Annotated in this window: 47 protein-coding genes (2 of these 47 cut by a window edge); 13 read left to right on the forward strand and 34 right to left on the reverse strand. The window is 69.6% G+C overall.

Annotation, left to right across the window (positions count from 1 at the left end):
• A protein-coding gene (locus VFK57_10095; protein HET7696047.1) for a CehA/McbA family metallohydrolase crosses the window boundary here: on the forward strand, window positions 1-1,385 show its 3' portion. The gene continues 886 nt to the left of window position 1, outside the view; 1,385 of the gene's 2,271 nt are visible here — the last part of the coding sequence; its start codon lies off the left edge, out of view; its stop codon occupies window positions 1,383-1,385.
• Here VFK57_10095 and VFK57_10100 read toward each other — a convergent pair.
• From VFK57_10100 to VFK57_10115, 4 genes are all read right to left on the reverse strand, one after another.
• On the reverse strand, window positions 1,349-2,224 hold the full coding sequence (locus VFK57_10100; protein HET7696048.1) for an AAC(3) family N-acetyltransferase: 876 nt from the start codon (window positions 2,222-2,224) through the stop codon (window positions 1,349-1,351). The two genes, VFK57_10095 and VFK57_10100, sit on opposite strands and share 37 nt — an antisense overlap.
• 2 nt (window positions 2,225-2,226) lie before the next feature.
• Window positions 2,227-2,616, reverse strand: a complete 390-nt coding sequence (locus VFK57_10105) for an SET domain-containing protein-lysine N-methyltransferase (protein HET7696049.1) — start codon at window positions 2,614-2,616, stop codon at window positions 2,227-2,229.
• Window positions 2,617-2,630: 14 nt separating this feature from the next.
• Window positions 2,631-3,563 (reverse strand): phosphatase PAP2 family protein, encoded by a 933-nt coding sequence (locus tag VFK57_10110; GenBank protein HET7696050.1) that lies wholly within the window; start codon window positions 3,561-3,563, stop codon window positions 2,631-2,633.
• 85 nt (window positions 3,564-3,648) lie between these two features.
• Window positions 3,649-6,096, reverse strand: coding sequence for an ABC transporter permease (locus VFK57_10115; GenBank protein HET7696051.1), 2,448 nt, complete (start codon window positions 6,094-6,096; stop codon window positions 3,649-3,651).
• A 109-nt stretch (window positions 6,097-6,205) separates the two neighbouring features.
• Here VFK57_10115 and VFK57_10120 point away from each other — a divergent pair, with 109 nt between their 5' ends.
• Both VFK57_10120 and VFK57_10125 read left to right on the forward strand, forming a co-directional pair.
• Complete coding sequence (locus VFK57_10120; GenBank protein ID HET7696052.1) at window positions 6,206-8,440, forward strand: oligopeptide transporter, OPT family; 2,235 nt, start codon at window positions 6,206-6,208, stop codon at window positions 8,438-8,440.
• Between the two features lie 116 nt (window positions 8,441-8,556).
• Window positions 8,557-9,414, forward strand: a complete 858-nt coding sequence (locus VFK57_10125) for a ChbG/HpnK family deacetylase (protein HET7696053.1) — start codon at window positions 8,557-8,559, stop codon at window positions 9,412-9,414.
• Here VFK57_10125 and VFK57_10130 read toward each other — a convergent pair.
• Window positions 9,411-9,995: a DUF1326 domain-containing protein gene (locus VFK57_10130; GenBank protein HET7696054.1), complete on the reverse strand. Its 585-nt coding sequence runs from the start codon at window positions 9,993-9,995 to the stop codon at window positions 9,411-9,413. The two genes, VFK57_10125 and VFK57_10130, sit on opposite strands and share 4 nt — an antisense overlap.
• Window positions 9,996-10,091: 96 nt before the next feature.
• Between VFK57_10130 and VFK57_10135 the strand changes: the two genes are divergently transcribed.
• Window positions 10,092-10,796 (forward strand): DUF2182 domain-containing protein, encoded by a 705-nt coding sequence (locus tag VFK57_10135; protein ID HET7696055.1) that lies wholly within the window; start codon window positions 10,092-10,094, stop codon window positions 10,794-10,796.
• Here the strand turns inward: VFK57_10135 and VFK57_10140 are convergent, their stop codons facing one another.
• On the reverse strand, window positions 10,797-12,230 hold the full coding sequence (locus tag VFK57_10140; protein ID HET7696056.1) for a serine hydrolase domain-containing protein: 1,434 nt from the start codon (window positions 12,228-12,230) through the stop codon (window positions 10,797-10,799). It lies immediately after the preceding gene.
• A gap of 85 nt (window positions 12,231-12,315) precedes the next feature.
• Between VFK57_10140 and VFK57_10145 the strand changes: the two genes are divergently transcribed.
• Window positions 12,316-12,813, forward strand: a complete 498-nt coding sequence (locus tag VFK57_10145; protein ID HET7696057.1) for a hypothetical protein — start codon at window positions 12,316-12,318, stop codon at window positions 12,811-12,813.
• 16 nt (window positions 12,814-12,829) lie between these two features.
• Here VFK57_10145 and VFK57_10150 read toward each other — a convergent pair whose 3' ends face one another.
• Window positions 12,830-13,150, reverse strand: coding sequence for a heavy metal-binding domain-containing protein (locus tag VFK57_10150; protein ID HET7696058.1), 321 nt, complete (start codon window positions 13,148-13,150; stop codon window positions 12,830-12,832).
• An 84-nt stretch (window positions 13,151-13,234) separates the two neighbouring features.
• On the opposite strand from VFK57_10150, the gene VFK57_10155 reads away from it, so the two are divergent.
• Both VFK57_10155 and VFK57_10160 read left to right on the forward strand, forming a co-directional pair.
• Window positions 13,235-14,008, forward strand: a complete 774-nt coding sequence (locus tag VFK57_10155; GenBank protein HET7696059.1) for a HipA family kinase — start codon at window positions 13,235-13,237, stop codon at window positions 14,006-14,008.
• Window positions 13,998-14,387: a DUF3037 domain-containing protein gene (locus tag VFK57_10160; GenBank protein ID HET7696060.1), complete on the forward strand. Its 390-nt coding sequence runs from the start codon at window positions 13,998-14,000 to the stop codon at window positions 14,385-14,387. Before VFK57_10155 ends, VFK57_10160 begins: the two co-directional genes overlap by 11 nt.
• On the opposite strand, the gene VFK57_10165 is transcribed toward VFK57_10160, so the two are convergent.
• Genes VFK57_10165 through ppc form a run of 3 tightly spaced genes read right to left on the reverse strand, consistent with a single transcriptional unit; the run spans window position 14,374 to window position 19,216 of the window.
• Window positions 14,374-14,940, reverse strand: a complete 567-nt coding sequence (locus tag VFK57_10165) for a DUF1697 domain-containing protein (GenBank protein ID HET7696061.1) — start codon at window positions 14,938-14,940, stop codon at window positions 14,374-14,376. The two genes, VFK57_10160 and VFK57_10165, sit on opposite strands and share 14 nt — an antisense overlap.
• Window positions 14,941-14,966: 26 nt before the next feature.
• On the reverse strand, window positions 14,967-16,541 hold the full coding sequence (locus VFK57_10170) for a sigma 54-interacting transcriptional regulator (protein ID HET7696062.1): 1,575 nt from the start codon (window positions 16,539-16,541) through the stop codon (window positions 14,967-14,969).
• A complete protein-coding gene (gene ppc, locus VFK57_10175; GenBank protein ID HET7696063.1) occupies window positions 16,541-19,216 on the reverse strand; it encodes a phosphoenolpyruvate carboxylase in 2,676 nt (891 codons plus the stop codon). The genes VFK57_10170 and ppc overlap by 1 nt, the downstream gene beginning before the upstream one ends.
• Window positions 19,217-19,239: 23 nt before the next feature.
• Here ppc and VFK57_10180 point away from each other — a divergent pair, with 23 nt between their 5' ends.
• Entirely contained in the window at window positions 19,240-20,490 is a 1,251-nt protein-coding gene (locus VFK57_10180) for a TIGR00300 family protein (GenBank protein ID HET7696064.1), read from the forward strand.
• On the opposite strand, the gene VFK57_10185 is transcribed toward VFK57_10180, so the two are convergent.
• The 6 genes from VFK57_10185 to VFK57_10210 all read right to left on the reverse strand — a co-directional run bounded on the left by VFK57_10185 (window position 20,436) and on the right by VFK57_10210 (window position 31,722).
• The gene (locus tag VFK57_10185) at window positions 20,436-21,896 is read right to left on the reverse strand and encodes a glutamate synthase subunit beta (protein ID HET7696065.1); all 1,461 of its coding nucleotides are present in this window, start codon (window positions 21,894-21,896) and stop codon (window positions 20,436-20,438) included. The genes VFK57_10180 and VFK57_10185 overlap by 55 nt on opposite strands.
• Window positions 21,889-26,355, reverse strand: a complete 4,467-nt coding sequence (gene gltB, locus VFK57_10190; GenBank protein ID HET7696066.1) for a glutamate synthase large subunit — start codon at window positions 26,353-26,355, stop codon at window positions 21,889-21,891. Before gltB ends, VFK57_10185 begins: the two co-directional genes overlap by 8 nt.
• 78 nt (window positions 26,356-26,433) lie before the next feature.
• Window positions 26,434-26,763: a P-II family nitrogen regulator gene (locus VFK57_10195; GenBank protein ID HET7696067.1), complete on the reverse strand. Its 330-nt coding sequence runs from the start codon at window positions 26,761-26,763 to the stop codon at window positions 26,434-26,436.
• Window positions 26,760-29,210, reverse strand: coding sequence for an HD domain-containing protein (locus VFK57_10200; GenBank protein ID HET7696068.1), 2,451 nt, complete (start codon window positions 29,208-29,210; stop codon window positions 26,760-26,762). Before VFK57_10200 ends, VFK57_10195 begins: the two co-directional genes overlap by 4 nt.
• 23 nt (window positions 29,211-29,233) lie before the next feature.
• Complete coding sequence (locus tag VFK57_10205; protein HET7696069.1) at window positions 29,234-30,400, reverse strand: porin; 1,167 nt, start codon at window positions 30,398-30,400, stop codon at window positions 29,234-29,236.
• Between the two features lie 29 nt (window positions 30,401-30,429).
• A complete protein-coding gene (locus VFK57_10210; GenBank protein HET7696070.1) occupies window positions 30,430-31,722 on the reverse strand; it encodes an ammonium transporter in 1,293 nt (430 codons plus the stop codon).
• Window positions 31,723-32,180: 458 nt separating this feature from the next.
• Between VFK57_10210 and VFK57_10215 the strand changes: the two genes are divergently transcribed.
• The gene (locus VFK57_10215; GenBank protein HET7696071.1) at window positions 32,181-32,864 is read left to right on the forward strand and encodes a phosphoadenylyl-sulfate reductase; all 684 of its coding nucleotides are present in this window, start codon (window positions 32,181-32,183) and stop codon (window positions 32,862-32,864) included.
• On the opposite strand, the gene VFK57_10220 is transcribed toward VFK57_10215, so the two are convergent.
• The gene (locus tag VFK57_10220; GenBank protein HET7696072.1) at window positions 32,861-34,735 is read right to left on the reverse strand and encodes a PQQ-binding-like beta-propeller repeat protein; all 1,875 of its coding nucleotides are present in this window, start codon (window positions 34,733-34,735) and stop codon (window positions 32,861-32,863) included. The genes VFK57_10215 and VFK57_10220 overlap by 4 nt on opposite strands.
• 293 nt (window positions 34,736-35,028) lie before the next feature.
• On the reverse strand, window positions 35,029-35,547 hold the full coding sequence (locus VFK57_10225; GenBank protein ID HET7696073.1) for a DinB family protein: 519 nt from the start codon (window positions 35,545-35,547) through the stop codon (window positions 35,029-35,031).
• A 155-nt stretch (window positions 35,548-35,702) separates the two neighbouring features.
• Between VFK57_10225 and VFK57_10230 the strand changes: the two genes are divergently transcribed.
• Window positions 35,703-35,912 carry a hypothetical protein gene (locus VFK57_10230; protein ID HET7696074.1) on the forward strand — a complete coding sequence of 70 codons (210 nt, stop codon included), beginning with the start codon at window positions 35,703-35,705 and terminating at the stop codon, window positions 35,910-35,912.
• Between the two features lie 10 nt (window positions 35,913-35,922).
• Here VFK57_10230 and VFK57_10235 read toward each other — a convergent pair whose 3' ends face one another.
• The 5 genes from VFK57_10235 to VFK57_10255 all read right to left on the reverse strand — a co-directional run bounded on the left by VFK57_10235 (window position 35,923) and on the right by VFK57_10255 (window position 40,067).
• A complete protein-coding gene (locus VFK57_10235; GenBank protein HET7696075.1) occupies window positions 35,923-36,504 on the reverse strand; it encodes a DinB family protein in 582 nt (193 codons plus the stop codon).
• Window positions 36,505-36,524: 20 nt separating this feature from the next.
• Window positions 36,525-37,253, reverse strand: coding sequence for a DUF2255 family protein (locus VFK57_10240; GenBank protein HET7696076.1), 729 nt, complete (start codon window positions 37,251-37,253; stop codon window positions 36,525-36,527).
• Window positions 37,254-37,329: 76 nt separating this feature from the next.
• Entirely contained in the window at window positions 37,330-37,734 is a 405-nt protein-coding gene (locus VFK57_10245) for a VOC family protein (GenBank protein ID HET7696077.1), read from the reverse strand.
• A gap of 50 nt (window positions 37,735-37,784) precedes the next feature.
• Window positions 37,785-39,587 (reverse strand): ankyrin repeat domain-containing protein, encoded by a 1,803-nt coding sequence (locus tag VFK57_10250; protein HET7696078.1) that lies wholly within the window; start codon window positions 39,585-39,587, stop codon window positions 37,785-37,787.
• A 168-nt stretch (window positions 39,588-39,755) separates the two neighbouring features.
• Window positions 39,756-40,067, reverse strand: coding sequence for a hypothetical protein (locus VFK57_10255; protein HET7696079.1), 312 nt, complete (start codon window positions 40,065-40,067; stop codon window positions 39,756-39,758).
• A gap of 62 nt (window positions 40,068-40,129) precedes the next feature.
• On the opposite strand from VFK57_10255, the gene VFK57_10260 reads away from it, so the two are divergent.
• Window positions 40,130-41,023 (forward strand): hypothetical protein, encoded by an 894-nt coding sequence (locus tag VFK57_10260; protein ID HET7696080.1) that lies wholly within the window; start codon window positions 40,130-40,132, stop codon window positions 41,021-41,023.
• Here the strand turns inward: VFK57_10260 and tsaA are convergent.
• Window positions 41,016-41,486: a tRNA (N6-threonylcarbamoyladenosine(37)-N6)-methyltransferase TrmO gene (gene tsaA, locus VFK57_10265; protein HET7696081.1), complete on the reverse strand. Its 471-nt coding sequence runs from the start codon at window positions 41,484-41,486 to the stop codon at window positions 41,016-41,018. The two genes, VFK57_10260 and tsaA, sit on opposite strands and share 8 nt — an antisense overlap.
• A 41-nt stretch (window positions 41,487-41,527) precedes the next feature.
• Here tsaA and VFK57_10270 point away from each other — a divergent pair, with 41 nt between their 5' ends.
• On the forward strand, window positions 41,528-42,265 hold the full coding sequence (locus VFK57_10270) for a hypothetical protein (GenBank protein HET7696082.1): 738 nt from the start codon (window positions 41,528-41,530) through the stop codon (window positions 42,263-42,265).
• Between the two features lie 3 nt (window positions 42,266-42,268).
• Here the strand turns inward: VFK57_10270 and VFK57_10275 are convergent, their stop codons facing one another.
• The 7 genes from VFK57_10275 to VFK57_10305 all read right to left on the reverse strand — a co-directional run bounded on the left by VFK57_10275 (window position 42,269) and on the right by VFK57_10305 (window position 51,231).
• Window positions 42,269-42,967: a hypothetical protein gene (locus VFK57_10275; protein HET7696083.1), complete on the reverse strand. Its 699-nt coding sequence runs from the start codon at window positions 42,965-42,967 to the stop codon at window positions 42,269-42,271.
• Window positions 42,967-46,689 carry a TonB-dependent receptor gene (locus VFK57_10280; protein HET7696084.1) on the reverse strand — a complete coding sequence of 1,241 codons (3,723 nt, stop codon included), beginning with the start codon at window positions 46,687-46,689 and terminating at the stop codon, window positions 42,967-42,969. The genes VFK57_10275 and VFK57_10280 overlap by 1 nt, the downstream gene beginning before the upstream one ends.
• A gap of 69 nt (window positions 46,690-46,758) precedes the next feature.
• Window positions 46,759-47,784 (reverse strand): methyltransferase, encoded by a 1,026-nt coding sequence (locus tag VFK57_10285; GenBank protein ID HET7696085.1) that lies wholly within the window; start codon window positions 47,782-47,784, stop codon window positions 46,759-46,761.
• Between the two features lie 13 nt (window positions 47,785-47,797).
• Entirely contained in the window at window positions 47,798-48,373 is a 576-nt protein-coding gene (locus VFK57_10290) for a hypothetical protein (GenBank protein HET7696086.1), read from the reverse strand.
• Window positions 48,370-49,266 (reverse strand): hypothetical protein, encoded by an 897-nt coding sequence (locus VFK57_10295; protein HET7696087.1) that lies wholly within the window; start codon window positions 49,264-49,266, stop codon window positions 48,370-48,372. The genes VFK57_10290 and VFK57_10295 overlap by 4 nt, the downstream gene beginning before the upstream one ends.
• Before the next feature lie 42 nt (window positions 49,267-49,308).
• The gene (locus VFK57_10300) at window positions 49,309-49,986 is read right to left on the reverse strand and encodes a hypothetical protein (protein ID HET7696088.1); all 678 of its coding nucleotides are present in this window, start codon (window positions 49,984-49,986) and stop codon (window positions 49,309-49,311) included.
• 45 nt (window positions 49,987-50,031) lie between these two features.
• Window positions 50,032-51,231 (reverse strand): cobalamin-independent methionine synthase II family protein, encoded by a 1,200-nt coding sequence (locus tag VFK57_10305; protein HET7696089.1) that lies wholly within the window; start codon window positions 51,229-51,231, stop codon window positions 50,032-50,034.
• Window positions 51,232-51,370: 139 nt separating this feature from the next.
• On the opposite strand from VFK57_10305, the gene VFK57_10310 reads away from it, so the two are divergent.
• Window positions 51,371-55,048, forward strand: coding sequence for an amidohydrolase family protein (locus VFK57_10310; GenBank protein HET7696090.1), 3,678 nt, complete (start codon window positions 51,371-51,373; stop codon window positions 55,046-55,048).
• Window positions 55,049-55,117: 69 nt separating this feature from the next.
• On the opposite strand, the gene VFK57_10315 is transcribed toward VFK57_10310, so the two are convergent.
• The 3 genes from VFK57_10315 to VFK57_10325 form a co-directional block, all read right to left on the reverse strand.
• Complete coding sequence (locus tag VFK57_10315; protein ID HET7696091.1) at window positions 55,118-55,597, reverse strand: hypothetical protein; 480 nt, start codon at window positions 55,595-55,597, stop codon at window positions 55,118-55,120.
• A 94-nt stretch (window positions 55,598-55,691) separates the two neighbouring features.
• Entirely contained in the window at window positions 55,692-57,521 is a 1,830-nt protein-coding gene (locus VFK57_10320) for a DUF885 domain-containing protein (protein ID HET7696092.1), read from the reverse strand.
• 33 nt (window positions 57,522-57,554) lie between these two features.
• A protein-coding gene (locus VFK57_10325; protein HET7696093.1) for a hypothetical protein crosses the window boundary here: on the reverse strand, window positions 57,555-57,671 show its 3' end. 1,158 nt of this gene lie beyond the right edge of the window; the window shows 117 of its 1,275 coding nt (coding positions 1,159-1,275); its start codon lies off the right edge, out of view; it ends in the stop codon at window positions 57,555-57,557.

Raw genomic sequence — 57,671 nt, forward strand, 5'->3', positions numbered from 1 at the left:
CGACGTGCGGCCGCGGTCCCGAGTACGTGACCGAACAGCGGCGGATCGAGGTTCGTCCCGGCGTGCGCGCGCCGGCCATCGACGTGCAGCTCAGACGCTGGATCGATCCGGCGGCGCGCGGGTGGTACTCCGGCGACCATCACATCCACGCGGCCGGCTGCAGCCACTACGAGAGTCCCACCGAAGGGGTGCGGCCGGAAGACATGATGCGCCACGTCCTGGGAGAGGCGCTGAGCGTCGGCGCGGTGCTGAACTGGGGCCCCGGCTACTACCATCAGCGGCAGTACTTCGAGGGCAAGGAACACCGCCTCTCCACCAGGTCCACGCTGCTGCGCTACGACCTCGAGGTCTCCGGGTTCCCGTCCAGCCACTGCGGGCATCTCGTCCTGCTGCGGCTGCGCGAGCAGGACTATCCCGACACGCGGCAGATCGAAGACTGGCCGTCGTGGGATCTGCCGATTCTGAAATGGGCGAAAGGGCAAGGCGCGGTCGCGGGATTCGCGCACAGCGGCTGGGGCCTGCAGGTGAACAGCCACGCCCTGCCCAATCTCGAGATGCCGCCGTTCGACGGCATCGGCGCCAACGAGTACATCGTCGACGTCACGCACGACGCGGTGGACTTCATCTCGGCGTGCGACACGCCGTACGCGCACGAGTTGAACATCTGGTACCACACGCTGAATTGCGGCTATCGCGCGCGGATCTCGGGGGAGACCGACTTCCCCTGCATCACCGACGAGCGCGTCGGCGGCGGCCGCTCCTACGTGCGCGTGGACGGCGCGCTGTCGTACGACGGCTGGTGCGAGGGGGTGCGGCGCGGCCGGACCTACGTGTCGGACGGCTTCTCGCACCTGATGGATTTCGCCGCCGACGGCGTTCCGCTCGGCGGCAGCGATCTGCAGGTGGGGCCGCGAACCCGTGTGACGCTCACCGCCGCCTGTGCGTGCCTGCTGCCGTCGCAGGCTCCGGCCGCGAAGCCGGATCCCTCGAGGCGTCCGTTCTGGACGCCGGAACACGCGCGCGTTCCCGGCACCCGCGAGGCCGTCGTCGAGGCGGTGGTGAACGGCCAACCGGTCGCGCGTCAGCGGATCCGCGCGGACGGCACGGTGCACGACGTCCGCCTCGAGGTCGCGGTCGAGCGCAGCAGCTGGATCGCGCTGCGCATCCTCGGCAGCGCGCACACCAACCCGATCTTCGCCCGCGTGGACGGCAAGGAGATTCGCGCGTCCCGGAAGAGCGCCGAGTGGTGCGCGCAGGCGGTCGACCTGTGCTGGGCGCAGAAGTCGCCGCGCATCCGCGCCCGCGAACGCGACGCGGCCCGCGCCGCATTCGACGTGGCGCGCGAGCGCTATCGGGAAGTCCTGCGCCAGTCGGACGCGGACTGACCCGGCGCCGGCACGAGCCGGTCGGCGGCGCGCCGATCGCGTGCGACTGCCTCCATCACCGGACGGGCGAAGTCGAGAAGCCCGCGCGCGGAGAGCAGATGGCTCGGCGCATCCCCCACGAGGCCGCCGCCGTTCCGCGTCCCGGCGAGATACGTGTCGACGATCCGGGCGAAGAAGCGATCGGGCCAGTTGGCGTGCGCCCCCTGGGCGGACGTGTCGTACTCCTTCATCTCGCGCCAGACGCGGACGCCGTTCTCGAGCACCGGAACGCGGAAGCGGGCGACGCGCTTGTCCGGCAGGTCGGCCACGTGCTCGACGTAGTGCAGGAAGGTGACCGCGTCATGGTCCGGCGCGAGCAGCAGAATCTTTCCGTCCAGCTCGACGAACCGCTCCAGCGGCGAGCCGGCGCCGAACGCGAAATCCCACGGCTGCGACGAGAACACGCGGCCGGCGGCGGCGCCCCAGGCGACCAAGCGCGCCGGATGCGGATTGACCTGCGACCCGGGCCAGGTGCGGAAGAACTCGACCAGGGTGCCGTTGTCGCGCGCCGAGCGCGCGGTGGCAGGGTCGAACGCCGGCAGCATGCCGAGCACATCCGCCTCCTGCGCGGGCGTGAGATTGCCCCGCCCGACTTCGTCCACATACCGCGGACAGCTCGCGTACATGATCAGCGTCCCGTCTGGCGTGATCGCGTCCTTGATCGCGAGGTGGATCTGATCCGGACCGCCGGCCACGTCCCCGACGGCTCGGACCGACGCGTGCGTCATCACCACGTCGCCGTGCCGCAGCCCGAGCGCACGCAGATCGGCGGCGAGCCGATCGCGGGAGATCATCGCCATGCTCAGATCGTCCGCCGGCAGTTCGGCCGGCAGCGGCACCTGATCCCGGCAACGCCGTCGGTGTTGTAGTCGTAGGTGAGCTCTTCACCCGTGCGGATGTTGCGCGAGGCACGGATCCAGATGTGCCGCCCGTCGATGTCGACGTAGCAGTTCGGCCGGCAGGCATGATTGATGTACCGCGCCACATTGCCGCCGAACGCGGCGTCGCGCGCCCAGCGCGCGTCGATGGTGAAGATCCAGATCCGGTGCCGGGGCAGATAGCGCTGCTCGCGGCGCCAGGCCTCGGCCTGCGAGATCAGCTGTCCCTTGTATTCGACGATGCGGGTGTCTTCGGCGATGGGTTCACCGGCGTAGACACCCCAGCCGGAGATCGCCGAACGCCTGCGGGTCACGCGCGGAAGCCTGGTCACGACTCAAAATGATATGCGACGGCGAATCCCGCGATCATGATCGCGAAGACGCCGACCGCGCCGAGCGCGCGTGCCGGCGCGCGCCGGCGATCGTGTTCAGGGACCGGTTCGTCCGGCCTCGCGCGCAGGAACAGCACGTAGGCGAGGGACGCCGCCGCGGTGCCGGCAACCACGTCGGCGGCGTAGTGCTGCTTGGTGAACAGGGTCGACACGCCGATCAATGCGGCCCAGGCGACCGCCGCCGCGCCCACGCCGCGGTGCACGCGCAGACACGCCAGCGCCGAGACGAACGCGTAGGCGACGTGCAGCGAGGGAAAGCAGTTGTAGGGCGGATCCAGCGAATACAGGATGCGCAGCGTCCACGCGGCGAAGCCCGCGTCGCCGATCGCGTCCGGCCGCGGGGCGGAGGTCGGATAGACGAGGAAGATCGCGTACGACAGCGCCATCACCAGCAGGTATCCCTGCAGCGCGCGCCGGATGAGCGCGCGATCGCGCACGACGAGCAGCGGCAGCACGATTACGAAGACGTAGAGCGAGCCGTAGACCAGCATCCACGCCGGGTGCAGCGGAATCACGCCGTCGAGCGCCAGGGCGGGCTGATGGGTGGCGCGCTCGCGCGTCAGGATCGAGACGACGAAGTACATCGGCGCCATCGAGACCACCGCGCTCGCGAGCTGCGATCGCCACACCAGGAACGTGATCAGCCCGGGCAGCGCCGCGACGACGTAGATGAGCGCGCCGCCCACGCCGGGGCCGTCCTGCAGCACGTCGCCGGCGATGGCGAGGCCGACCGCGGCGAGGATGATGCCCCACTCGACGCGCCGGCGTGCACGCGCGGCAAGCGTCCCGAGGGCGCGGGCAAGCGACGGACCGGCCAGAACCGGTCCGAGCAGCCCGATGCCCGCCGCGGCGGCCAGTGGATCGATCACGCCGGCGATGCGGCGAGCGGGCGGTGCGCCGGCAGGCGGATGGGGGTCGGCAGCATGTTCCGGGCAGGGTAGCGTACCCGATCCGCTACTCGTCGCGCAGCGCGACCACCGGATCGACGCGCGTGGCGCGGCGCGCCGGAACGTAGCTCGCGACGGCGGCGGTGCCGATCAAGATCAGCGGCACGGCGGTGAACGTCGCCAGATCCGTCGCGCTGATCCCGAACAGCATGCTTGCCATCACGCGCGTCAATGCCGCCGCGGCGGCCAGGCCGATGAGGCTGCCGCCGGCCGTCAGCAGCATCCCCTGCTTCAGCACCATCGCCAGGATGCGGCCGCGCTCGGCGCCGAGCGCCATGCGAACGCCGATGTCGTGCGCCCCTTGCGCGACCAGGTGCGACATCACGCCGTAGACGCCGACGACGGCCAGGATCAGCGCGAACAGCGCGAAGGCGCCGAGCATGAGCGTCGAGAACCGCTGGCGCGCCATCGAGGCGGACAGGCGGCTCGTCATGGTCTGCACGTCGAACACCGTGATCGTCGGATCCATTTCCTGGATCTTCCGCACCATCGCGCGGCCCACTGCTGCGGGATCGCCGGAGGTGCGGGCGACCTGGTAGCTCGCCCACACGCCCGGGCGGTACAGGACGATCCGCCCGTCCACGTCGAGGCCGTACTGTTTCACGCTGCCGACGACGCCGACGATCCGGAGCTTCCGCGCCGGATCGAACCAGACGTGCTTGCCGACGGCGTCGCCGGCGGGCCAGAAGCGCTGCGCGAACTTCTCGTCGATCACCGCCACCTGCTCGGCCGTCGACGGCATGTCGGCGGCCGTGAACACGCGGCCGCTCACGAGCGGAACGCCCATGGTGCGGAAATACTCCGCCGTGACCGAGCGTTGATCGACCTGCAGTTCCTGCCCGGGCTGCGGCGTCCAGCCCTCGACGTTGATCGATCCCCAGCCGATCGAGGAGGTGAAGGGCAGCGACGACACCGCGCCGTGCGCGCCGACGCCGGGCACGCCGGCCAGCGCCTCCGCGATCGGCCCGTAGTGCGCGAGCGCCGCGTCACGGTTCGGAAACTGCCGCGCGCTCGGGCCGACCCGCATCGAGATGACGCCGTCGGGCTGGAATCCCGGCGAGACCCCCTGCAGCCGGACGAAGCTGCGGAGCAGCAGCCCGGCAGCGACGAGGAGCACGAGGGAGATCGCCACCTCGGCGACGACGAGCAGGCCGCGCAGGCGCGGCCGCGCGCTCCCGAAGCCGCCTTCTCCCTGCGCGTTCCTGCCCCCGGCTTTGAGCGACGCGTTGAGATCGACACGGGCAGCGCGGATCGCGGGGACGAGACCGAAGATCAGCCCGGTCGCGACCGACACCGCGAGGGTGAACAGCAGCACGGTCCCGTCGAGCACAATCGCGTCGAGCCGCGGAATGTTCCCGGGGTTGACGGCGCGCACGACCTGCAGCGCGATCCGGGCAAGCGCGAGACCCGCCGCCCCGCCGAGCAGCGCCAGCAGCAGGCTCTCGGTCAGCAGCTGGCCGACGAGCCTGCGCCAGCTCGCGCCGAGCGCCGTCCGGACCGCAATCTCCTTCTGGCGCCCCGCGGCGCGCGTGAGCAGCAGGTTCGCCACGTTCGCGCACGCGATCAGCAGCACCAGCGTCACCGATCCGAGCACCACGAGAATGGCGACGCGCACGTCGCCGACGACCGACTCGATCAGCGGCACGACGTCGATCGTGAACGTGCGATCGCGCTTGTCCTTGTCGCGGATCCGCGCCGCAATCGCCGCGACGTCCGCCTTCGCCTGCGCCATGGTGACGCCCGGCTTGACGCGCGCCATGACGTTGAAGTTCTCGTCGCCCCGCCGCGTGACGGCGTCGGCGCCGAGCGGCAGCGGCAGGAAGACGTCCATCTGCCGGATGCTCGCCACGGTCGGCATGATCTCGCCATTCAGCAGGAACTCCGGGCCGAGCACGCCCGCCACCTCGAACTGGTTCCTGGCGTCGCCGGCGCCCTGCCCGACGCCGTTCAACGTGATCGCCCTGCCGACGACGTCCGGGTCGCCGCCGAAGACGCGGTTCCAGAACCCGTAGCTCAGGATGACGACGGGCGGCCGCCCCGGCGCGTCTTCGTCGGGACGCAGCAGCCGGCCGTGCAGCGGCCTGGCGCCGAGCAGCGTGAACAGGCTGGACGAGGTCTCGAGCGCCTCGACGCGCTGCGCGTCGCCGATGCCGAGCAGCGTCCCGGACCGGCCGCGCGAGATCGACAGCTCGTCGAACGAACGATTCTCGCTGCGGACGTCGATGTACTGCCCGGGCGACGGCCAGTCCTGTGGAATGTCGACGCCGGGAGAGCGCAGCCAGAGCACCGCGAGGCGCTCGGGATCGGGGTAGGGCAGCGGCCTGAGCAGCAGCGCGTTGACGACGCTGAAGATGGCGGAGTTGGCGCCGATGCCGATCGCCAGCGACGCGACGATCACCGCGGTGAGGCCGGCGTTGCGCCTGAGGGTGCGGACGGCGTAGCGGAGGTCGTGCATGATGGCATTAGACGTCGCGGGACGCCGATGGTTTACAGCGGGATCGTGCCAGATCGCCGCCAACTGTGGTACCTTCCGGCGCGCGAAACCATCCTGCCGGAGGTAGTGCGTGGCCAACGTCAAGACGCCGAAGACCGAAGCGGCCGTCAATCCATCGTGGAACTCGACCGCTCCGCTGGGCGAATTCCGGCCGTACGTGCCCGAGAGCGCGAACCTGCCGGAATTCACCTTCAAGGCGGTGCTCTTCGGCGCCATCTTCGGCATCATCTTCGGCGCGGTCACCGTCTACGTCGGGCTGCGCGCCGGCCTCACCGTGTCGGCGTCGATTCCCATCGCCGTCCTGAGCATCAGCCTGCTGCGCGCCTTCGGCAAGGCGACGATTCTCGAGAACAACATCGTGCAGACCGCCGGCTCCGCCGGCGAGTCGGTCGCGGCCGGCGCCATCTTCACGCTGCCGGCGCTCATCTTCATGGGGTTCCCCTTCGAGTACTCGCGCATCTTCCTGCTGGCGCTGATCGGCGGGTGGATCGGGGTCCTGTTCATGATTCCGCTGCGCCGCCAGCTGATCGTGCAGGAGCACGGCAACCTGCTGTATCCGGAAGGCACGGCGTGCGCCGACGTCCTCGTCGCCGGCGAGAAGGGCGGGTCGTTCGCGAGCCGCGTGTTCTGGGGCCTCGGGCTCGGCGGCGCCTACACCTTCCTGATGGCCACCGTCGGCCTGTGGAAACAGCGGCCGCTCTACGAGCCGGCCTGGCTCCCCGGCGCGTCGGTCCGCGCCGAGATCACCAGCGAATACCTCGGCGTCGGCTACATCATCGGGCCGCGCATCGCCGGCACGATCTTCGCCGGCGGCGTGTTCTCATGGCTGGTCCTGATGCCGGCGATCAAGTTCTTCGGCGAGGGGCTCGCCGACCCGCTCTACCCCAGCACCATTCCGATCCGCGACATGACGCCGGGCCAGATGTGGGAGAACTACATCCGCCCGATGGGGGCCGGCGCGGTGGCGATGGCGGGACTCATCACCCTGATGAAGACGATGCCGACGATCGTCAACGCGCTGAAGAGCGGGATCCGCGACGTGCGGGCGCAGCAGGGCGGCGCCGAGGCATCCGGCGGCCGGCTCGATCGCGACCTGGCGATGAAGTGGGTGCTGCTCGGCTCGCTCGCCATCATCGTCGCGATGTGGCTGATGCTGACGTTCAACCCGATTGCCGGGGCGCGGACGAGCGGCTTCGAGAACCTGATCGCGTCGCTCTTCGTCGTGCTGTTCGGCTTCCTGTTCGTCACCGTGTCGTCGCGAATCTGCGGGCTGATCGGCACGTCCGCCAATCCGGTCAGCGGCATGACCATCGCCACCTTGATGGCGACCTGCGCGATGTTCCTGGCGATGGGCTGGACCGCGCCGGCCTATTCGGCGCTGGCGATCACGATCGGCGGCGTGGTCTGCGTCGCGGCGGCCAATGCCGGGGCGACGTCGCAGGACCTGAAGACCGGCTTCCTGATCGGGGCGACGCCGTACCGGCAGCAGTGGGCGCTGATGATCGGCGTCATGGTGTCGGTGTTCGTGATTGGCGGCACGCTGATGCTGATGAACTTCGGCCTGTCGGAGTTCCGCCCGGTGCAGCGGCCGATCGACATCGAGCGGGTGCGCGCCGAGCAGAGCGCGCGCGGCGCCGCGATCCGCATCGAGAAGGAGCTGGACGATCCGCACCCGCAGGTCTACCGCGACAAGCGCTACATCCTGGTCAACGCGCTCGGCTCGCGCGAGCTGCCCGACGGCAAGTACCTCTACGATCCCGACACGCGGCAGATCGAAGTGCAGTGGATCACCGGCATCGGCAGCGACAAGGCGGCCGCGCCGCAGGGCCGGCTCATGGCCACGGTCATCACCGGCATCCTGAACCAGCGGCTGCCGTGGCGCCTGGTGGCGATGGGGGTCTTCCTGGTGATCGCGGTGGAACTGCTCGGCATCCGCTCGCTGTCGTTCGCGGTCGGTTCCTACCTGGGGCTCCACACCACGCTGGCGATCTTCTGCGGCGGGATCGTCCGCTGGGCCGCCGAGCGCGGGCGCAAACCCGCGGGAGGCCACGCCGAGAGCGACGTGAGTCCGGGCTCGCTGTTCGCGAGCGGCCTGATCGCCGCGGGCGGCGTGCTGGGCCTGATCGCGATCATCATCAACGTGCTCGGCGATCCCGAGCTGGGCATCCGCGTGATCCCGCCCGGCGTGCTCGCCTTCGGACCGCGCCTCGCGCCCGGGCTCGCCGCCTCGAACATTTTCGCCGTGCTGATGTTTGCGCTGCTCGCGTACTCGCTGTATTACTTCGCGCGAAAGAAGCTCGACTAGATCGGGCCATCGGGCTATCGGGCCATCGGGCTATCGGGCTATCGGGCTATCGGGCCATCGGGCGATCGGGTCATCGGGTGATCGGAGATCGGGTTATCGGGCCATCGGGGGATCGGATGCGACTGATCGGCACGTTACTGCTGGGGATGGTCGCGCTGCAGCCGGCGGCGACCGAGATCCGCCTCGTCGTCAAAGGGGACGACATGGGCGCGGCGCACGGCATCAACACGGCCACCATCGCCGCCTACAAGCAGGGGATTCTCACCACGACCAACGTGATCGTTCCCGGGCCCTGGTTCCCCGAGGCGGCGCGCCTGCTCAAGGAGAATCCCGGCCTCGACGTCGGCGTCCATCTCGCGCTGACGAGCGAATGGGACAACGTCAAGTGGCGGCCGGTGGCGTCCGTGCCGTCGCTGGTCGACGAAGACGGGTGGCTGTTGCCGATGGTGCAGCCGCGCCCGGCTGCGGAGCCCGGGCGCAGTCTGAAGGAGCGCGGCTGGAAACTGGACGAGATCGAGCGCGAGCTGCGCGCCCAGCTGGCCATCGCGAAACGGCACGTGCCGCAGGCCACCTACACCTGGAACCACATGGGCTTCACGTCCCTCGGTCCCGAGGTGGCGGCGCTGGTCTCGCGGTTGAGCAAGGAGTACGGGCTGGTGGTGCCGTCCGAGCTGGGCATTCAGCCGCTGGGGCGCGTCTACGACGGGCGCGACTCGGGCCAGGTGAAGGCGGACAAGCTCGCGGCGAAGCTGGAGACGCTCGCGCCCGGCCTGTGGCTGCACATCGACCACGCGTCGACTGACGATCCCGAAATGCGCGCGATCGGCCACCAGGGCTACGAGTGGGTCGCCGCGGATCGCAGCGCGAACGTCGACGCGTGGACCAGCCCCAAGGTGCGCGAGGTGATCACGCGCCGCGGCATCAGGCTGACGAACTACCGCGAGCTGGCGGGAACGCTCGCGGCGGCGCGCTAGGAATACGAGAACGGGCCGAACGCCGCGTACTGGCCCGAGTGGTCGTACTCGACCGCGCCGCGGACGCGGAACACTCTCGACATCGCGGCGCTGCCGTGCTTCGTGACCAGCCCTTCAGGCAGCACGATCTCCGGGTGCGCGTCCGCCTGCGTCACCGGATTGCGGATCGTGGTGAGCTCGAGCTCGACGAAGTCGCCGATCGTGGCGCGCGTGGCGTGCCGCGCCAGCGAGACGTCGAAGCGCGCCGGATCGGGGCCGTGCAGCTCGTAGGTCTTCCGGAACAGCCCCCACGGGCCGCCGGCCTCGCCGGCGAGCAGGCTCGTGAGCGCCGCCCGCTGCGCCGCGTCGGCGCGCTCGTCCAGATAGCAGGCGGCGCGTCCGCCCCCTTCGTGAATCGCCGCGGGCCAGGCGGCATACAACGCGACGCCGAGGCCATCGACGCTGACGCCGTTCACCTCGCCGCGTTCGATCATCCAGATCCAGCCCCCCTCGCAGTTGCCGCGGCTCGGGCGCGCGTTGAAATTGCACGGACAGCCCCAGTCGCAGTTGCACGCGATCACCACGTTCCCGGTCAACACCATCCCCGCATACTGCGACGCCGGATCCCCCCAGTCAAGCGTCGAGCGGGGGGGGAACGGGAAACCGGCGGCGAAGGCGTCGGATAGGATCGTGAGCGGATGGTGATGCTGCTCCTGGTGCTCGTGCCACTGGTCTCCTGGCTGTGGATCGTCGTCATGGCGCGCGACATGTACGGGCCGATGACCGGCGCCAGCGCCTGGATGATGACGCCGGTGTGGGACGCGCCGCACCTGCTGCTGTTGTGGGCGATGTGGGCGGTGATGATGATCGGCATGATGCTGCCGGCGGCCTCGCCGCTGATCATGCTCGCCGGCGCCGGCCGCGTGCGGCACAGCTCGCTCCTCGCGCTCGGCTACGTCGCGGTGTGGGGCACCTTCAGCGTCGGGGCGACCTTCCTGCAATGGGGACTGATGCGCAGCGGCGTCGTCACGCCCATGATGGAGATGTCCAGCCGCCGTGCCGGCGCCGTACTGCTGATCGTCGCCGGCCTGTATCAGTTCACGCCGTTGAAGCACGCCTGTCTCGCGGCGTGCCAGTCGCCGCTCGCCTTCGTGATGCGGCGGTGGCGCGGCGGCGCGGCGGGCGCGTTTCGCATGGGCGTCGAGCACGGCGTGTACTGCGTCGGCTGCTGCTGGGCGCTGATGCTGCTGTTGTTCGCCGGCGGGGTGATGAACCTCACGGTGATCGCGGCATTGACCGCGCTGGTGGCGTTCGAGAAGCTGACGCCGGCCGGTCCGGCCAGCGCGCGCGTCAGCGGGTCGCTGCTGGTGGGGGTGGCCGCGTGGATGCTGCTCGGCGCGTGATTACCGCGTCCGCACCGCGGCGCGGCCCACGAATCGAATCCACGCGATGCGCCCGGCAGCGTCGCGCACGAACTCGATCGATTGCCCCTGGTCCGGGCCGTCGGTGACGATCACGCGATCCGGTCCGTAGAATGCCACCGGATAGTCCCGCGGCGCGCCGCCGCCGTTCGGCCGATCCTGCACGATCAGCTTTCCGCTCTCGACACGGACGACGTACGAGTTGTTGGGCCTGGCGTAGGTGCCCAGGTACGGCGCGGGATCGGGCTGCTGCGCCAGCGGCGACGCCGACGGGATCGTCTCGACGAGGCCGCGATGCGCGATCGCCTGGTTCGGCGTGTAGGCGGCGTCCAGATAGGACTGCAGCGCGGCGCGCTCCACGTCCTGGATCAATCGCCAGCCGGTGCTGGCATTGGTGAGGATCGCAATCGCGAAGTTGCGCTCCGGCACGATCTCGAGGAGCAGGATGTGTCCGCCGAGCGTCCCGCCGTGCCCGAACGCTCGAACGGCGCCGACGCGACGGATGTGCCACGACAGTCCGATCTCGTCGTCGGTTCCCTGCTTGCGCGATTGCGGCGCCCGCATCTGCTCCAGCGATTCGCGCTGGAGGACCCGCTCGCCGTTCGCGGCGGCACCGTCACCCAGGTGAAACCGCGCGTACGTCAGGAGATCCGTCATGCAGAGCCCGACCCCGCCCGCGGTGACGCTGGTCGACGCGCTGAAAGGCCGCAGGAGCCTGGCCGTGCCGTCCCTCGTCGCATGAGGCGCGGCGAATCGCTGAACGATGAAGTCGCCCGCCGTCGTGCCCGCATGGTCGAGTCCGAGCGGCTGGAAGACGAGATCGCGCATCGCCTGGTTGATCGGATGTGCCGTGACGGCCTCGATGACGCGGCCGGCGATGCTGAACCCCGCGTTGTTGTAGCTCCACACCTGTCCCGGAGGGGCGATCTGCATGAGGTCGGTGATGGTGCCGACGAAGTTCTTGAGCGTCTCGGTGCCGCGCTCCGGACCGGAGACCTGCCCCTCCCAGCCGCCAAGGTGCGTGAGGAGGTGCCACGGCGTCACGTCGCGGCTGGCGGCCTCGTCGCGCACGCGGAACTCCGGCAGATACGTCCGCACCGGCGCCCGCAGATCGACTTTGCCCTGCTCCACCAGGCGCATCATCGCCGTCGCCGCGAACGTCTTCGAGATCGACGCGATCGGGAAGACGGTGTGCTCGGTGATCGGAAGCGGGTCCTCGACGTTGGTGATGCCGAGCCCGCGGATCGTGGTCCGACCGTCCGCGACGATCCCCAGCGCGACGCCGGGGACGCCGTACTCCTTCATCTTCGCTTCGGCCAGGGCGGCCAGCGTGTTGAAGCGCGGGTCGGCGGACTGCGCGTGGGCGCCGCCCGAGACCAGCCCCAGGAACGCGATCGACAGGACGGTACAGCGCATCGGCTTTCTCACGTCGCCCTCACAGGTCCGCATGGCCGCGGCGCGTCGTGCGCATCGCCGCCGGGCAGCGTAACATGGTGAAACGATGGATACGACCCGCACCGGCCGGGCCCTGACGCAGCTCTTCTCCGAACTGGTGGACGGCGCGCCGCTCGACGGCCAGGCCTTCGTGCTCAACTCCGGCGACGCCGGTCTGCTGCGATCGCTCGACAAGCTGTCCCCGGAGGACGCGTCCCAGTCGGTCCACGGCGGCGCGACGATCGCCGCGCACGCGCAGCACGTGCGCTACGGGCTGTCGCTGATGAACCAGTGGAGACGCGAAGGGGGCAACCCGTTCGCGAACGCGAAATGGGACGAGGCCTGGAAGGTCTCCGCCGTCGACGCCGCCGCCTGGCAGGAGATCAGGAGCGGCCTCGCCCGCGAACTGCGCGAGTGGCGCACGGCGCTCGAGACGCCGCGGGAGCTGAGCGGGATGGAGCTCACGGGCATGATGTCGAGCGTCGTGCACCTCGCCTATCACTTCGGCGCGATCCGGCAGATCAACAAGGCCGCGCGCGGTCCGCGCGAGGGCACGTTCGCGTAACCGGTTCCGCCGCGCCTCACTCGGTCAGCACGGCGGTGCCGCTGGCCGACACCATCAGCATCCCGTTGTTCGGCCCGAGGACCTCGTAGTCGAGATCGACGCCGACCACCGCGTTGGCGCCGAGCTGCTGCGCCTGCGTCTGCATCTCGCTCAGCGCGATGTCACGCGCGCGGTGGAGCTCGGCCTCATACGCGCCCGATCGTCCGCCGACGATGTCGCGGATGCCGGCGAACAGGTCCTTGAAGACGTTGGCGCCGAGGATCGCCTCGCCGGTGACGACGCCGAAGTACTTGGTGATTCGCTTGCCCTCGATTCCGGGCGTGGTGGTGACCAGCATGACGCTCTCCCTCGCTCCGATGACGGTGACCGGGCTCGCCTCACCGTAGCACGCGCGCGAGTTGTACATGACACAATATGCGCCGTGCGTGCGCTTCGTACCATCTCCGTCACACGGTATGTGACGCCGCTGCGCGAAGGGGGCTCGCTGCCGGCCCTGGTGGAGGCGGATGACGACGGGCTGTACGTGCTGAAGTTCCGCGCCGCCGGGCACGGTGTGCGGGCGCTGGCGGCGGAACTGCTGTCCGGCGAAATCGCCCGCGCGCTGGGGCTGCCGGTCCCGGAGATCGTGTTCGCGGCGCTCGACCGGGAGCTGGCCCGCACCGAACCCGACCCCGAGATCCACGCGCTCATGCATGACAGTGCGGGCCTCAACGTCGCGCTCGACTACCTGCCGGGATCGGTGAACTTCGATCCGGTCGTGCACGCGGTCGCGCCGGACCTGGCCTCCCGCATCGTGTGGTTCGACGGGCTCGTGAGCAACGTCGACCGGACGGCACGCAACAGCAACATGCTGATGTGGCACCGCCAGCCGTGGTTGATCGATCACGGATCGACGCTGTACTTCCACCACTCGCCCGGCTGGGAGGCCGAGGCGGCGCGGGCTCGCGATCCGTTCGCGGGGATCAGGAACCACGTGCTGCTCCATCTGGCCTCGAGGATTGACGAGGAGGATGAGCGCCTGGCCGCGACGCTGACGCCCGGGTCGATCGACGCGCTCGTCGCGCTGCTGCCGGATGACTGGCTCGGCGGCGAGGGGGCGGACCCGGCTCGCCTGCGCGACGCGTACCGGCGCTATCTCACGGACCGCCTCGCGGCGCCGCGTCCGTTCGTGCTGGAGGCCTCGAGTGCCCGCTGAGTACACCTACGACTACGCGATCGTCCGGGTCGTCCCGCAGGTGGAGCGCGGCGAGCAGGTGAACGTCGGGGTGATCCTGTCGTGCGCCGATACGGACTTCCTGGAGGCGCGAATCGAGATCGACGAGCGCGCGCTGCTGGCGCTCGATCCGGCGCTCGACCTCGCGGCCGTGCGGACGAATCTCGAGGTGATCCCGCGGGTGTGCCGCGGGGGCCCCGACGCCGGTCCGATCGGGCTGCTGCCGGCGCGCGGCCGCTTCCGCTGGCTGGTCTCGCCGCGCAGCACCATCATCCAGCCGTCCGCGGTGCACACCGGCCGGACCGTCGATCCTGCCGCGTGCCTCGAGCACCTCATGGACCGCGTCGTCAGGCGCCGCTGAGCGGCTGCGAATCCGGCGTCTGCTGCATCAGCGCCAGCACGGCGCGCGTGGTGTTGACGTTCCGCACGGTCATCTCCCGGTACAGCGGCGTCTTCCCCAGCTTCATCATCGCCGACCGGTTCAGGTCGCGAAGGCGGGCCGACCACAGCCAGGTGCCCGGACAACAGACGACGCGTTCGATCTCCGGCTGCAGGGCGATCGATTTCAAGGTGCGCCTGGGATCCACGGTGCTGCGCAGGAAGATGACGTTGCACCGCCAGTCGGGATCCGAAAGGTCTTCCCTGTCCAGCGCGGCGACGACCTTGACCATCTCCCCCTTCGTGCGCACGACCGTCCGCCCCGTCAACCTGTACTGCTGCTCCAGCATGCGATCGATGCGGTCTTCGAGGGCGCGCGGGTCGCGATCCGCGGCGCGGAAGATCACGTTGCCGCTGTTGATGTAGGTGCGCACGTGCTCGAAGGCGAGCCGCTCGAAGTTCTCCTTCAGCGACTTCATCGACACCATGTTGTTGCCGCCGACGTTGATGCCGCGCAGCAGGGCCGCGTAGACCATGCGCTCAGTCTAACGGCGTCAGCCGTTCACCGGAACCGCCGCCAGTCGATGCGGTACTTGCGAACCTTGTAGTTGAGGATCCGCGGCGTCGCGTGCAGCAGCCGCGCCGCCTTGGCGCGGTTGCCGCGCGCCATCTTCAACGCGTCCTGGATCAGGTCCTTCTCCAGCGCGGCCAGCGCCGCGGTGAGCGACTGCGTCGGCGCCCCTTCCGTGGTATCCGCCATCTGCAGCGTGGGCGGCAGATGATGGGCGTGGACGACGTCGCCGTCGCAGACCAGCACGGCGCGCTCGATGACGTTCTGCAGCTCGCGGACGTTGCCGGGCCAGTGATAGGCCATCAGCATGTCGATCGCCGGCGTCGAGATGCGGCGGATGCGCTTGCCGTGATCCGCGGCCAGCCGCTCGAGGAAGGCGTCGGCGAGGAGCAGCACGTCGGTCTTGCGCTCGCGCAGCGGCGGCACGAAGATGGTGAACACGTTGAGCCGGTACAGCAGGTCCTCCCGGAAGCTGCCGGCGGCGATCGCATCCTCGAGGTGGCGGTTGGTCGCGGCGATCAGGCGGACGTTGGTCTTGATCGGTTCGACGCCGCCGAGGCGCTCGAACTCGCGCTCCTGGAGCACGCGCAGCAGTTTGACCTGCACCGCGGTATTGATGTCGCCGATCTCGTCGAGGAAAAGGGTGCCGCCGTTGGCGCGCTCGAAGCGCCCCTGCTTGCGCGCGGCGGCGCCGGTAAACGCCCCCTTCTCGTAGCCGAACAGCTCCGACTCGATCAGCGTGTCGGGGAGCGCCGCGCAGCTCACTTTCACGAACGGCTTGGCCGACCGCTGCGAGTTGTAGTGAATCGCCTGGGCGATCAGCTCCTTGCCGGTGCCCGACTCGCCGCGAATCAGCACCGTGGTGTTGGTCCGCGCCACCTGCGTCATCTGCTCGCAGACGGCGTGCATCGATCGGCTGGTTCCGAGGATGTGGGAGAAATCGTAGCGATCGCGCAGCTCCCCCTGCAGGCGGGCGTTCTCCTGCACCAGCCGCTCGCGATCCGCCTCCAGCAGCCGCTGCACCTTGAGGGCGTGGGCGATCATCGAGGCGATGACGCCGAAGAACTTCCCGGTCCGTTCGTAGTCGCGCTCGGCTTTGAAGCGCAGCTCGACGCAGAGCACCCCGGCGGCGCGGCGGTTCAGCAGCAGCGGCACGCACACGAAGCTGCGCTCGTCCTCCCCCGGGCGGCGCTCGCCGAGCGCGGGCTCGCGGCTGACGCGCGGCACCACGACGGGGCGGCCGGTGGCGCAGACCTGGCGCGCCAGCGCGCCGCCAGGCACGCCGGCCGGCCACGTCCGCTCGCGTCCGCCGCCGACCGCGGCGACCACCTCCAGCGGGAGCTGTTCGCCCGCCTCGATGGCCACGGCGCTCCGCACGCCGTCGTGCGACTTCTCGAGGATCTCGAGCACGCGGTGCAGCGCCGCCTTGAAGTTGGTCGCGTTGGCCAGCGCCTGGCTGACTTCGAGCAGGGACGACAGCTTGCGGATCTCGCTGCTCGGGCGTCCCGCGCCGAGTCCCAGGGCGGCGCCGTCGCGCGGACGCGTGTCTCCGGTCGAGGTCGTCATCATCCCGTGTTCCTCATTCCCGCGGCCACGCCGCTGATCGTGAGACGCACCGCCTGCCGCAGCGCCGCGCGGTCCTCTTCCTCCAGATCGCCGGCCTGCGCGAGCCGCTCGAGCAGTGCGACCTGAATGAGGTTGATCGGATCGACGTACGGATTGCGCACCTCGATCGATCGGCGCAGGACCTCCCGGTCCGCGAGCAGCTCGCGGGCGCCGGTGATGGCGAGCACCGCGCCGCTCGCCGTGGCCAGCCGCGCGCGCAGCTCGCCGGCGAAGGCCTGCAGATCCGGCGGCGCGAGCCGGCGGTCGTACTCGGCGGCAATGCGCGGATCCGCCTTGCCGAAGGCGGTTTCGAGCAGATCGATCAGCGTGCGGAAGAAGGGCCAGCCGCGGTACATCTCGCGGCAGGCCGCGGTCTCCGCGGGATCGTCCAGCGCTTCAGCCCCGAGCCAGGACGCGAGCAGCAGCCGGGTCTGCATCCAGGCGAACTGCCACGGAATCGCGCGGAGGCCGCTCAGTCCGTCGCCGCCGGCCCGGCGGGCCGGCCGGCTGCCGATGTGCAGACTGTCCAGTTCCGCCTCGGGCGTGACGGCGCGGAAGTAGCGCATGAACCGCGGATCGTCGTAGACCACGCCGCGGAACGCCGCCTCGGCGCGCGCCGCGAGCCGATCCATCACGCCTCGCCATTCCCCGGGAACCGGCCGCGGCGGCAAAAGTGTCGCTTCGACGGCGGCCGAGGTGTACACCTCCAGCGTGCGCAGCGCGATGCCGTGCAGCCCGAACTTCGCCTGGATCATTTCCCCCTGTTCGGTGACGCGCAGCGTGCCGTCGATCGATCCGGGCGGCTGCGACTGGATCGCCAGCGAGGTCGGCGCGCCGCCGCGGCCACTGCTGCCGCCGCGGCCGTGAAACAGCGTGACCGCCACGCCGTGCGCCTTCCCGGCCGCGACCACCGCTTCCTGCGCCTTGTACAGCTCCCACGCGGCGGCGACGCAGCCGATCTCCTTGGCTGAATCGGAGTATCCGATCATCACCTCCTGCCGATCCCCCGCCGCCGCGATCCTGGCGCGGTACCACGGGATCGACAGCAGCCGGTCGATGACCTCCCCGGCGGTGCGCAGATCGCGCGCGGTCTCGAACAGCGGAACCACGCGCAGCGGCGGCGTGACGCCGGCGCGGCGTTGGAGGTATTCCACCGCCAGGACGTCCGACGGCTGGCCCGCCATCGAGATCACGTAGGCGCCGAGCGATTCGGGCGCGATGTCCGCCATCACGGCGAACGTCTGGAGCACTTCGGCCGCCCGCGGACTGTTCGGCAGCGGACCGCCCTCCCCGGACTCGTCGCGCGACAGCGCCTCGATCAGCCACGCGACGCGCGCCGCTTCGTCCCACTGGGTGTACCCCGGACTGCCGGTATGCCGGGCGATGAGATCGACCGCCTCGGTGTGACGCCGCGCGTCCTGCCGGATGTCGAGGCGGGCGAGCGTCAGCCCGAAGCACGCGACACGCCGCAGCACGTCGGCGAGCGCGCCGTCCGCGACGAGGCCGTTGCCGGTCTCGTGCAGTGACTCGAAACAGAGGCGCAGCGGGCGCGCCAGGTCCGCCGCCGTCCGCACCACCTCCTCGCTGCGCGGACCGCCGCGGCCGCCCGGGCGCGTCGACAGTTGATCCTCGATCGCCCGGCGGGTGGACTCGAGATCGCGCTGCAGCTGGCGCAGCAGCGCGCGATACGGCTCGGCGGCGCCGCCCGTACGCGCGCGCAGAGCCGGGCTGGCCCTGGACATCGAGAGCTCGTCGCCGAGCGCCGCCACGTCCCGGGCGTACATCGACAGCGCGATCCACCGCGATCCGAGACAGGTGCGGCGGGTCACTTCGGCGGTGATCGACGGATGACCGTCACGGTCGCCGCCAATCCACGAACCGAAACGGATCGGTGCGGCCTCGAGCGGCAGGCCGGCGCCGGTGACGCGGCTCAGCACGCGGTCGCACGTCCGCAGGTACTCCGGCACCGCCTTCCACAGCGTGTGCTCGAACACCGCCAGCGCGGCGCGGACTTCATCGAGCGGCGAGGGCCGCTCGCGCCGGACCTCCTCGGTCTCCCACGCCGCGGTGATCTCCCGCGAGAGCGCCGCGACGAGCGACTCGCGTTCGAGCGGCGTCGCGTCCGTGCGATCCAGGCTCGCCAGCGCCGCGGCGATCGCGTTGTACTTGTACTGCAGCGAGCGGCGCATCATCTCGGTGGGGTGCGCGGTGATCACCAGCTCGACGCGGAGCGCCAGCATCGCCTCGCGGACCCGTTCAGGAGAGGTGAGCGCGGCCAGCCGCGGGATCGCCTCCTCCAGCGAGCCGCCGCGCGGCGTGCCGAGCGGATCGCACTGGCGCGCGCGGCGCCGCCGGATCCGGTGATGCTGCTCGGCGACGTTCGCCAGGTGCAGGAACTGCGAAAAGGCGCGGGCCACCGGAGCCGCCGTCTCGAGCGGCATCGCCGCCAGCTCGTCGGCGAGCGCGCGGAACGTCTCGTCCTCTCCCTCGCGCCGCGCCCGCTTCGCATGGGCACGGATCCGTTCGACGCGCGCGAACAGGTCCGCGCCTTCCTGGCGGACCAGGGTTTCTCCGAGCAGCGTGCCCAGCAGCCGCACGTCGTCGCGCAGCGCCGCCTGCGAGTCGCGAATCAGCATGCCGGCCTATAATCGCGGACGTCGTGCCATATCCATCCGCCGCGTCCGCGGTGATCGCCGCCGAAGGACATCTCATCGATTCGCAGCTGCTCACCGCGATCTTCGACACGGTCATCAACCGCGGCGGCACCTTCGAGGTCCAGTCGTTCGACATCGGCCGCACCAACGACGAGTTCTCGCGGCTGACGATGCGGGTCTCGGCGCCGGATCAGACCTCGCTGGCCGAGCTGCTGGACGCCTTGATCCCGCTCGGCTGCCACGCGCCGGCCGAGCACGACGCGCTGGTCCGCCCGGCGGATCGCGATCGCTGCGCCCCCGACGACTTCTATTCCACGACCAACCAGCGGACCCAGGTGCGCGTCGGCGGCCGCTGGGTCCAGGTCGAGCAGCAGCGCATGGACGCCGCCGTCATCGTCGACGGCGAACGCGCCGTGTGCCGCAAGCTGCGCGACCTCAGGACGGGCGACCGCGTCGTCTGCGGCCGCGAGGGCATCCGCGTGACGCCGGAGTTCCGCGATCGCGATCGCGCCGACTTCGCCTTCATGGCCAACGACGTGTCGTCCGAGCGGCGCGTCGAAGTCAGCGTCGAACGGATCGCAGCGATGATGCGCGAGGCGAAAGCCGCCGGACGGCGGATTGCGTTCATCGCCGGGCCGGTCGTGGTGCACACCGGAGGAGCGGCGTACCTCGGCAGGTTGATCCGGGCCGGATTCGTCGACGTCCTGCTGGCGGGGAACGCGCTCGCCGTCCATGACGCCGAGCTGGCGCTGTTCGGCACCTCCCTGGGCGTCGATCTGGAAGCCGGCGCGCCGGTGTCCGGAGGCCATCGCCACCACATGCGGGCGATCAACGCCATCACGCGCGCCGGCGGTCTCGAAGCGGCGGTCGCCGCGGGCGTGCTGACCGGCGGCGTGATGTTCGAGTGCATCCGCGCGCGCGTCCCGTACATCCTCGCCGGCAGCGTGCGCGACGACGGACCGATCCCCGACACGATCACGGACATCGTCGAGGCGCAGGATCGCTACGCGGAGGCGCTGCGGGACGTCGGGATGGCGCTCGTGCTGTCGACAATGCTTCATGGCATCGGCGTCGGAAACATGCTGCCGGCGTGGGTCCCGGTCGTGTGCGTCGACATCAACCCGGCGGTGGTGACGAAGCTGGCCGATCGCGGCTCGTCACAGACGATCGGCCTGGTGACGGACGTCGGGTTGTTTCTGCATCAGCTCTCCCGCCGGCTGACGGGATCCGGCAGCTCCGACTCGCCCATCAGGTAGTGGTCGACGGCGCGCGCGCAGCTGCGTCCATCGGCGATCGCCCAGACGACCAGCGACTGGCCGCGCTGCATGTCGCCGGCGGCGAACACGCGCGGGACGCTGGTCGTCCAGTTCTCGTCGCGCCAGACGGTGCCGCGCTCGGTCATCCGGACGCCCAGCTGCTGCAGGACACCGCCGCGTTCCGGGCCGGTGAACCCCATCGCCAGCAGAACGAGATCGGCGGGCAGCTCGATCTGCGAGCCGGCGATCGGCTCGAACACGGTGCGTCCGTCGGCGACGCGCCGTTCGACGCTGACGGCGCGCAATCCGGTGACGCGCCCCTCGCGGTCGCCGGTGAACCGCTCGGTCGAGACCGCGAACAGGCGCTCGCCGCCTTCTTCGTGCGCGCTCGAGATCCGGAAGATCTGCGGCCATTCCGGCCAGGGGTTGCCGGCCGCGCGGCTGTCCGGCGGCCGCGGGAGAAGCTCGAGCTGGCGGACGGCGGCCGCACCCTGCCGGATCGCCGTGCCGAGGCAGTCCGCACCGGTATCCCCGCCGCCGATGATCACAACCTGCTTGCCGGCGGCGGAAATCGTCTCCGCGGCCGACAGCTCGTCCCCTTCACAGCGGCGGTTCTGCGCCGTGAGGTACTCCATCGCGAAGTGGATCCCCTGCAGATCGCGGCCGGGGACCTGCAGATCGCGCGGCGCCGTCGCGCCACCGGCGAGGACCACGGCGTCGAAATCCGACAGCAGATCGTCGGCGGAGACGTCGATGCCGACGTGGCAGCCGGCTCGAAATACGATCCCCTCGGTCCGCATCAACGCCAGCCGGCGATCGAGGACGCGTTTCTCGAGCTTGAACTCGGGGATCCCGTAGCGCAGCAGCCCGCCGATCCGATCGGCGCGCTCGAACACGGTGACGGTATGCCCGGCGCGGTTCAATTGATCCGCGGCCGCCAGTCCGGCCGGACCGGAGCCGATCACCGCGACATGATGTCCGGTGCGGTGCGCCGGCGGCCGCGCGGTGACCCATCCCTCTTCGAAGGCGCGCTCGGCGATCGCCGCCTCCGTGCCCTTGATCGTCACCGGCGCGTCGTTGATCCCGAGCACGCACGACGACTCGCAGGGGGCCGGACACAGCCGCCCCGTCATCTCGGGGAAGTTGTTGGTCGCGTGAAGCCGATCGATCGCCGCGCGCCAGCGGTCGCGGTAGACCAGGTCGTTCCAGCTCGGGATCAGGTTGCCGAGCGGACAACCCTGGTGGCAGAACGGGATGCCGCAGTCCATGCAGCGCGACGCCTGATCGCGCAGCACCGGCGCCTCGTGCTGCAGGTAGACCTCGCGCCAGTCACGCACCCGCTCGAGCACCGGCCGCGCGGGGGTCTTCTGGCGGCCGATCTCGAGGAACGCGGTCGGCTTACCCATTGACCACCTGCGCTTTCATGTCGATCGCGTCCGCGGTCGCGGCCGAGCGCAGCACGCGCTTGTAGTCGCGCGGCATGACCTTGACGAACGACTTCGTGGCCGCCACCCAGTTGGCGAGCAGCGCGCCGGCGACGGCGCTGCCGGTGAAATGCAGGTGCCGCTGCAGCATCGTCCGCAGCTCGACGGCGTCGTCCAGCAGGAGAGGATCGAGGTCGACCAGCGAGGGATTGCAGCGAGAGGCGAATTCGCCGGCGGTGTCGAGCACGTAGGCGATGCCGCCGCTCATGCCCGCCGCGAAGTTGCGTCCGGTGCGGCCCAGGATGGCGACGCGTCCGCCGGTCATGTATTCGCAGCCGTGATCGCCGACGCCCTCGACCACGGCGGTCGCGCCGCTGTTCCGGACGGCGAACCGCTCGCCGGCGATTCCGCGCAGGAAGGCTTCGCCGCCGGTCGCGCCGTAGAGCGCGACATTGCCGACGATGACGTTGTCCTCGGCGGCGAAGCGCGCACCCTCGGGCGGGACGACGACCAGCCGGCCCCCCGACAGCCCCTTGCCGACGTAGTCGTTGGCGTCTCCCTCGAGGCGCAGCGTGATGCCCCGCGGCACGAACGCTCCGAAACTCTGCCCGGCGGACCCGGTGCAGGTGATGCGAATCGTCCCGTCCGGCAGCCCGTCGCCGCCCCACATCCGCGTCACTTCGGACCCGAGCATCGTCCCGACCGATCGATCGACATTGCGGACGGGCCGGGTGATCGCGACCGGCTGGCGATGGACGATCGCGTCGCGGCAGGCGTCGATCAGCTCGCGGTCGAACACCGCCTCGAGGCGGTGATCCTGCGCTTCGACGCGGCGGCGCGGGCCGCGGGCGTAGACTTCCTTGAGCATCCCGCCGTAGTCGAGGCCGCGCGCCTTCCAGTGATCGATGGCCGGACGCATCTGCAGCCGGCTCGCCATGCCGATCATCTCGTCCATCGTGCGGAAGCCGAGCGTCGACATGTACTCGCGGACTTCCTGCGCGACGAAGCGGAAGAAGTTGACGACGAATTCAGGCTCGCCGGTGAAGCGCTGGCGCAGGACGGGATCCTGCGTCGCAATGCCGACCGGGCAGGTGTTGAGATGGCAGACGCGCATCATGACGCAGCCCGACACGACCAGCGGCGCGGTCGCGAAGCCGAACTCCTCGGCGCCGAGCAGCGCGGCGACGACCACGTCGCGCCCGGTCTTCAGCTGACCGTCGGTCTGCACGACGATGCGGCTGCGAAGGCCGTTGAGCCGCAGGACCTGCTGCGTCTCGGCGAGGCCCAGCTCCCAGGGAATGCCCGCATGCTTGATGCTGGTCAGCGGCGCCGCGCCGGTGCCGCCGTCGTGGCCCGAGATGAGGACGACGTCCGCGTGCGCCTTGGCGACGCCGGCGGCGATCGTGCCGACGCCGGCCACGGACACCAGCTTCACCGACACGCGCGCCTGCGGGTTGGCGTTCTTCAGGTCGAAAATCAGCTGCGCCAGATCTTCGATCGAGTAGATGTCGTGATGCGGCGGCGGGGAGATCAACCCCACGCCCGGCGTGGCGTAGCGCACCTTGGCGATCCATGGGTACACCTTCGCGCCGGGAAGCTGCCCGCCTTCGCCGGGCTTGGCGCCCTGCGCCATCTTGATCTGCAGCTCTTCCGCGTTGACCAGGTATTCGCTGGTCACGCCGAAGCGGCCCGACGCGACCTGCTTCACCGCGCTGCGGCGCCAGTCGCCGTTGGCGTCCCGCCGGTATCGGGCCGGATCCTCGCCGCCCTCGCCGGTGTTCGACTTCGCGCCGAGACGGTTCATGGCGATCGCCAGCGTGGTGTGCGCTTCCTCGCTGATCGAGCCGTACGACATCGCACCCGTGGCGAACCGCTTGACGATCTCGTCCACCGGCTCGACTTCCTCGAGCGGCACCGGCGTCGAGACGGGCTGCAGATCGAGCAGGCCGCGCAGCGTTCCGAGGCGCGTGCTCTGATCGTCGACCAGCCGCGTGTACTCCTTGAAGATCGCGTACTGGCCGGTGCGCGTGGAGTGCTGCAGCTTGAACACCGTTTCCGGCGTGAACAGATGGTATTCGGCGCCCCGCCGCCACTGATACTCGCCGCCGACCGCGGGCCCCGCGGCCTGGCCGCGGGCGCCGAACGCGCGCCGGTGGCGTTCGGTCGTTTCCAGCGCGATCTCGTCGATGCCGATGCCGCCGATCCGCGACGAGGTGCCGGTGAAGTGCTTCGAGACGACGCGGTTGTCGATGCCGATGGCCTCGAAGATCTGCGCCCCGCAGTAGCTCTGCAGCGTCGAGATCCCCATCTTCGACATGACCTTGAGGATTCCCTTGTTCAGCGCGTGGATGTAGTTCTCCACCGCCTTCTCATAGGTCAGGCCCGGCAGGTGGCCTTCCTGGATCAGGTCGGCGATCGACTCGAACGCCAGGTAGGGATTGACGACGCCGGCGCCGTAGCCGAGCAGCAGCGCGCAATGGTGCACCTCGCGCGCGTCGCCCGATTCGACGACGAGGCCGCAGCGCGTGCGCGTCCCCTTGCGGACCAGATGGTGATGGACCGCCGCCGTCGCCAGCAGGCTGGGAATCGGCGCCAGATGCCGATCGGCGCCGCGATCCGACAGGATCAGAATCGAATAGCCGGCCTCCACCGCGTCGCTCGCCCGCTGCTTGACCTCTTCGAGGGCCCGCTCCAGTCCCGCGCCGCGCCGCGCCGGATCGAACAGCGTCTGAATGGTCGTCGATCGGAAGGCCGGCAGGTAGACGTGCCGCAGCCGCCCGAGCTGCTCGTTGTCGATGACCGGGTGCTCGATGCCGATCTGGCGGCACGACTCGGGCCGCGGGTCGAGCAGGTTCCCTTCCGGCCCCACCGTCGAGTGCATCATCGTGACCAGCTCTTCGCGGATCGCGTCGAGCGGCGGATTGGTGACCTGCGCGAACGTCTGCTTGAAATAGTCGTAGAGGAGGCGCGGCCGGTCGGAAAGGACCGCCAGCGCCGCATCCGTACCCATCGAGCCGATCGGCTCCTCGCCTGACGTCGCCATCGGGGTCAGCAGCAGGCGCAGGTCCTCGTCGGTGTAGCCGAACATGCGCTGCCGCTGCATCACCGTCTCGTGCGCGATGAGCGGGAGGTACGGCGGCGGCGGCAGCTCGTCGACGGCTACGAGATTGCCGCGCAGCCACTCGGCGTAGGGGTGCGCCGCCGCCAGCTCCCGCTTGATCTCCTCGTCGGGGACGATCCGCCCCTGTTCGGTGTCGACCAGGAACATCCGGCCCGGCTGAAGACGCTCCTTCGAGACAATCGCGTCCGCCGGAAGATCCAGGACGCCCGTCTCCGAGGCCATCAGCACCAGGCCGTCGCGGGTGACGCAGTAACGAAGCGGACGCAGGCCGTTGCGATCGAGCACCGCGCCGATCAGCCGGCCGTCGGTGAACGCGATCGCGGCGGGGCCGTCCCACGGCTCCATCAGCGCCGAGTGGTACTCGTAGAACGCCTTGACCGCCGGGTCCATCGCTTCGTGGCCGGCCCACGGCTCGGGAATCATCATGAGCAGCGCGTGCGGCAGCGAGCGCCCTGCCATGACCAGCAGCTCGAGCACGTTGTCGAAGGTCGCGGTGTCGCTGCCCCCCTCGCGGATGATCGGCAGGAGCTTGCGCAGGTCGTCGCCGAACAGCGGCGATTGCAGCAGCCCTTCGCGGGCCCGCATCCAGTTGATGTTGCCGCGGAGGGTGTTGATCTCGCCGTTGTGCGCGATGAAGCGGTAGGGATGCGCGAGCGGCCACGACGGGAACGTGTTCGTACTGAAGCGCTGGTGCACCAGCGCGAGCGCCGACTCCATCGCGGGGTCGGACAGATCCGGGAACGTCGGCAGGATCTGGCCGGCGGTCAGCATCCCCTTGTAGACGATGGTGCGCGACGACAGGCTGGCGATGTAGACCGCATCGGAGGCGTGCTCGATCCGCTTGCGGATGACGTAGAGCTTCCGCTCGAACGCCATCGGATCGATCGGCAGCGAGTGGACGACCGCGTCCGATGCGCCGACGAAAACCTGCTGGATGACCGGCCGCGCCGCGGCGGCCGAGGGACCGAGATGTCCATCCTCGACCGGAACGTGCCGCCAGCCGAGCAGGGCCTGCCCCTCCTCGCTCACGATGCTGGCGATCAGATGCTGCAGCCGGTGCCGTTCGCTATGGTCGGTCGGCAGGAACACGGTGCCGGCGGCGTACCGTCCCGGCGCCGGGAGCGTGACGCCGAAGCCGTTCGCTTCCCGCCGCAGGAATCGGTCCGGCATCTGGATCATGATGCCGGCGCCGTCCCCCGTGTTCGACTCGCAGCCGCAGGCGCCGCGGTGCTGCAGGTTGATGAGCACTTCGAGGCCGCGCGCGATCACGCCGTGAGATCGCCGGCCAGCTATATCGACGACGAAGCCCACACCACACATGGCGTGGTTATCGCATCCCTTCTCGAATTAGCAAAATAGAATGATCTGATTTCCTCCATGCGCGCAGCGAATGGGTCCCTAGACCTCCCTCTCTCCCGTACGGATACGATACGAGCCCTCGACCGGCAGCACGAAGACCCGGCCGTCGCCGATCTCCCCGGTTCGCGCCGCCTCCACGATCGCGCGGATGGCGTCGTCGGCAGCCGTGTTCGCCACCACGACTTCGATCTGCATCTTCGGCAGCAGGCTGACGTTGTACTCCTTGCCGCGATAGACCGCGGTGTGCCCTTTCTGCTTGCCGTGGCCGCGCACCTCCGTCACGGTCATGCCGGAGATGTTCAGTTTGGCGAGCGCGTCCTTCACCTCATCCACCTTGTTGGGGCGGATGATGGCCTTCAACAACTTCATGCCTGTGCCTCCAGCAACTGTTGCAGGTGCGCGGTGAGCGCCTGCTGATCGTCGGCCGACAGCTTCGCGCCGGACTTCGTCAGGTGAAACACGTCGATCGCCTTGTCCCCTTCGGTGCCGATCAGCACGAGATCGATCTGGCAGCCCAGCTCCGAGATCGCCCGGCTGATCCGGTACAGCAGGCCGAGTTCGTCGGGAGCGATGATATCGACGACGGTGTACTTGCGCGAGGCCTCTCCGTCGACGCGCACGATCGGCGTGATGCGCGACACCGGCCGTCGGCGCAGCCCCGCTTCACGGCCGCGCAGCCGGTCTGCCGCCGTCGAGCGGCCGGCGACGACCTCCTCGATGGCGTGCATGACGGCGTCCGCGGCGCCGCGATTCAAGGCCAGGAACCGCTCGGCGTCGACGAACTGGAAGATGTCGAGCACCAGCCCGTTCGGGTTCGTCATCGCGTGCCCCCGCAGGATGTCCATGCCGAACGACGACAGGACGCCGCAGATGTTCGCAAAGAGCATCGGCTTGTCGAGCGTGACGACGGTCAGTTCCCACGCCCCCTCGACCGGCTCGATCCGCAGATGGACCTCGTCGGGGCGGATGTCGCGGGCGAGCCGGACGTGGTGATAGACGGTCCGTCGGTCCACCACCTGGAGGTAGCGGCGCGGCAGCCCCTCGAGAAAGGCGGCGACCTCCGCGGCATCGAGGTCGGGGGGGCGCTTCGCCACGTACTCCCTGGCGGCCGACTGCGAGCGTTCGATCAGCTCGTCGCCGTACTGCGTCGTCAGGTGGTTGTACGTGTCCACGTACAGCCGCCAGAGCAGCTCTTCCTTCCATTTGGTCAGCGTGTCGGGGCTCACCGCCTCGACGTCGGCGAGCGTCATCAGGCACAGCAGCCGCAGCCGCTGTTCGGTGCCGACCAGCGCGGCGAACTCGCGCACGACTTCCGGATCCTCGGTGTCGCGGCGGAACGCCACCTGCGACATGCGCAGATGGTGCTGAATGAGGAACAGGACTGCTTCGCGGGCCGGCTCGACCAGCTGCAGCATGTCGAGCACCTCCTCGGCCATCGCCGCGCTGCGCTGGGCGTGATCGCCGTCGCCGCTCTTACCGACGTCGTGCAGCAGCAGCGCGAGCACGAGCAGCTCCGGGGCGTCGACCTCGCCCAGCAGCGACGCGAAACGCGGCCTCTGCGACAGCCGTTCGAGATTCCTCACCGTCTGCAGCGTGTGCTCGTCGACCGTGTACTTGTGGTAGAAGTCGCGGACCACGCGCGAGGCGATGGCGCGGAACGGCGGAATCAGCCGGCCGAGCAGGCCGCAGTCGTGCATCTCGGAGAGGCGCGCGTACAGTCCCGGCCGCGGCTCGAGGAACCGCAGCAGCGCGGCGCGATGGCCCGCCGACGGCAGGAAGTCGGCGCCGCGAAAACGCGGCGCGTGCTGGCGGATCAGGTCCAGCGCCTGATCCGAGACGGCCGCGTCCCCGTCGAGCGCGGCTTGAAAGGCCGCCAGCCAGGTCTCCGGCTCCGCGATGGCGCGGTCACGATCGATGAAGCGGACGCCGTCGCGCGTGCGTCCGAGGTTGAGCCCCACGGCCGCGGGCGCCGTCCGGCGGAGCCGATCGAGGATGCGGGCCACCGCCCGCGCCCGGCTGAAATAGTCCGCCATCAGCGCCTCGACGCGCTGCCGCGGGCCCTTGCCCGGGTAGTTCAGGCGCTCGGCGAGCCGCTCCTGGAGCTCGTGCGCGAGCACGTTGTCGTTGCGCCGCCGTTCGAGGTGCAGCAGCGCGCGCATCGTCAGCAGCAGCTCCTCGGCCTCCGCCAGCCGCACGGCCTCTTCGCCGCGCTGCAGCAGCGCCGGGTCGGTGATCGCGGCGATCGTCCGCGCCGCGGCGATGTCTCTCAGTCCGCCGGGCGCATCCTTGACGTCCGGCTCCAGCTGATAGAGCGTGCCGCCGAACTGCGCATACCGCGCGTCGATCAGCGCCTGCAGCGACTCGAGCACGCACGCATACGTCGAGGGAACGGCGAACGACTCGCGCATGCGCGCGAACAGCGCGGCGTCGCCGGCGACCAGACGCGCGTCGCACAGCGCCAGGAGGAACTCGGGATTGTCGGCCTCGAGCTGCACCAGATCGCCCGCCTCGCGGATCTGGTGCCCGACGACGAAGCCGGCGTCCCACAGCGGATGCAGGACGCGCCGCAGGTACGGCTCGTCGGGCTCGCCGTCGAAGAGCACGAGCACGTCGATGTCCGAGTAGGGACAGAGGTGCCGCCGGCCGTATCCGCCCAGCGCGATCAGCGCGACGCCGCCGGGCGGCGCGCCGGCCCCGCCATGCAGCCGGCGCAGTTCGGCGTCCACGTACTCGGTGTAGCGATCCAGGGCCGCGACGCCGGTGCGGCCTTCGAGGATCTCCCGGCCGACGCGGCGCCGCGCCTCGTCATTGCCCAAGCCTGGAACCGCGGAGAGCGTCGTCAACCTTTGTAGGCAAAGGAATAGATTACGCCCATGCCGACCGACGTCTGCTTCTTTTTCAGCCCGCCGCCCGAGCTCTTGAAGACCGCGGTGTCCGACAGATCGGTGCGGTATTCGAAGCGCCAGATGAACGAGTCGGTCGGCTTCACTTCGAACGTGCCGGTGACTTCCCGCAGCGTCTGGACCGTGCCGGTCGTGAACCCCTGCGCGTCGTCATACCACTCGAACCGGGGGGAGAACGCGACCCACTTGTTCGGCTGAATCCGCGCGTAACCGGCGACCCCCTGCCAGTGCGTTCTCACGCCGTCGACGACGTCGGCGCCGTAGTCGTAGTTGACCATCAGACTCAGCTTCGGGTTGACGGTCAGCGTGGCCGTCGTGTCCGAGAGCTGCCGCCAGTTCTCGTTGTTGCCGCTCTGCTCCGGCCCGGTCATGTAGTTCTGCACCAGCGACAGGGCGGCGGTGGGCTTGTAGGCGACCTGCGCGCCGAAGGTCTTGGCGCCGTTGTTCTCGACGACGTTGTTCCAGCCGTTGACGATCGTGCCCATGACCGTGACCTTGGCGTGCGGCGAATAGGTGGCCCGCACCCCGGAGTGGTAGTAGGGGATCGCCAGCGCGAACAGCATCGAGCGCGAATAGTTCCAGTTGTCCTTGGATTCGATCACCTCGGCTCCGTGCTGGGTGACGAACTTGCCGACGTCGAACTGCAGGCCCTTGCCGATCGGCGCGAGATAGCTGACAAAGCCCTCCTCGATGTTCTGCAGCACCGCCGGCGACGATCCGGGCTCGAGGCTCTGCACGATGGTGGTGGCGGGCCCGACGCTCAGCTTCACCTTGAAGCCGGCGCGCGAATCCGCGGCCGGCGCCTTCGCGATCCAGAGCTGCGCCATGCTCACGCGGAACTGATTGTGGCGCGTATCGAAGTTGCGGAACGATGCGTCCCCCTCCGGCTTGGTGGTGTACCAGCTGAAATGGGCGTCCAGCAGGCCGCCAATCTCGGTGCCCTTGAAGAAGGCGGCGACGTCCGACGGCGACTCGGGCGGCGGCGGCGGCGCCGCCGCCGGCGCGGCCGCGGCCGCCGACGTCTCGACGGGGGGCGGGGACTGTGCGGAGACCGGGGCCGCCGCCAGCCCGCCCGCAAGACACACGACGACCAGGGTTCTCATTGCGGTGCGCATCACGAATCTCCTTCTGGCTAGCTCTTGCCCTGCAGCGGCTCGAGAATGGGGCGCGGTGAGAGGATCGGCGCGGCGTCGGCCTCGACCGCCGACAGTGCCGCCGCACCCTCGGCGTGCACGTACGCTTCTTCGCCGTGCTGGCTGACGTCGAGACCGACGCTCTCGTCGGCCGCGGGCGCGCGGAGCGCCGCGACGGCGCCGATGGCCTTCAACAGGACGAAGCTCATGACGCCGCTGTAGGCCATCGTCGCGGCAATCGCGGTCAGCTGAACGACGAGCTGCCAGGGATTGCCGAACAGCGCGCCGTCGGCCAGGCCGTTCAGCGCCTTGTTCGCGAACACGCCGGTCAGCAGCGCGCCGACCGTGCCGCCGACGCCGTGCGCGGCGACGACGTCGAGCGAATCGTCGAGCGAGCTCCTCGCGCGCAGCACCAGCGCGAAGTAGCTCGGCACGGCGGCGATCGCGCCGAGTGCAATCGCGCTCATCGGCCCCACGAAGCCGGCCGCCGGGGTCACGGCGACGAGGCCGACGACGATGGCGGTGGCGGAGCCGACCGCGGTCGGCTTACCGGACCGGGCGATGTCGAGGAAGGTCCACGCGACGAGCGTGCCCGCCGGCGCCAGCATCGTCGTCGTGAAGGCGAGGGCGGAGATGCCGTTCGCGCTCAGCGCGCTGCCGGCGTTGAAGCCGAACCACCCGAACCACAGCAGCCCGGCGCCGAGCAGCGTGAACGGCACGTTGTGCGGGAGCAGCGACGAGGAGGGATAGTCCTGACGTTTGCCGATCACCAGCGCGGCGACCAGCGCCGCGGCGCCGGCGTTGACGTGCACCACGGTGCCGCCGGCGAAGTCGAGCGCCCCCATCTTCGACAGCCAGCCGCCGCCCCAGACCCAGTGGGCGATCGGCGCGTAGACGACGAGCGCCCACAGGCTGATGAAGGCGAGATACGCCGGAAAGCGCATGCGCTCGACGATCGCGCCGGAGATGAGGGCGGCGGTGATGATGCAGAACGTGCCCTGGTAACACATGAAGAGCAGATGCGGGATCGTGCCGTTCGGTTCGAGGCCGACGCCGCGCAGGCCGACGCGGGACAGATCGCCCAGCAGCGCCGTGCCCGGCGCGAACGCGAGCGAGTATCCGGCGATCGCCCACCCGACGCCGACGAACCCGAGCGCCACGAAACTCATCATCATCGTGTTCAACGCGTTCTTCGAGCGGACGAGGCCGCCGTAAAAGAACGCGAGCGCGGGCGTCATCAACAGCACCAGCGCGGTCGACACGAGCATCCATGCGGTATCAGCCTGGTTCATCGGAACACTCCCTCCGGGAAAATTGCCGTCTGCGCGGGGGAGGAGCAAGGCGGGATCCGGCGGGATCGCGAAAAACCTCAGCGATCGCGCGGAGGCAACCGACAAGTTCGTCGATCGTCCGTGACCGGACCGACATTCATGTCGGTTTCAGGGCCGGCGAGTTTCGACGGGCTGCCCGGCGCGCGGCCGGATCCGCCGCGAAGGAACACAAATGTTCATGTCGTCCGCGAGCACGACAAAAATGTCGGTGCGGCATTGTGATAGGCTCGTCGCAGATATCCGCATGACGACTTTCACCTGTTGTCCGTCGCGCATCACCGGGCAGGCGTGTCGCTGCTCGTGTACGGTGCCGGCGGTCGTCAGGTGAGAGGCCTTTCCCACGCATAGCTCTTTACGCTTCTCCCGCAGATCGCCGGACGTCCTGCCGTGGCGATTCGATTGTTTCCAGGGAGAAGCGCATGTCGTCCAACGTTTTCGACGTTTCCGTCATCGACCAGACCGTCTCGCTCATCGCCGACGAAATCGACCGCGCGGCGGCGCCCTGCGTCACGTCGAGCTTTCAGGCCGAAGGCGTCGTGCTGCTGCACCTGCTGCAGCAGATCAGTCCGGGCATCCCGGTGCTCTTTCTCGACACCGTGCACCACTTCGCCGAGACGATTCAATATCGTGACGAGCTGGCCGCGCGGTGGGATCTGAATGTCGTGACGCTGCGCGCGCAGGAACCGGCGCCGGGTCTGTGGCGCGAGAGCACCGAGGCCTGCTGCGCGCGGCACAAGGCGGCGCCGCTCTTCGCGGCGCTCCGGCGGCACGACACGTGGTTCACCGGGCTGCGCCGCGACCAGTCCCCGTCGCGCGCGCAGCTCAGAGAGATCGCCGGGTTCACCCTGCCGGACGGCCTCGTGCTGCGGAAAGTCAGTCCGCTGGCCGCGTGGACGAAGGCGGACGTCTGGCGTTACGCGAAGGCGCACGGCATCCGGTTGCTCCCGCTCTACGATCTCGGCTTCACCAGCATCGGCTGCGAGCCGTGCACGTCGCTGCCGCTCGATCCCTCGAACGACCGATCGGGACGATGGGGCGGACGGAAGCTCGAATGCGGCATCCACGTCCAGCCGCGACCCGCCGCGGATCTGCGGCGTGACTAGCGCGACGCCAGGCGGAATGCGGCCATCTGTTCGCCGTTGCGCACGAGCAGGACGTTGCCGGCGATGACCGGGTGGTTCCACGTCTTCCCTTCGATGGCCGCCGCGCGCGCGACCTCCCTGAACCCGTCCGGGCTCGCGCTCACCAGCGCGAGCTCTCCCTGCTCGGAGATCACCAGCAGGGCGTCCTGGTCCGGCAGCAGCACGAGCTGTCCGCCACCGTAACGCCCTCCCTTCCATTTGCGGGTGCCGTCGGCCAGATCGATGCACGCCAGGATCGTTCCGTCGAACCCGAACGCGTGCCCCTTGTGCACGACGAAGTCGTTGAACCAGGGCTTCAGCCCGTTCGAGGTCCAGCGCTCCTCCGCGGCCCAGGTGCCGGCGCTGTGCTTCACCGCGAGGCGCCGGGTGCCGCTCATTTCGTTCGCCACGATGAGCACGCCGCCGTCCGGGGTCAGCGCCGGCTGCACGATCGGAAACCCTTTCCACTCGTGGCGCCACAGCGGGGCGCCGTCAGCCAGCGACACGCTGGCGAGTCCGGTGCCGCTCATCAGCAGCACCTGCTTGACGCCGTCGATCGTCGCGAGCTGCGGGGAGCTGTAGCCTTCGCTGCCTTCCGGTCCGATCCAGCGGCGGGCTCCGGTCCGCGCGTCGTATGCCGCCAGCACGCCGCTCGCCGCGACGACGACGAGACCATCCACGACGAGCGGCGACCCCGCGAATCCCCACTCGGGCCGCCGGGCGCCGGTGTCTTTCGCCGCATCCTGCGACCAGAGCCGGGCGCCGGTCCGCGCGTCGAGCGCGTTCACGAGACCGGTCGCGCCCAGCGTGTAGACCCGCCCGTCGGCGATCGCCGGCGTCGCCCGCGGACCCGGCCCGCCGTTCGATTCCCAGAAGCGGGCCTTGTCGTGATGCCGCCACACCGGCTTCCCCGTCGTCAGGCTGTAGGCCGAGACGACTTCGTCCTCGCCGCGCTGCTCCTGCGTGTAGATCAAATCGCCGAGCACGGCGAACGAGGACCAGCCCGGACCAACCGGGCGCCGCCACATCTCGACGGGCGGCGCCGCGCTCCAGTCGGTGCGAATCGCCGCGCCGTGCACGACGCCGTCTCGCGAGGGACCGCGGAACCCTGGCCACAGGAGCACGCCGGCCACCGGCGTTCCGCTAACAGCTTCCCGCGTGCCGCCCGCAGCTTCGCCGCTTGCGGCTTCCCGCTCGCCGCTTGGCGCTTGCGGCTCGCTGCTTGCCGCTTGCCGCTCGCCGCTGCCAGCCGGAAGCTGGGAGGCGGCCGCCGGCCCCTGGGAGCCGGCAGCAGCAGCAGCAGCAGCCGGTGCCGGCGGCGGCTCGTCGTTCGCCTGCGCGAGCAGGCGCTCTTCCGCGGTCTGCGTCCAGCGCCAGGCGAAATCGTGGTCGACGTAGCCGGAAAAGCCGCCGGTCCTCAGCAGCGTCCACGCGCCCGAGGCGATCAGCACGATGAGAACCAGCGCGATCCAGCGCGGGCGCTCGCTCCATCGCTCGGTCGCCAGCGCCCATGCGACGAGCGCCAGCGCCAGCACCGGCATCGCGAAGACGAGGAACATGTATCCCATCATCCCGGTCGCGATCGAGACGTGGAGGAACCGTGAGGCGACGAGCATCGCCGCGGCGATCAAGACGATCGCGCCGAAGCGCTCCGCGCGAGGGGCGCGGCTGAAGAAGGCCCACCAGACGCCGATGAGCAGGCCGAGCAGCGGGCCGGCGAGTACGCCGAGCGGCGTGGCCTGCGGGGCCACCAGCGGCGCGACAACTTTCAGGGCGAGGAGGAGAACGGCCAGGAGCACACCCGGCCACAGACGCAGCCGCCGTCGCGGGACGCCGTCAGGGGGGACGGGCACGGGAGCAGTATAGTCGGTGCGCGGTGCGCAGTGCGCAGTGCGCGGTGCGGGGTGCGCGGTGCGCGGTGCGCGGTGCGCGGTGCGGGGTGCGCAGTGCGGGGTGCGCAGTGCGCAGTGCGGGGTGCGCAGTGCGGGGTGCGCAGTGCGGGGTGCGCAGTGCGGGGTGCGCGGGGCGCGGTGCGCGGTGCGGGGTGCGCAGGGCGCGGGGCGCGGGGCGCAGTGCGCGGTGCGGGGCGCGGGGCGCGGCGCGCGGGGCGTCAGGGCTGGGGTCGGGGTGCGCTTCAGCGCCTTCTTTACGGCACGGTGCCTTCGGCTGCCGCGACGAACCGGGCGGTCGTCACCGCCTGGCCGACGTGGCGCTGGGTGTGCTCGGCGGCGTGGAACAACAGGCCGATGACCGTGGACGGCATCTGCGCGCGCCCGACCAGCCGGCGATCCGTCAGCGTCGCTTCGCTGGTCTCGCGCAATTGATCGATGGCGCGGGTCACCGCCGCCTCGAACGCGGCGAGCAGATCGTCGGCGGCGAGGCCGGGGTCCGGCTGTGATTCCTGCGCGAGCACCTGACGCTGCGCGTCGGACAGCATCGCGCCGCGCGCGTAGGTGAACAGGCGATCCAGGCTGCCGATCGCATGACGGACGTGAAAGCCGATCGAGGCGGCGCCGCCGTCCGATCGCCAGAGGCGCGACGCCGGCATCCCCGCGAGCAGCCGCTCGAGCTCTTCGCGGCACTGCAGCAGACCGTGCGCGACCGGCTGGAGGTGCGCCGGCACGCCGTCGATCGGACCGCGGAGCCACACTTCGGGTTCGGTCATTGCGATCATCGTAGCGCGGCCAGGCACCGCGTATCGCGCCTGTCGCCAGCCGCGACATCGGGCGACGCGGCCTCGACGTCGAGACTCCGGACGGCGTCGATCGCGCCGGTCTTCGACGCCCGGACCGCCCGCTCGCTCATCGGTTACCATTCCGCATGAAGATCGCGGCCATCGTCCTGATCGTGCTCGGGGTCCTCGCCCTGGCTTATGGCGGGATCAGCTACACGCGCGAAGAAAAGGTGCTCGACATCGGACCGATCGAAGCGACCGCCGAACGGCGCGAGACGATCCCGCTGCCGCCGGTTCTCGGCGCCGCGGCGATCGTGGGCGGCATCGCGATGCTGATCGTCGGACGCAGGCGCTGACGCGCTCGAATCACGCGGAGCCGCCAGGCGCGGGGAACGCCGGCATCTGCATGACCCGGCGCGCCTGCTCCAGGTGCCGCCGATCGTGCGCCGCGATCAGGCGGCACGCGTCCAGCACGCTGTAGGTGATGACGCGCAGGAACGGCGACGCCATGATCGTCCGCGCGGCGCGCGCCGCCTCCAGGCCGCCGATCCACGCCGCCGCCTCGCGCTGCTGATCGGCAAACCTTCGAACCACGTCGTCGGCGACGTGGCTGGCGGCGGGACGCGCCGCCCCCGGCGCCGTCAGCTTACGCGTCGCGGTGGGCGTCAGCGAACGGATCATCAGGCGCCCGAACATCCCGGGGAGGACCGGAAGCCGCTGCCAGATCGTGCGCGGCGCGGCCGGGTCGAGGGCCGCGCGGGCCGCGTCGAGCATCATCCGGTTCGTCGTGAGCAGGTGCTCGAAGCATTGCGCAACGCCCCAGCGCGTTTCATCGGGCCGCCAGTTGAGCTGCCGCGCGTTCAGGTGGCCGAAGGTCTGCTGCGCGTCCCGCGCGATCTCGTCGAGATGGGCGCGTACCTCGGCCAGCGTCAAGGTCGTGTAGTCCATGGTCGGTGCTGTCAATCGGCTCAGCGCGCTGCGGCGCGCGGCAGGAACTCGACGGTGGCTTCGCGCCGCCGCTTCGACCGGAAGCCGCGCACGTACTTGCGCGAGCCCTGCGTCGGATACTTCGCGGCGTAGGCGCGCTCGACGGCGTCCCTGATCCGCGCCGACCGCACCGGACGCGCGCGCACGCGAATGGTCCGCCGCCCGACTTGGATCGCGCCGAGCGGATCCTCGAGGAACGTGCGATACCAGCCGGCCGGCTTGAGCGACCACGACCGCGCATACACCCGGCCGCCGATCACGACCGGCCACACGCCGATGAACCGGTGGGTCGAGTTGGCGCCGGCGCGGACGCCGAGAATTTTCGCGGCAGCGATCGCCGCGACCACCGCCGGCGCAAACCCCGGAGCGGGCGTCGCGGCGCGTTTCGCGATCGGCCCCGCCCGTTCGGCGGTGTTGCGCCGCGCCAGCGTCAGCGCCTCGCCGACGGCCTCTTCGTCCGCACGCGCCAGCCAGACCGCCGTGCAGCCCTGGCGTCCCCACGCGCCGCTCTCCGGCGTGAACGCGCCCGGGCTGCGGCGCACGAAGTCCGCCTGCTGATCGGGCGTCAGCTTGACCATGCCGCGCTGTCCGTCGCCGCGCAGGCTTGCGAAGATGCGGCCGTCGGCGCGGAAATCCGGGTGGCCCATGTGGGCCCCTTCGGACGCCCCCGTCAATCCGAGCGCGATGACACGGAACTCGTCGTCCGTCATCACCGCCTCCGCGACACTGCCAGCGCGTAATCGCCGTTCAGCACCAGCAGGACGAGGACGACCAGGCGCGCGGGATTCATGCCGCGGCCGGTTGCTGCAGCAGCATCCACGAGGTGCCGAAGCGATCGCGGAACATGGCGAAGCGGTTCGCGAAGGGCGTCTTCTCCAGCTTCATGAAGATCTCTCCTCCGTCCGTGAGCAGAGCATAGATCCGTTCGGCCTCGGCCTCGCCGTCGAGCGTCAGCGTGAGGTAGGCGCTGCGCATCGGCTCCGCGTTCGGCACGTCCGCCCCCATCAGCACGGCATTGCCGATCGCAATGCGGGCGTGGAGGATCTTGCCGCTCCACGCCTCCGGAATGTTGGGATTGGGCTGTTCGGCGTGCCGCACCATGCCGGTGATGCGTCCGCCAAGATGCCGTTCGTAGAACTGAAAGGCCTCTTCGCAGCGCCCGCGGTAGTTCACGTAAATGTCGAGTCGCATGTCTGTTCCGCCAGACCTCGGATGATAGCGCGCCGGCGGGGGCAAACGGATCACGGCCGTTCGAGGCGCGCCGCCACCGCGGCGTGCCCCTTCCGCTGCGCCCAGGCGAGCGGCGTCGCCCACGGCATGCCGGCGCGGGCGGCATCCGCGCCACGGCTGAGGAGCAGATCCACCATCGCCAGCTGCCCGCGGCGGGCGGCCACGCCGAGCGGCGTCGAGCGGTATTCCTCGTCCACCGCGTCGATCGCGGCGCCGTGGTCGAGCAGCAGACGCGCCTTGCCCATCTCTCCCTCCGCTGCCATGTGATGCAGCAGCGTCAGGCGATGCCAGTTCATGTGGTTCGGGTCCATGCCGCGCTCGAGCAGGAACGCCGCGGTCGCTTCGTGCTTGAAGTAGTAGTACGGCGCCCACTTCGAGACCGGCGGCACGCGGGCGCCGAGGCGGATCAGGAACGCCAGCACATCGTGCGCGCCGGCGTTGGCGGGCCCGGCAAGGATGCCGTCCCCCCATTCCTCGTCGTTCAGGATCGCCGGATCCGCCGCAATCAACCGCTCCGCGACGTCGAAGCGGCGCTCGATCACGGCGCGGCCGATGTCGTCGTGCCTGCCTCGCGATTCAATGCCGCCGTGCGCGCGGAGCAGCGCCAGCAGCGCCGGCTTGCCGCGCGCGATCATCATCGGCGTTCCGCTCGATTCGACCATGCCGTTCGGGTCGGCGCCGTGCCGCAGGAGCAGTTCCGCGAGATCGGCGCGATCCGCGTATGCCGCGGCCCACAGCGCGTGGCCGCGCGGCGCCCCTTCCTCCGGCAGCGCCGGATCCGCGCCGTGCTCGAGCAGCAGCCGCGCCAGCTCGAGGTCGCCGCGCCGCACCGCGCCCGAGATCGGGCGATGATGATTCGTGTCTTCGTCGTTGGCCATGGCGCGGTCGCGCGCGAGCGAGCGGCGGACGAACGCGGCGTCGCCGAGCAGCGCGGCAAGGAACATCGTGTAGCGTGCGCCCCGCGCCAGCAGGAGATCGGCGATGGCGCGCCCTTCGGGGGACGGAGCCCCGGCGGCGGAGCCGGTCATCAGCGCGAGGTGGATGGGGCGATAGCCGTCGCCGCGGATCGCGTCGGCGTCGGCGCCGGCATCGAGCAGCATCCGCACCATCTCCATGCTGCGGCGGCGCGCCGCGTGGTGCAGCGCGGTGTCGCCGGTCTCGTTCGCCGCGGCCGCGAGGGCGGCATCTCTGGCGATCTCCGCCTGCACGCCGCTCAGATCCCCGTCCCTGGCCGCGTCGATGATGACGCGGGTTCCGTCGGCGACCCGAAATCGTGTCGCCAGGTGCCGCCGCACCAGATCGGCCACCTCCGCATGCTGGTGATCCTCCGCGATGGTGAGCAGCGAGTCGGCGAACGGATAGCTGCGATACGCGAGGTCGGCGCCCCGCGCGATCAGCAGCTCCACGATTCGCCGGTGGCCTTCGCGCGCGGCGAAATGGATCGGCGGCGTGTAGTTGTACTCGACGATCGCCAGCCCGGGGGCGCGCGCGATCAAACGCTTCATGCCGGCCAGGTCGCCCGCGCGCGCCGCGACGAACGTCGCATACACGTCGTCGGTCGTCACCGTCGTGCCGTCCGGCAGGGCGTAGGGACGGCCGGGCCGCAGTTCCACCGGCCGGATCAGCGCGGCGGTGAGCGCCGCCCCGGTCCTGGCGCCGCGAACGTGTGCGAGGAGCCGATCCCATCGGGTGAAGCCGTACTCACGCGCGAGCAGCCGCTGCGCGTCCGACAGCCGGATGCCCTTGTCGCGCGCGAGGTCCTTGGCCTGTTTGCGGAGCTGTTCGATCGACGGACGGGATGGGAGGGAACGCATGGGATCTCCTTTCACAGCGCCCGTGTCCGCCAGCCGGGCTGAAAGAAGATCGAGAGACGGTCGATATTGCGCGCACAGGTGGGCTCGGCCCTTTCCGCGGACGGGATGCGCCCTGCGACGCGTCCTCAGGCTACGGGGTCTCTGCCTCCGCGTCAAGGCGGCGCCGGACTATGGCGCGCGGCCCGTGAGCTCGCCGAGCGGCGCGATCTTCACGTCGTCCATCGCACACCACCAGGCGTCGTGCTTGCCGAACCAGAGGGGATGGGTCTCGTGCAGCGGACACGCCGGCCAGGTCGGATCGATGAAGCAGTCGTGAATGTAGGTCTGGAGCCGATCGACGATCGCCCGCGGGTCGTCGTCGGGCACGTTTCCCAGCCGGCGTTCGAGACGGGTGAATGCGGCGGCCTCGCGGCGGGCGGAGGCGCCCAGCGTCGCCTCGACGTCGCGGAGCACGAGTTCGACGACTTGCTCGTAGGTCACGGCAGGCCTCGGCCGCGACCGCATCCTACTCCGATTTGCGTTGTCGGCTATCATCTGCGGTCATGGGCCGCACACTGTCTGCGGTGCTGCTCGCCGGCGCGACGATCGTCGCGTTCGATACGATCGCGCGCGCGACCGCCGCGCAGGACCGCGCCGACGTCGCGGCGCTGATCGCGCGCGTCGGCGACCGCGTGGCCGCGTACTACCGTCGCGCCCAGCAACTCATCTGCACCGAGCAGTCGACCGTGACGCCGATCCGATCCGACTGGGGGCCGGACGGATTCGCCCGCATGGTCGAGTCCGAGCTGCGCGTCGAGATGGAGGGCGCCGACGGCGACGGACTGCCGGCGGCGCGCGTGACGCGTCAGATCCGCCGCATCAACGGGCGAGAACCGCGCGAGCGGGACGCCAGGGATCGCTCCGGCTGTACCGACCCGACACCCCAGTCGCCGGAAATGCTCACCTTCCTGCTGCCCGGCTATCGTGAGGAATACCGGTTCACGGCAGTGCGGGATGGCCGCGAGCGTGATCGCGCCGCGCTCGTGATCGACTTCACCTCGATGCAGCGGGCGAGCCGGCCGGAGCTGATCCGGGACGAGTACGGCCACGACGACTGCTTCGACTGGAAGGGACCGGTTGCCATCAGAGGACGGTTGTGGGTCGACGCGAGAACGCACGACGTGCTGCGGCTCGATCGGCACCTCACCGGCCCGACCGACATCCGGGTCCCGGAGCCGCTGCAGCGGAAGTACCGGTTCACACCATGGCTCACGCTCGATCGCGACGACGTGACGCTGCGCTACAAGGAGGTCGCGTTCAGCGATCCCGACGAGACGCTGCTCCTGCCTGAGTCGATCGAAATGGTCACGGTGGTGCGCAGCGGCTTGCAGTCCACCCGCCGCACGCAGGTCTTCAGCAGCTACCGCCGCTTCCTGACGGGAAGCCGAATCAAGTAGCCTTTCGCCTCGCCTCCGCCTCCGCGAGCCACCCGCGCCGGAGTGCGTCCTGGGGAACGCTGGACAGGTACGGTTTGATGTCGAGGATCGGCGTGCCATCGAGCATGTCGACGCCGGCGACGCGCAAACGGCAGCCGTCCCGGCCGAGCAGCTCGACCACCGTCAGCCCGATCGGGTTCGGCCGCTGCGGCGATCGCGTGGCGAACACGCCATGCGGCCGATCGTCCGCAGGCGGCCACGCGGTCAGCTCCACATCGGCGACGCGATCGAAGTGCCACAGCACGTACAGATGCGAGAACCCCTCGATATCGGCGAGCCCGGCCTGGTACCGCGGATCGATCTCGAGAACTCCTTCCGCTCGATGCTCCGCGCCGAGCCCCTTCGGGATCTCCGAGGTCTCGCGGAACGGCGACCGCACGCGGCCAATCGAGGTGAAGGTCACGCTGGAAGGCGAAACAGCCATGACACAGAATCGCATAACGCGGGTGTTAGCATTACCGGATCATGCCGCTCGTCCGTTCGCAGCCTTCACCCGACGAGAACATGGAGCCGCTGCGCGCAAGGCTCGCCGAACTCCAGGCGCGCCTCGGCGAACGCTCGGCCGAAATCGCGCGGGTGCAGGCGGACCTCCAGGCGTTCCGCCTCCGCTACCGGCGGGAAGTCGGCCAGCTGCACGAGGAGCTCGACGAACTGGAGCAGGCGATCGCCGAGGCAGAGCTCGGCGAGCTGTCCAGGCTGGTGGACGGCTCGCAAGGCCCGGCGCCGGCGGCTCCCACGGCCGGCCCGGCGGATACGCCGGCGCGTTTCACGTCCGACGCCGTTCGCCGGCTGTTCCGTGACGTCGCCAAGACGATTCATCCCGACCTCGCGGCCGACGAGCAGACCCGCGATCGGCGCCACCACCTGATGATCGAAGCCAATCGCGCCTACGCGCTCGGCGACGAGGAGCGCCTGCGCTCGATCCTCGAGGCGTGGGAGCGAAGCCCCGAGGCGGTGCAGGGGACCGATCCCGAGGCGGCGCGGGCGCGCCTGGTCAGACGCATCGCGCAGGTCGAAGAACAGCTCGAGTCATGCGCCGCCGACCTCGCCGGGATGCAGGCGACGCCGCTCTGGCAGCTGAAGACGATGGTCGACGCCGCCGCCGCGCGCGGCAAGGATCTGGTCGCCGACATGGTCCGCCGCCTGAAGCGCGACATCACCGCCGCCCGCAACCGCCTCGACGCGATGCGCTGGAATCCGTAGCGGTCACCACATCACGCGGGCGCCGGCACTGACCGCGAAGCGCGTCGACGATCGGTGTTCGTCCTGGAAGCCCGCGCCCGCCGGGCTGTCGCCGCGGCGCAGAACGAAATACCGCGGCTGGAGCACCACCGCGAGATGGGGCGCCGCCTGCACCGGCAGGTCAACGCCCGCGACGATCGCCGGCGATCGCCCGTACAACGTGCGCTGCTCCGTCGCACACTTCGTTCGCGGCTCCTGCGGAGGCGTGCAACTGCCCCTGAAATGCTGGTGGACGAGGATCCCCGCGCCCCCGACCACGTCGACGGCCCAGGCCCCGCGCCCCGCCAGCCGGCCGCGCAGCACACCGGCAACGACGTGTTCCACTTCGCGTCCGGCGATCTGCGTGCGGCCGACCCCCACCACGGTCGAACCCGTCAACACACTCGGCTTCGAGTACTCGACGCCGGCACTCAGGCGCGACCCCAGACCGATGCCCGTGTCGATCGTCCACGTCCGCGAGGAGGCGTTCTGGTACAGGCGCATGCGCGCCTCGGGATCCCTCGTCGCAAAACCGAACGAGCCGCCGGCAAACGCCCGCGGCATGGGAGGAACCGCGTCACTGCCGGGCTGCCCGGCCGCGGCAATCGCCGTCGACAACCAACCGAACAGCACGAAGCAGCAGATGGGGACGCGGCCCGCCGGCACGCTGACGGTGGGCGGCATCAGAAGTAGAACTTCACCCCCAGCTGAACGATCCGCGGCGGCACGCGCGTGTCGGTGATGAAGCCGAAGCTGCCCGACGTCGCGAGAATCGTCGGATCGCTGAAGTTCACCGTGTCGAACAGGTTGAAGACTTCCATGCGCAGCTCGAGCTGACCGCGCGCGACCGGGACCTTCTTGAACACGCCGAAGTCCACCTGGAAGAATCCCGGCCCGGTGAACTGGTTCCGCGCCGAACCGATCTCCCCCGCCTCCGGCGTGCCGAACGCGGCCCGCTCCTCGGCGGTGAAGTACTCGACGCCCCGATCGGTCCGGCGCACGCGGCCGATCGACGTGCTGCCGGAGTAGGTCGCACGGTTCGACGTGCCGCTCCCGCTCGCGGTCGCCACGCGCGTGCCGCTGTCGTAGAACGTGAACGTGTTGAAGCCGGAGAACACGGTCAGCGGGAACCCGCTCGACATGTCGAGAATGCCGTTCACCTGCCACCCGCTCACCAGCCCGTTGACGAATCCCGAGGCGTCGGACAGGAAGCGGCGGCCGCTGCCGAACGGCAGATCCCAGATCGCGTGCCCGCGAACGACGTGCCGCACGTCGAAGTCGGAGCGCCCTTTGTCGAGCGCGAGGCGCTTCGGATCGGACGGCACCACCAGCTCGGTGCCGGCGCCGCGGGTGTCGTTCGAGACGTCGTCGGTCGACTTCGCCAGCGTGTAGTTGGCGCCGAAGGCGAGGCCGCTCGCCAGGCGCTTCTGAATCTGCAGTTGCAGCCCGTTGTACTCCGAGCTCGAGCACGAGCAGCCGAGACCGGCGAGACTGAACTGCGGGTTGGGGCGGAAGAAGGTGTTCGGCAGCCCGGCGGCGAGCAGACCGATGCCGATGGTGCCGCGGTCCAGCGCGTCGGCGAGCACGCCGGCGTTGCTGTTCTGGATATCCGGGAAGCTGCTCGAGGGAATCGTGCCGCCGAACAGCCGCCCGAGATTGCCGGTCGACTCCCCGACGTTCGCGTTGCCGCTGGCGAGCAGGTTGCGGCGCGCCGCCTGGAAATCGCGGATGAAGCCGTTGGCCACGAGATCCATCGTGTTGACGTTCATCATCCGGAACAGCTTGCGCCCGCGCGATCCGACGTACGACGCTTCGATCAGCGTGCCGCGCCACAGCTCGCGCTGGATGCCGACGACGTACTGGTGCACGTAGGGCGTGCGGATGTCCGGATCGAAGAACAGCGGCTGCTCGTTGCGGTTGGTCGGCGGCGTGCGGTTGATGGACGGCGGCGTCAGCAGCGCCGGCACGCCGTTGCTGATCGACACCGTCGTCGCCGTCTGCGGATTGGGCAGCCGGGCGGCCTTGAGGAACTCCTGCAGCCGCAGGACCTGGTCGGATCCGGCGATGGTCACATCCCGCGGCGCGACCACGAACTGGTTCAGCGACGTGGCGGGCTGCCGCTGCTCGACGACGTTCAGCGCCCAGGTGATGAGCCGCTGATACGCCAGCCGGTAGCTGGCGCGGATCGAGGTGCGGCCGTTGCCCTTCGGATCCCAGGCAATGCCGGCGGATGGCGCGAAGTTGTTGTTGTCGCGCGCGAACCACTGCCGGCCCGTGCCCGGTCCCGCCTGCACGAACGTCACCGGCCCCTGGCTGCCGTCGAGCGGCTTGTCCGGCTGCACCTGCACGCCGGCGGCGTCGTACGGCACGCTGTTCAGTTCGTACCGCAGGCCGAGGTTCAGCGTCACGTTGGGCCGCAGCCGCCAGTCGTCCTGCACGTAGAAGTTGTATTCGCCCATGCGCTGATCGAGCGTGAGCGGCTGCAGCGCGACGAACTGCTGCCCGTTGCTGTAGAACGCCTGGTCGATGCGGCCGATGCGCCCGAGCAGGACGTTGTACAGCGTGTTCAGATTGTTGCGGTCGGTGGCGTTGATGCCCGACGCCGTGAGATCGACGCGGCTGCCGTCCGGACGGACGGCGCCGAGCGCGTTGATTCCGCTGAACGCCGCGTCCAGGCGGCTGAACGTGATGCTCGGATAGATGCCGAACGGATTCCCCGCGCCGCGTGCCTGCGAGATGTAGTACCGGCGGACGTTCACGCCTCCCTTCAGCGCGTGCCGCCCGCGCATCCACGTCAGGTTGTCGAGGAACTGCAGCTCGGTCGGCTTGCGCGACGTGCCCGGCCAGTAGACGAACGGGCTCGAGAAGATGCAGCTGCCGCGGCAGATCTCGTAGGTCCTGGGATGCTGCGGATCGGCGAAGTCGAGCACGTTGCGCGTGTAGCCGCCGGTGATCTCGTTGACCAGGCGGGTGGTGAGCGTCCATTTGTGGCCGATCGACGCACCCTGCTGATCCGACAGCCGGACGCGCGCCGGCCAGCTCATCGGCCTCGGCGTCGTGTTGATGATGTCGTTGATCAGGTCGTTGCGGAACGCGTTGCTGTAGCGCACGAAGACCGACTGGTCGCGATTCAGCGTGAGGTCGAACCGCGTCGTGAGGGAATCCACCGGCGCTTCCGACGGCGAGTTCCAGCGGTAGCCGGCGGTGTTCAGGCCGTCGCCCGTGGTGAAGTCATTCGGCAGCGGCAGGAACTTCAGGATCTCGTTCTGCATCACCGGATCGAGGCCGAGTCCGCGCGGATCGTTGGCCGCAAAGCTGTAGGACGACACGGGCACCAGCGGATTCCCCGACCCGTCGACGCACGAGGGGCGGTTACGCGCCGCCGTCTCGCCGGCGCAGGTCTGGGTCACGAACCGGAAGACGCCGTTCCGCAACGACGCGGTCGGGACGGTGACGAGCTGGCTCGTTTCCTGGGTCCGCCGCATGCCGTCGTAGTTGGCGAAGAAGAACGCGCGGTCGCGCCGGATCGGGCCGCCGACCGAGCCGCCGAACTGGTTGCGCCGCAGCTGCTCCTTGGGCAGCCCGGCGATCTTGTTGAAGTACGAGTTCGAGTCGAGCGCCGTGTCGCGGAGGAACTCGTAGAGGATGCCGTTCAGCGTGTTGGTGCCGCTGCGCGTCACCAGCTCCACCTGGCCGCCGGCCGAGCGGCCGTACTCCGCCTTGGCGTTGCTGGTGATCACCCGGAACTCCTGCAGCGCTTCGGGATTCACCGGCGAGTTGGTCAGCTCGCCGCGCGGGATCACCGGATCGGAGATGTCGATGCCGTCCTGGGTCGTCGTGATGCCGCGCCCGCGATCGCCGTTGATGTAGTGCGTCGCGGTCCCCCCCGACGACGTCGCTTCGGCGCTGTGCCCCGCGACGCCGGGCACCAGCCCGATCAGGTGCAGCGGGTTCCTGCCGTTCAGCGGAAGCGTGACCATCGTCTCCTTCGTGACCAGCGTGCTGACCGACGACTCCGTCGTCTGCACGATGGGCGATGCGCCGGTGACGACGACCTCCTCGCGGAGATCGCCGGCCTGCAGCACGATCGAGAGGTTCAGTTCGCTGCCGACGGTCAGGACGTTCTGCCGGTTGGTCACCGGCTTGAATCCCGTCAGCTGCGCGTGAACGGTGTAGGAGCCGACCGGCAGACTGGGAAACAGGAACAGGCCCGACTCGTTGGTGACGGTCTCGTGGCGGACCCCGGTGGCGTCGTGCGTGACCACGATCGAGACGCCGGGGACGATGGCGCCGGTGCTGTCCTTGACGAGTCCGGAGATCCGGCCGGTGCCCGACTGGGCCGCGGCGGGAACAGTGGAGAGAAGGAGGGCGAGAATCTGCAGCCACGAGGAGCGTGAACGTCGCATGGACAACCTCCTGTGCGAGGCTGATTATGCCGCGGATCGTGGCCGGGTGGCTCGTCTTTGTGACGAAGGTCACTTCGTCGCGGTCATCACGCCCCGCGCCGCCGCGGTGTCCCGGTAGACGGGATCGCGGAACCCGGCGCCGGCGAGATAGCGCTCCATTTCACGCGTCGAGTAGCAGCGCCCTTCCGACGAGTGCATCAGGAGCACGGAGTACTCGGCGACGTGAAGCGGTCCGTCCTTGGCGGCGTTCAGGAATGCGTCGTGGATGACGATCAGGCCGCCGGCCGGCAATGCCTCGAACGACTTGCCGATCAATTGCCGGACGACGGGCTCGTCCCAGTCGTGCAGGACGTTGGAGAACAAGTGCACGTCCGCGTCGCCGGGCAGCGGATCCGCGAGCATGTCGCCGGCCGCGACCCGCACCTGCCCGGCGCAGCCGCGCCTGGCAATCGCGCCGGCGGCGATCCTGTCCACCGGCGGCTTCTCGAAGACGGTTGCGGCGAGGTGCGGATGGTGGGTCACCAGCGAGCAGGCGTAGACGCCCGATCCGCCGGCGATGTCGAGCAGGTGGCTGCGCCACGCGAGATCGACGGTCTTGGCGACGGCCTGCGCGAGATACACGCCGCGGCAATCCATCGCCGCGGTGAACTGGGCGGCGAACGCCTCCGTCTCCATCGCCTTGTGCCAGTCCTTCTCGTTCTGCTGGCTGCCCCAGCTGGCCGGCTTCCCCGTCCGCAGCACCTTCAGCAAATCGAGCGCGACCGGACGGTTCTTCAGCGACTCGAAGTACGGGCCGAGAAACCAGGGCGAGCTGCTCACCAGGTGCTCGCGCGCGAGCGGGGTCAACTTGAAGATTTCCCAGCGCTCTTCCAGCAGCCCCATGGCCGCGAAGAGCGTCAGCATCACGTCGGTGGGGCGTTCCGTGATCTCGAAGGCGCGGCAGATGTCGTCCTTCGTCGCCGGCGTCTTGTCGAGCCACGAAAACAGGTCGAGGTGGACGATCGCCGTGAGCAGCATGTCGGCGGCGTAGATGCCGTCGCGGAGACGATAGATGCCGACGGGATCGGTGTCAGGCGCGGTGCGCAGGTCGAACATTCAGCGGCCGATTCTACGTCAACCGCTTGTCGGCGGCGGCGATCGATCCGCCGAGCAGGCCCACGATCGCGCCAATGCCGGCCGCCACGGCGAGCTTGAGCGGCAGCTCCTTGACGAACTCCACGAGGATGAACGTCCGCAGGCTCTCGAAGCCGCTCGCCCGGAAAACCGCCATCATCCGCTGCCAGTCGGCGCGGGCGGTCAGATCGTACAGGAAGAGATTCACCCGCAGGAGGTTCATCAGCCCGAACACGAAGAACGTCGCGAGCGCGATGACCGCGCCCGTCGCGAGGCCGGACCCGACGCGGCCGTCACGCCGCGCGGCGCGGAAGGCGGCGAACGCCCATGCCGCGAACATCGGCCCGTAGAACCGGAGCAGCGCGGCAATCGTGTCGTCCGACAGTGGATACAGCCAGCTGAAGACGATGTTGCAGGCACCGAAGATGACGCCGAGGATTGCTCCGGCGCGCAGCGTGCCCGACAGAGCGATCGTGATATGAGGTGGCGGTGCAGGCGCTCGGCCGAAGAGGGTCCGCCGGAGTGCGGCGATGAACCCCGCGCGGAAAGGACGGCGTGGCTCTTCGGTCATGGCTCTGCCTCGCGATGACGGAGGATCCAGACGACGAGCACGCCGAACAGGAAGTTGGAGGCGGCGGTCTCGATCAGGTGGCTCAGGCGCACGCTGGCGATCGGCATCAGCGGATTGGCGAGAATCTGCGCGATGTTCTGCGGCGCGCTGAACAGCAGCGCGACGAGCAGCGCCGTGCGCGGGGTTGAGACGCCGGAACCGCGCACGATCGGCAGCGCGCAGCAGACCCACAGAAGTCCGCGCCCGAGCTGGAAGGCGAACAGTCCCGGGTCGCTGCGCAGGACGCTGCGCGTGTGTGCGACGAACGGCAGCGGATCGCCGGGCTGGCCGTAGAAGGCGCGCAGCTCGGGATTCTGCCACGCGATGAAGTAGCCGGCGGTCCAGTAGAACGCGACGTAGAGGACGGAAAGGACCGCGAGCTTCCAGGTCCATTCGATTGCCGAGAGCGCCGGCCCGTGCGAGGCGGCGGACTCGTCCCCGCGCTGCCACTTTCCGAGAATGCGTACGGAGAGCGGGACGAAGACCAGTGCCGTCGGCACACCCATGACGAAGAGCCGCGGCAGGACTGACTCGTCCACGGTCAGGGACGACAGGAAATACCACGTCTCGATCTGCGTGAGCAGCGTGACGGCGCCGTAGTACGCCAGCGCCAGGCTCAGCGCAAGCTTCCATCCTCGCCAGCGCGAGGCGAGGACCAGCGCCGCGACCACTCCCACGTTGACGAGCGCGATGATCAGCACGCCCGCCCCTGGAGACACCAGTCCGGGTTCGGACGCGGCCGGATCGGGCAGCGCGCCGGCCACGGCGGCCGATCCGATCACGAAGCAGACGAGAAAGATCAGATACAGCAGCGCCAGGCGCGGCAGCAGCATGATCATGGCGTGGACGCTCACGCGTGAGGATGTAGACGTATCGGCCCCGGCCCGAGTTTCGCGCTACGCCGGCGATAGTCGCAGGTTCGCGAAGTCGCCGCCGGACGTGTTGCCGACCCACACGCCGACCAGCCCCTTGCGGCGGTCGCTCAACTGGTCGACGGCCAGGCTGGGCTGCCTTGCGTCGCCGACGAACACGCTCACCTTCGGGCTGGCGACAACGATGCGGGCGTGGAACCAGCCGTTCGGATCGGGCGGCGGTTCGAGCCCCTTCTCGTACTTGCCGGGGCTCTCGGCGCGGAGCTTCTGCCACGGATTCGCCGGGTGCGACACGTACTGGACGGCGCGCGCCCGCCGTGCCTGATCGTCGGTGCGGAAGTTGAAGGGACGGAAATAGATCGCGTCGTAGGTCGTTCCGTCCACGCCGTGGAACGCCACGCCGACGAAACTCTGCTGCTGGACGTCCTTGCCGCGGATATCGATCTCGATCGTGCCGTTCGCGAACTCGATCCCGGGCACGTAGGCGACGCCGTCGTTCTCGCGCTCGCTCATCCGCACCCCCTGGCGCGCGCCATCGACGAACTTGCTGGCCGCGCGGTTGAATACAGTGAGCTTGCCGCTCTCCGCGAGCGCCGCGAGATCGACCGCCATCGGCTTCGGTTGCGCGAAGACGACGGCCTGGCTCGATCGGAGCAGCACCGTCCAGCCAACCGCGGAAGTGAAGAAGTCACGTCTGGTCATCGCCGCTTCCTTTCTGGTCGGCGCCCGTCGACCGGGCGCGCTCGCCTACGCTCCCGTCTTCGGCACGATGTCGGTCTGCAGCTGCGGATCCGCAGCCGGCACCGGCGACAGCGGCAGCCCCAGCTCCTGCCGCACGATGTTCGCGCCCTGCGCGATCGACACGGTCTTGAAGAACGCGATGTCCCGGTTGCCGCCCTGGCGCCCGAAGCCGCAGTCGCTCGACAGGATCAACTGCTCCGGGCTGATGTGCTCCAGCGCGCGGCGGATTCGTGCCGCCACGTCTTCCGGGCGATCCACCTGCAGCGTCCGGTGGCTGACGACGCCGACCGCGACTTTCTTCGGCAGCCGGCCTTTCGTGCGCCCGAACAACTCGATTTCCCTGAATTGACGATCGGTCATCTCCACCGTCCAGACGTCTCCCTTGAGCCGATCGAGATACAGGTCGAACGACGTCTCGTAACGGTCGTTCTCGATCACCCGCTGCATGTTGGGATTGCCCCAGCAGGTGTGAATCCAGATCTCGACGTCGTCCAGTCCCTGCACCTCGCGGTTGAACGCGTCGATCATGAACCGCACTTCGTCGCTGTCCGGGCCGTACGTGTTGGCCCAGAAATGGATGGTCGGCTCCTCGATCTGCATCAGCCGGCACCCTGCGGCGCGCAGGGCGAGCAGTTCCTTGTTCATCGCTTCGGCCATGTCCCAGATCACCTGGCGGTGATCGGTGTACTTGGCGGTGTGAATGTCGAGGAACAGGCCCATCACCTGCGAGCAGCACGTGCCGAACTTCACGGGCCGGTTGGCGCGCGCCTGCGCCAGCCGCCAGATCTTCGGGTAATCGAGCGGGCGGTGCGCGATCGTGTCGACGACCCGCGGCCAGCGCCAGCCGGTGTAGATCTCGTTGAGGAGCGTGCCCGGGGGATAGCGCAGCCACGGCGATCGCGTTTCCTCGGACTGGAGATAGTCCCCCTCGAACCCCGCCCAGCGCTGCAGCGGATAGTGATGCCACGACCGCCCCGCCATGTCGTCGTCACAATGCAGGTCGCCGTGGGTCACGATGTCGAGCCCGGCGCGCTGCTGGTCGGCGACGACCGTCGACATCGCGTCGCCGAACTGCTCGCGATACCGCGTGTCCATCATGCAGGTGTCGAGCGGCCGGCCCCACATGCTCATGTCGAACCAGCGCGGCCGCGGCCAGGATCCGGTGACGGTGGTGGGCAGGACGAGATCTTTGGTGACGGTCAGCATCGCGCCGCGGATCCTAGCACCACGGCGGCTCGACGTCGCGCCGTCGCCGGGCTGCGCAGACTGCGGCCGCGATCGACCGCCGGAGCATGGAAAAGTGCGGCCGCGCCCTATAATCAGCTCTCCAACCAAGAGGTTCGCCATGTTCAGACTCGCCTCCCGCCTGCTGTGCCTGGTCGCCATCGCCGCGATCACGTCATATGCCCCGTACGCCCAGACCCGCGCGCAGAACGACAAGGCCGCGGCCGACGCGATCAAGAACAAGGGGCTGCCGCTCCTCACGGAACGGTCGCTGTCGTTCACGACGTCGGAAGCGACGTGGCTGTCCCTCGATCTGTCGCCGGACGGCAAGACCATCGTCTTCGAGCTGCTGGGGGATCTCTACACGCTGCCCGTCACCGGCGGCGAGGCGACGCGCATCACCAGCGGACAGGCGTACGACATGCAGCCGGCGTTCTCGCCGGATGGCAAGAAGCTCGTGTTCATCAGCGATCGCAATGGCTCCGAGAACGTCTGGGTGGCCAACGCCGACGGCACGAAACCGCGGGCCATCAGCACCACGGAGCGCGAGAGCTACATGTCGCCGACCTGGGCGCCGGACGGCGAGTACGTGATCGTCGCCAAGGGGGCGCAGCTGTGGATGTACCACGAAAGCGGCGGATCCGGCGTGCAGATGACCGGCGTCAGCAGCGGCCCCGCTCCCGCCGGCGGCGGTTCGGCCCCCGCGGCTCCCGCGATCCTCGGTCCGGCGTTCGGCAAGGGCTCGCAGACGCTGTGGGTCAACGTCCGCGGCACGGTGCGCCCGGGACTGGCCACGCGCCTGATCGCCGACGAAGCGGACCCCGATTACGATCCGCACACGCCGCTCCGCAGCTCGGCCCGCGTGGTCGGGCCCTATCAGATCGCCCAGCTCGATCGGGAGAACGGCAGGCTGCTGGTGCGCACCCACGAGGGAGAGGGTGCGTTCCGTCCCGTGCCGAGCCCTGACGGCAAGTGGCTGGTCTACTCGACGCGCTACGACGCACGGCAGGCGTTGAAGCTGATCGATCTGTCCACCGGCGAGGATCGCTGGCTGACGATGGACGTGCAGCGGGATGACAGTCAGGGCGGCGGCGCGCGCGATCGCGACGTCTACCCGAAGTCCGCCTTCACGCCCGATTCCAGCTCGCTCATCACCAGCTACGACGGCAAGATCTGGCGCGTCGCGGTGCCGAGCGGCGCGGCGGTCGAGATCCCGTTCACCGCGAAAGTCGATCAGCAGCTCGGGCCGCTGGTGAAGTTCGACTATCCGATCGACGACGAGAAGCTGCGGGTCTCGCAGATCCGCGGCGCGCGCCCGTCGCCGGACGGGAAACGCCTCGTCTTCACCGCGCTCGATCGCCTCTGGATCGCCGACCTGCCGCAGGGGCGGGGCACGAAGAAGGAAAAGCCGGCCGCGGACAGCGACAAAGACGCGGCGCAGAAGCCCGGCACCGAGCAGAGCGCGACGCCATCCACCGAGCAGACCGCCAAGCCCGCCGCCGAACCGCCGGCCGCAGCCGCTGCCACGATCCGCAACGCCCGCCGGCTGACCGCGTCGACGGATGTGGAGCACGGACCGGTCTGGTCCCCCGACGGACAGTTCATCTCGTACGTCACCTGGAGCGACGAGGACGGCGGACGGATCTATCGCGTGCGCGCGGATGGGACGGGACAGCCGGAGCGGCTCACCGCCGTCGCCGCGTTCTACGACAAGCTCGCATACTCGCGCGACGGGTCACGCTTGGTCGCCGTGCGCGGATCGAAGATGCACCGGATGCGGACGCTCGAGGATTTCGGCAATCACAGCGGCTCCGCCGAACTGGAATACGTCTGGCTGCCCGCCGCCGGCGGCAGCGTCTCGAGAATCGCGTGGGTGGCCGGCGGCTCGACGCAGCAGGGACGTGAAGCGCCCCACGTGGGCCCCGAAGCGGATCGTGTCTACGTCTGGGCCGGCTCCGAGGGGCTGCTCTCGATGCGGTACGACGGCACCGACATCAAGACGATCGTCAAGGTCACCGCGCCGGCGCCGCCGCCGCTTCCCGGCCAGCAGGGTCCGCCGCCCACGCCCGACGAGGTGATCCTCTCGCCTGACGGAAAACGCGCGCTGGCGCGGGCCAACCGCAACGTCTACATGATCGTCGTGCCGCCGGTGGCCGGCGCCGCGCCGACGGTCTCGGCCGGCCCCTCGTCATCGGTGCCGACATGGCGGCTCACCAAGGTCGGCGGCGACTTCATCGGCTGGACGACGGACAGTCAGGCGGCGTACTTCTCGATCGGACGCAGCTTCTTCCTCCACGACATCGCGTCGCAGGCTGAAGTCGACGCCGCCAACCGCGTCAAGGCCGAGACCGAAGCGGAGCGCGGGGCGGCCGCGTCGCCCGAGAAGCCGTCACCGGAACCGCCCGCGGCGGGATCCACGCCGGCGGACACGCAGAAGCCGCCGGCGCAGAAGCCGCCGGCCCCGCCGCGCATCCCGACGCTCGAATACGAGCCCCACCGCGTCGACGTCGAGATCGTCGTCGACAAGGACAAGCCGAAAGGGACCATCGCCCTGCGCAACGCCCGGCTGATCACCATGAAGGGAGACGAAGTCATCGCCCGCGGCGACGTCGTCATCACCGACAACCGCATTACGGCGATCGGGCCGAGCGGCAAGGTGGCCATCCCGGCGGGCGCGGTCGTGCGCAACCTCGCCGGGAAGACCATCATGCCGGGACTCGTCGACACCCACGCGCACACGTGGGTGTCGTGGGGCGTTCACCGCAGCCAGGTGTCGCAGTTCCTCGCGCAGCTCGCCTTCGGCGTCACGACGCAGCGGGATCCGCAGACATCGTCCGAGGATGCGTTGACGTATCAGGACCTCATGGACACCGGCCAACTGATCGGGCCGCGTCTCTATTCGACCGGCCCAGGCGTCTTCTCCGCCGACAACATCCGCAGTCTGGACGACGCGCGCGACGTGCTGCGGCGCTATTCGGACCACTACAACACCAAGACGATCAAGCAGTACATGGTCGGCGACCGCAAGGTTCGCCAGTGGGTGATCATGGCCGCGAAGGAGCTCGGGCTCACCCCGACGACCGAGGGGGGATCGAACTTCACCATGAACCTGACGCTGATGCAGGACGGCTACGCCGGCCTCGAGCACTCGCTGCCGATCAGTCCGTTCTACGACGACGTAGTGAAGCTCGGCGCGGCGAGTCAGATCACGTACACGCCGACGCTGATCGTCAGTTACGGCGGTCCGATCGGGCGGCAGCACTACCTGACGGCGATGAACCTGGACGACGAGCGCCGGCTGCGCCGCTTCACGCCGCACGACGAGCTGGACAAGTGGAAGAACACCGACTGGAACCGCGCCGATCAGTACGTGTTCCCGCTGCACGCGAAGCAGCTCACCAAGTGGGTGAACGGCGGCGGCAGGATCGGCCTCGGATCCCACGGCGAGGTGCAGGGCATCGGCGCGCTGTGGGAGCTGTGGATGATGGCCTCGGGCGGCATGAAACCGCACGCAGCACTCAAGGCGGCGACGATCGGCGGCGCCGACGCGATCGGGTTCGCGAAGGATCTGGGCTCGCTGGAGGTCGGCAAGCTGGCGGACCTTCTGGTGCTCGAGGCCAACCCGCTGGACGACATCAGGAACACCGGCAGGATCGCCGAGGTGATGAAGAACGGCCGTCTCTACGATGCGGCCACGCTGAACGAGACGTATCCGCGCCAGAAGGCGCTGGATCCGCAGTGGTGGTGGAAGCTGGAGCCGCCGGCGGCGCCGCCGGCGCGCAAGCGCAGCGGGTCGTAGGGCGGGATGCGACCGGTGAGCGGTTGTCCGTCCGGTGGGTACCCGACGACGACGAACGTCGTCATCGGTTCAATCCACCCAGATCAGCAGCCGGAATGCCCCCTGTGACGCGTAGTCGACGACGATGCCCGGGCCGTAGCGCTGGACGTCGGCGACGGTGAGCCGGAAGCCTGCCGGCGCGATCCCCAACTGCGAGATGATGTTGACGGTGCTGAACCGCATCAGCCAGAGCGGCACGTCGGTGCGGACCAGCTCGCCGTTCTCGCTCTTCCAGTTGATCACATGGATGGTGTTGACGGGAACCGTGCTGGCCTCGACGGGCCGGTTGATGCGGATGTCGGCACGGCGCGGGTCGGTGATCTCCACGAGCGGCGGGCGCGGTCCGAACCGCGCCTTGACCGCGTCGATCGCCTCGATCGCCTGCGCTTCGCTGCCGCTGCGCGTCTCCATGTGGCGCAGGACGAAATAGGCGCCGGTGGCCCCCAGCGCCGCGAGCGCGAGCAGAATGACCGCGCCGCCGCCGATCGTGACCTTGACCCAGGTGCGCACGACGCCATCCTCTCAGTCGCCGCGGTTCCGCGCAACCCCGGCAGGTGAGCGCTGACGCCGACGGTTCCGGCTCGACGCCGATCGCCTGCGCCGGCTATCCGTTGGTGGCGCGGACGTACTCCTCGACGTTCCCGGCGAGCACGTCGAGCGGCACGTTGCCGCCGAGCACCAGCGTGTCGTTGAACGCCTTGAGATCGAACTTCGCCCCGAGCGCGCCTCTGGCCTTCTCGCGCTGGCGGTTGATCTCGCTGTGTCCCACTTTGTAGCCGCAGGCCTGCCCGGGCCACGAGCAGTAGCGATCCACTTCGCTTGCGACTTCGTGCGGATTCGAGCCGTTCACGTCGACGAAGAACCTGACGCCCTGCTCGCGGGTCCAGCCCTTGGCGTGAATGCCGGTGTCGACCACCAGCCGGCAGGCGCGAAACGCGATCGACTGGAGATACCCGAGACGGCCGACCCGGTCGTCCGCGTAGGCGCCCAGCTCGTCGGCGAGCTGCTCCGCATAGAGCGCCCATCCTTCCGAGTAGGCGTTGAACGCGAGCAGCTGCCGGATCAGCGGCATCTCGTGGGTGTATTCCCCCTGCCAGATGTGTCCGGGGATCGCTTCGTGGAACGTCAGATCGGCGAGGCTGTACTTGCTGTGCAGATCCGTGGTCCGCAGGTTGATCCAGTAGCGTCCGGGGATCTTGCCGTCAATCGATCCCGCGCCGCCGTAGGCGCCGGGCGCGCCGGGCTCCTCTTCGGGCGGCAGCCGCTTGACTTCCATATTGGGCGTCACCAGCGTGTTGAACGCCCGCGGCATCTGTGCGCGGATCCAGTCCAGGCGGTTGGCGATGAACGCCATGATTTCCGCCCGCCCCTTGTCCCCGGCGGCGAACTTGTAGCGCGGATCCCTGGCCAGCGCCTGCATCCGCTCGCCGACGGAGCCCTGCGCGTAGCCGATGTCCTTCAGGATTCCGTCCATCTGCGCGTGCAGGCGCTCCAGCTCGCTCAGGCCCATCTGATGGATCTCGTCCGGCGACATGCTCGTCGTCGTCGACGCCTTCAGCGCCCAGCGGTAGAACTCGTCGCCGCGGGGCCGCGCGGCGATGCCGGCGGCGTCGGTGGCGACGGCGCGCTGCGCCTGCAGCTCGCGCAGCTGTCGCTCCAGCGCGGGCGCGATCTCCTGCGCGGCGATGGTGCGGGCGCGGCCCGCCCAGTCGCCGGGAATGTTCCTGGCGCGCCGCTCGATCGATTCGACGACGCTGCCGCCGGCGCGGGCGCTGGCGATCGACAGCGTCATCTGCGCCAGCGCCTTGTCGATCAGGAACGCCGGCGGCACGAGTCCGGCGGCACGCGCCGCCTGCATGCGACCCAGCTCGCCGTCGAGCTGCTTCGCGTACGACTGAAGGCGCGACAGGTAGGCCTCCGCGTCCGCCGCGTTCTCGATGCGATGATCGCTGTCCAGGAACCGCGGCACGTCGAGGTAGGCGCCGACGTTCTGGATCACGACGTACGGCGTGTTGCGCCAGCCGCCGACGGTGATGTCGCCGTACGGCAGCGCGAACCCCTCGAGCGCGGTCGCGTAGGCGCTGCGCACCACCGCGATGCTGGTGCGGGACGCGTGCGACAGGCCGGCGGTGTTGAACGCGCTGATGCGATCGAGATCGGCGCGGACCTGCCTGGCGACGCGCTGCTGACCTTCGGCCGAGCGATCGGCGAGCTGCGAGCGCAGCGCCGCCCGGGCGCCGGTGTCGACGCCGAGCGAGGTCGCCGTCTCGGGAAACAGCCGCAGCAGGTTCTCCGCCGCACTGTCGAGCAGCTCCTTCGCGCCGGCGTCGGTGGTGGTCGTCGCCGCCGGCGCCTTGTCGCGCGCGCACCCGGACATCAGCGGCAGCGCGGCGGCGGATGCGAGCGCGGCCAGCGCTTCACGGCGGCTGAGCATGCGCTCATCATACTTTCTGTCCGCCGGCGGCGGTCACGCCGTTCCCCCGCGCTCCGCGATCAGCCGCAGCGACTCCCGGCTGACGAAGATCTTCGCGTGGTACCGCTCTCCCCAGCTGAGCGGCGTCACGCCGCGGTACTCGCGGATCGG

This window comes from Vicinamibacterales bacterium (assembly GCA_035699745.1).
GTDB lineage: Bacteria > Acidobacteriota > Vicinamibacteria > Vicinamibacterales > 2-12-FULL-66-21 > JAICSD01.

Excerpts from the sequence above, each read along its gene's own strand:
- VFK57_10250 (HET7696078.1), bottom strand. The coding sequence starts at position 39,587 with ATGCGTTCCCTCCCATCCCGTCCGTCGATCGAACAGCTCCGCAAACAG.
- VFK57_10100 (HET7696048.1), bottom strand. The coding sequence starts at position 2,224 with ATGGCGATGATCTCCCGCGATCGGCTCGCCGCCGATCTGCGTGCGCTC.
- VFK57_10320 (HET7696092.1), bottom strand. The coding sequence starts at position 57,521 with ATGCTCAGCCGCCGTGAAGCGCTGGCCGCGCTCGCATCCGCCGCCGCG.
- VFK57_10140 (HET7696056.1), bottom strand. The coding sequence starts at position 12,230 with ATGCGCTGTACCGTCCTGTCGATCGCGTTCCTGGGGCTGGTCTCGGGC.
- VFK57_10185 (HET7696065.1), bottom strand. The coding sequence starts at position 21,896 with ATGGGTAAGCCGACCGCGTTCCTCGAGATCGGCCGCCAGAAGACCCCC.
- ppc (HET7696063.1), bottom strand. The coding sequence starts at position 19,216 with ATGCTGATTCGCGACTCGCAGGCGGCGCTGCGCGACGACGTGCGGCTG.
- VFK57_10310 (HET7696090.1), top strand. The coding sequence starts at position 51,371 with ATGTTCAGACTCGCCTCCCGCCTGCTGTGCCTGGTCGCCATCGCCGCG.
- VFK57_10165 (HET7696061.1), bottom strand. The coding sequence starts at position 14,940 with ATGGTCTACGCGGCCCTGCTGCGCGGCATCAACGTCGGCGGCAACAAC.
- VFK57_10135 (HET7696055.1), top strand. The coding sequence starts at position 10,092 with ATGGTGATGCTGCTCCTGGTGCTCGTGCCACTGGTCTCCTGGCTGTGG.
- VFK57_10290 (HET7696086.1), bottom strand. The coding sequence starts at position 48,373 with ATGACCGAAGAGCCACGCCGTCCTTTCCGCGCGGGGTTCATCGCCGCA.
- VFK57_10195 (HET7696067.1), bottom strand. The coding sequence starts at position 26,763 with ATGAAGTTGTTGAAGGCCATCATCCGCCCCAACAAGGTGGATGAGGTG.
- VFK57_10215 (HET7696071.1), top strand. The coding sequence starts at position 32,181 with ATGTCGTCCAACGTTTTCGACGTTTCCGTCATCGACCAGACCGTCTCG.
- VFK57_10260 (HET7696080.1), top strand. The coding sequence starts at position 40,130 with ATGGGCCGCACACTGTCTGCGGTGCTGCTCGCCGGCGCGACGATCGTC.
- VFK57_10115 (HET7696051.1), bottom strand. The coding sequence starts at position 6,096 with ATGCACGACCTCCGCTACGCCGTCCGCACCCTCAGGCGCAACGCCGGC.
- VFK57_10245 (HET7696077.1), bottom strand. The coding sequence starts at position 37,734 with ATGCGACTCGACATTTACGTGAACTACCGCGGGCGCTGCGAAGAGGCC.
- VFK57_10305 (HET7696089.1), bottom strand. The coding sequence starts at position 51,231 with ATGCTGACCGTCACCAAAGATCTCGTCCTGCCCACCACCGTCACCGGA.
- VFK57_10270 (HET7696082.1), top strand. The coding sequence starts at position 41,528 with ATGCCGCTCGTCCGTTCGCAGCCTTCACCCGACGAGAACATGGAGCCG.
- VFK57_10240 (HET7696076.1), bottom strand. The coding sequence starts at position 37,253 with ATGACGGACGACGAGTTCCGTGTCATCGCGCTCGGATTGACGGGGGCG.
- VFK57_10170 (HET7696062.1), bottom strand. The coding sequence starts at position 16,541 with ATGACGACCTCGACCGGAGACACGCGTCCGCGCGACGGCGCCGCCCTG.
- VFK57_10280 (HET7696084.1), bottom strand. The coding sequence starts at position 46,689 with ATGCGACGTTCACGCTCCTCGTGGCTGCAGATTCTCGCCCTCCTTCTC.
- tsaA (HET7696081.1), bottom strand. The coding sequence starts at position 41,486 with ATGGCTGTTTCGCCTTCCAGCGTGACCTTCACCTCGATTGGCCGCGTG.
- VFK57_10205 (HET7696069.1), bottom strand. The coding sequence starts at position 30,400 with ATGAGAACCCTGGTCGTCGTGTGTCTTGCGGGCGGGCTGGCGGCGGCC.
- VFK57_10210 (HET7696070.1), bottom strand. The coding sequence starts at position 31,722 with ATGAACCAGGCTGATACCGCATGGATGCTCGTGTCGACCGCGCTGGTG.
- VFK57_10125 (HET7696053.1), top strand. The coding sequence starts at position 8,557 with ATGCGACTGATCGGCACGTTACTGCTGGGGATGGTCGCGCTGCAGCCG.
- VFK57_10150 (HET7696058.1), bottom strand. The coding sequence starts at position 13,150 with ATGCTGGTCACCACCACGCCCGGAATCGAGGGCAAGCGAATCACCAAG.
- VFK57_10300 (HET7696088.1), bottom strand. The coding sequence starts at position 49,986 with ATGACCAGACGTGACTTCTTCACTTCCGCGGTTGGCTGGACGGTGCTG.
- VFK57_10285 (HET7696085.1), bottom strand. The coding sequence starts at position 47,784 with ATGTTCGACCTGCGCACCGCGCCTGACACCGATCCCGTCGGCATCTAT.
- VFK57_10145 (HET7696057.1), top strand. The coding sequence starts at position 12,316 with ATGGATACGACCCGCACCGGCCGGGCCCTGACGCAGCTCTTCTCCGAA.
- gltB (HET7696066.1), bottom strand. The coding sequence starts at position 26,355 with ATGTGTGGTGTGGGCTTCGTCGTCGATATAGCTGGCCGGCGATCTCAC.
- VFK57_10225 (HET7696073.1), bottom strand. The coding sequence starts at position 35,547 with ATGACCGAACCCGAAGTGTGGCTCCGCGGTCCGATCGACGGCGTGCCG.
- VFK57_10230 (HET7696074.1), top strand. The coding sequence starts at position 35,703 with ATGAAGATCGCGGCCATCGTCCTGATCGTGCTCGGGGTCCTCGCCCTG.
- VFK57_10235 (HET7696075.1), bottom strand. The coding sequence starts at position 36,504 with ATGGACTACACGACCTTGACGCTGGCCGAGGTACGCGCCCATCTCGAC.
- VFK57_10130 (HET7696054.1), bottom strand. The coding sequence starts at position 9,995 with ATGGTGTTGACCGGGAACGTGGTGATCGCGTGCAACTGCGACTGGGGC.
- VFK57_10275 (HET7696083.1), bottom strand. The coding sequence starts at position 42,967 with ATGCCGCCCACCGTCAGCGTGCCGGCGGGCCGCGTCCCCATCTGCTGC.